This is a genomic window from Mycolicibacterium sp. lyk4-40-TYG-92 (assembly GCF_030209435.1).
Classification (GTDB): Bacteria; Actinomycetota; Actinomycetes; order Mycobacteriales; family Mycobacteriaceae; genus Mycobacterium.
The window spans coordinates 1-57,671 of sequence record NZ_JARVRX010000012.1 but is presented as its reverse complement, the minus strand read 5'-3'; the positions used below and the strand labels follow the sequence as shown (position 1 = coordinate 57,671).

Sequence of the window (57,671 nt, the reverse complement as noted above, 5' to 3'; positions counted from 1 at the left end):
GTGCGGCACCAGATATCTCGGCAGCCGGGACGCCAGCATGCGCCGCAACTCGGCGGCAGTTGCCGCTCCGGCGACGTACGCGACGAGCCGTGGCCCACTGGCGTGCCGCCGGACGGTGACGTGCGCGTGCCGCACCCCCGGATGCGCGTGCAGGACCGCGGCGACCTCGCCGGGTTCCACCCGGAACCCACGGATTTTCACCTGATCGTCGGAACGACCCTGGAACTGCAGGCCGCCGGTGACGGGATCGCGCCGCACCACGTCCCCGGTGCGGTACATCCGCGCGCCCGCTACGAACGGGTCGGCGACGAAGCGCGCGGCGGTCTCGCCGGCGCGGCCGAGGTAACCGCGCGTGAGCTGTCCACCGGCCAGGTAGAGCTCACCGGTGACACCGTCGGGTACCGGCCGCAGCCAGGCGTCCAGGACATAGGCGCGCGTCGCGGTGGTCGGGTGCCCGATCGACGGCGCGTCGTGCTCCGTGAATGCAGCCACCACAGCTTCGACCGTGGTCTCGGTTGGGCCGTAACAGTTGTAAGCCGACATGCCGGTGCGGTCGCACTCGCGGCGGATGGCCGCCCACGCGTTCGGGTCGACGGCTTCGCCGCCCAGCGCCAGCGCGGCCAGCGGCACCGTAGTCAGGAGGCCTTCGGCTTGCAGTTGCGTGAACATCGACGGCGTGGTGTCGATCAGGTCGACGGCGTACTGCCCGATGGTCGCCACCAGTGCCTCGGCATCACGCTGCACCTCGTCGCCGACGATGTGCAGACCGTGGCCGTCCAGCAGCGCGGCCAGTGGCTGCCAGGCCGCGTCGAAGGTGAACGACCAGGCGTGCGCAACCCGAAGTGGCCGGCCGGCTTTCGCCACCGCAGGGTGCAGCACCCGGGCCGCGTGATCGGCGGCATAGGCCAGCACCGCGGCATGGGTGCCGACCACGCCCTTGGGCTTGCCGGTGGTACCCGACGTGAACACGATGTAGGCGCCCTGGCCGGGATGTGTTGGCACCGGTGTGAATTCGCCGGCCGGGTGGTTGCCAGCGGCGGCCAGCAGGGAATCGTCCACGACAACCGATGCGTTGGTCTGGCCCAGGATCTCCGCGATCCGGTCGGCGGGCATCGACGGATCCAGCGGCACGATCAATCCACCGGCTTTGAGTACGCCGAGCATCGCGACCACGTAATCAGGTCCGCGGCGCAGCAGCACGGGCACCGGCGTCTCGGTCTCGACGCCACGGCGCCGCAGTTCGGCAGCGACGCGGTCGGACGCCTCGTCGAGACCGCGGAAGGTCAGTGCGCCGCCGTCATAGGTCAGTGCCATCGAACCCGGCTTGCTGCGCGCGGTGGCGGTGAACTTCTCGTGGATGCCGCCGGTTTCGGTGGTCGCGGGCGATGCCGCCATATCGGGTGCGGTCAGCTGAATGCCGACGTCGCGCAACGGCCGGTCCCAGCCGTCGACGAGGCGCTGCATCACCGCGAGCACCTGCCGGCCGATGCTCTGCGGTGAGACCAGGCCGGTGGCACCGTCTTTCGTCTCGACCAGGACGGTCAATTCGCCGTCGGTCAGGTGCGCTGCGACGGTGACCGGAAAATGCGCCAGGCTCTGGAGCGCCCGAGGCCGGAAAGTGGCTCCGCGGACGTCGAATTCGCCGCTGCCGACCAGGCCGCCCGGCGGGAAGTTCTCATAGACCAGGAGGCTGTCGAACAGTTCACCGACACCGCCGAGCGAGCGCAGTTCGGTGTGCGACAGGTAGCTGTGCTCGCGCAACTCGGCGGCGTCCCGCTGTAGGGACAGGCACTGCTCACCGACGCGGCGCTGCGGGTCCAGCCGGACCCGCAGCGGCACGGTGTTGATGAAGAGACCGACCATGGACTCGACGCCGGCCAACTCCCCCGGCCGGCCCGAGACGGTGACGCCGAAGACGACGTCGCGCCGGTCGGTGAGCACCGACAGGATTGCCGCCCAAGCCATCTGGGTGAGGGTGTTGACCGTGACACCACGCGCCCGCGCGGCCTCGACCAGACGGTGCGTCTCGTCGCGGGGTGCCGTGATCTCGGTGGTGTGGGGCAGGTCGTCGCCGAGTTCACCGGAGCCGAGCGCGGGAGCCAGCATCGTCGGGCCGTCGAGCCCGGCCAAGTGCTGCCGCCACAGGCGGCGGCTGGCCTCCGGGTCCCGGGCCGCGAGCCAGCCGATGTAGTCGCGGTACGGGCGCGGCGCGGCAGGCAGCACGGAGATGTCGCCGCCGGCGGCATACAGCGCGAGCAGTTCCCCGACGAACAACGGCAGCGACCACCCGTCGATGACGATGTGGTGCGCGACGACCGCGAAACGCCAACGCTGTTCCGGCATTTCGATGAGCAGAAACCGAATCGCCGGTCCGCGCTCCAGACTGAACGGCTGGCGCCGTTCCTGCGCTTCGAGGTCGTCGGCGGCGTCGGGCGACCCGGCGGTGAGCTGCCGCCACGGTAGGTCGACCGCGCTCGGAATCACCTGCACCGTGCGGGCTCCGGCCTGCACGAAGCCGGCCCGCAGGTTGGGGTGACGCACGAGTAGGGCCGCAGCGCAGTCCCGGAGCAGGGCGGCGTCGACGTCACCGTCGATGTCAGCCGACATCGCGATCAGATACGGGTCATCCGCCTGCTCGAGTTGAGCCATCGAGTACAGCCCCTGCTGCAGCGGGCTGAGCGCCAGCACGTCCTCGATGACCGGCACGGGTTGCAGTGTGGTCACTGCGGCTCCTGCGGTGCGGTCCACGATGTCGCGAACGACGCGGTCAGTTCGGCGAGTTCCTCGGCGGACAGCCCCGATACCGTCATCGGCGCGTGCTCGCGGTCCTCCCCTTGTCCCCCTTGGGCTTCCGCCGACGATCGAGCGTCAACCGCAGCGGCCAACTCGTGCACCGTCGGGTACTCGAAGACCATCCGCGCGGTCAGCTTCATGCCCGCGTCGCGACCTCGTGCCGCCAGCTGGACCGCCTTGATGCTGTCACCACCGAGGCTGAAGTAGTCGTCGTCCCGGCCGATCTCGGCATCGGCGTCGAGCACCTCGGCCAGTAGGGCGATGAGGGCGCGTTCGGTGTCGGTACGCGCGGGCTCCACCACGGTTGACCCGGTTCGGGCAGTGCGCAACTGGACGGCCTCGATGCGCTCGAGCTGTCCGTTGGCCAGCCATCTACCGCGTTCGCCGGTGGGTACCGACTCCTGGAAGATGTCGCCGACCACGCCGACGCCCACGGGCTGACGCCACTCGTCCAGCACGAGTATGTCGTCATTGCCCACTGCCACTTCAAAGGCTTCGTCGACCCGCAGGTCCCGCAGCCGCTGATCGGCGTTCTCGGCGATCCCCGTGATCACCCGGACGAGCCGATCGGCGAGGCGCTGTGCGGTCTCGGCCGTGTACAGATCGGTGCGGTAGATCAGGTGACCGCGGTAACCGTCCTGTGTGGCAAAGAAATTCACCGACAGGTCGGCGTGCGCCACATCGAACGTCGGCTCGAGCGCGGTGAACGTGGTGTCGCCGTCGGCCCGGGAATCGATGACGTGATCGGTGGGGAGGTCCTCGCGTACATGCACGACGACGCCGAACAGCGGGTTGCGTGACAGCGACCGGGCCGGGCTGACCGCGTCGACGACGTGATCGAACGGCAGGTCCTGATGTGCGTAGGCAGCCAGTGCGGTGTCCCGGGACCGGACCAGGATCTCGCGCAGCGTCGGGTCTCCGCTCAGGTCGTTGCGCAGGACCAGGATGTTGATGAAGAAGCCCACCAGCGCGTCGAGTTCGGCCTCGGTGCGGCCGGCCACCGGGGTGCCGAGCGGAATGTCCAGCCCCTCACCCGATTTCGCGAGCGCCACCGCCACCGCGGACTGCAGCAGCATGAAGTCGGTGATACCGAGTTCGCGGGTCAGCGCCGTCAGCTTGGTCCGCACCTCGGGATCGACGACGAACGGCACCGACGCGCCCTCACCCGAGAGCACCGGCGGCCGCGGGAAGTCGGGATGCAGACCCGGGTCGGCGGGCGGTTCGGTCAGCTGGCCACGCCAGTAGTCCCGTTGCGCGGCAAGCGTTCCCGACTCGTCGGCCAGCAGCGTGGCCTGCCAGGCCGCGTAGTCCGAGTACTGCACCGGCAGCGGCGCGAACTCGGGTGCCCGCCGCTCGAGGCGCGCCCGGTACGCGGTGACCAGGTCGGTGAACAGCACGCCGGCCGACCAGTGGTCGGCGGCGATGTGGTGCACCATGATCGACAGCACGTGCTGACCCGGGACGGACAGCACGGCGGCCCGGATCGGCCACTGCGCTTCCAGGTCGAACACATAGCGGCGTTCCCGGTCGAGTTCGGCCTGCAACCACGCCTCGTCGGCGCCGCGCGCACGGCGCACCGGCAGCGGAGCCGGGTCGTTCACGACCTGGTACGGCACGCCGTCGATTTCGGTGTATGTGGTGCGCAGCACCTCGTGCCGCTCGACCAGATCAGCGAGCGCGGCGACGAAGGCGTCGACGTCGCACGGGCCGGTGATGCGGGCCGCGAACGGAATGTTGTTCACCGGTCCGGGACCGTCGATGCGGTACTGGAACCACTGGCGCAGTTGCGATGCCGACATCTGCCGCGGGCCGGAGTGTTCGACCGCGATCAGCGGTGGCCGGTTGCGCGGCGCCCCGGTGTCGACCCGGGCGGCGATCTCGGCGACGGTGCCCAGCTCGAACACCTCACGCACACCGATCTCGGCGTTGCACCGCGCCCGGATCGCCGCGACCAGCTTCGTGGCCAGCAGCGAGTGTCCGCCGAGTTCGAAGAACGAGTCGTCGGCACCGACCTGCTCGATGCCGAGCAGGTTGGCGAACAGCTCGGCGACCTTCCGCTCGGTGTCGGTCGTCAGCTCACGGAATGCGGTGCGGGACTGGATGTCCGGATCGGGCAGCGCGCGGCGGTCGATCTTGCCGTGCGCCGTGATCGGGATTTCGTCGAGGACGACGTAGCCGGCCGGCACCATGTACTCGGGCAGGGCGGCCGCCACTCGCGCCTTGATCCGTTGCACGTCCACCGATTCCAGGTCTCCGCGCTCGGCCGGGGTGAGGTAGCCGACGAGGCTCTTGCCCAACCCGGGGAGGTCGCTCGCGACGACGACGGCCTGGCCCACACTCGGGTCCACCGCGATGGCGGCGGCGATCTCGCCGAGTTCGATACGGAAACCACGGATCTTGACCTGTTCGTCGGCGCGGCCGACGAACTCGATGTCGCCGTCCACATTGAGCCGGGCCAGGTCGCCGGACCGGTAGAGCCGGCCGCCCGGCGTGAACGGGTCGGCGACGAACCGCTCCGCGGTCAGGCCGGGGCGCTGATGGTAACCGTGCGCGACATGGGTTCCGCCGATGTAGATCTCGCCGATGACACCGACCGGAACGGGGCGCAACGCGTCGTCCAGCAGGTGCATCTGCGTGTTGATCTTCGGTTTGCCGATCGGCACGATACGCGTGCCCTGCTTGCCCTCGACGCGGTAGCGACTCGCGTTGATGACCGTCTCGGTCGGTCCGTAGAAGTTGTGCAGCAGCGCATCGAACGTGGCGTGGAACTTGTCGGCCACCTCGCCCGGCAGTGCTTCGCCGCCGATCGGCACCCGCTTGAGGCTGCGCCATTCGTTGACGCCGGGCAGGGACAGGAACAGCCCCAGCAGCGAAGGCACGAAGTGCATCGAGGTGATGCCCTCGGTGCGCAGCAGTCCGGTCAGGTACCCGATGTCGTTGAGGCCGCCCGGGCGCGGAATCACCAGGCGTGCACCGCATGCCAGCATGCCGAACACCTCGGCGATGGAGACGTCGAAGCTCGGCGAGGCCACCTGCAGCAGGCGCTCGTCGGCGTCGATCTGGTACTCGTCGACGAACCACACGAAGTACTCGGCGACCGGGCGGTGCGGCACCGGGACGCCCTTGGGCAGACCCGTCGAACCCGAGGTGTAGATCAGGTAGGCGGTGTTGGCTGCCGTGAGGGGCCGGACCCGGTCGGCATCGGTCGGGTTGTCGTCCCGCAGGCCGTCGAGGTCGGTGATCGGCTCGCGGATAACCAGTTTCGGATCACCGTCGCCCAGGATGAACGACAGCCGGTCTTCGGGATAGGTCGGGTCGACCGGGAGGTACACGCCGCCGGCCTTGACGATGGCCAGCGCGGTGATGACCAGTTCGGGCGACTTCTCCAGCAGGACCGCGACGCGGTCCTCGGTGCCGATGCCCTGGCCGATCAGCCAGTGTGCCAACCGGTTCGCCGTGGCGTTGAGCTCGCGGTAGGTGTAGTACCGGCCCTCGTATGCGACGGCGACCGAGTCCGGGGTGCGCGCGGCCTGGGCCTCGATCAGCGCTGCCAGCGTGGTGTCCGGGGTGCTGAACTGTTCACCGGTGGCCATGCGGCGCAGCCAGTCGGCGTCGTGCCGGTCCATCAGATCCAGCTCGGCCAGGGGCCGGCCCGGGTCGGCCAGCGCGGACTCCAGCAGCACCACGTAGTGCCGCAGCATCTGCTCGGCCAGTGCGGCGTCGAGGATTTCGGTCAGGTACTCCGCCTCGACCAGTGCCCCGTCGTCGTCGAACTCCACCATGAAGCCCAGCGGCAGCTGGGTCTGGTGCCCCCGGTACTCGGCGCGGCGGCACGTGATCCCGGACGGGCAGAAGCCCCGGCCGTCGGCCTCACGGGCGCCGAACGAGACCCGCGCCAGCCGCTCCACACCGTGGCGGCGGTCCGGGTTGAGCTCGCGCACCACCCGGTCCAGGTTGATCTGCTGATGGGCGAAGGCCCCGTGCGTGGTGTCCTTGGCGTGGCTGACGAATTCGGTGAAACTCTGGTGCGCTTTCGGGCGCAGGCGCAGCGCCACCGTGTTGCCGTAGTACCCCAGCGCGTCCTCGGTCCCCCCGCTGCGGTTGAGGACCGGGGTGGCGATCAGGATGTCGTCGGCGTGGGTGTAGCGGTGCAGCAAGGTGCCGAATGCCGCGAGCAGCACGGTGTACGGCGTGGCGCCGGTCTGGCGCGCCAGTTCGGCGATCCGTGCCACGGTGCCGGCATCGATGCGCCGGGTGACGCGCTGCGAGCGGTGGCCGGTGGGCACGAGGGAGCCGTGCGCACCCGGAAGTTCCAGCGGCTCGGGCGGATCGGCGAGGATCGAGCGCCAGTACTCGAGTGCCTCGGTGTGGTCGTCGGCGGGCAGGGCTGCCGGAATCACCTCGGGCAACGACTCGCCGGCCGATTCGTAGGCCCGCGTGAGATCGGCGAAGAACACCTGCCAGGAGGCGTCGTCCCAGGCGATGTGGTGTGCCGTGAGCAGCATGATGTGCTCGTCCGTCCCGGTACGAATCAGGCTGATCCGCAAGGGGGAATCGGTGTCGAGCTGGAACGGCGTGCCGAACTCCCGCTGTGCCAGCACCTCGAGCCGCAAGGCGCGCGACGCCTCCGACAGGTCGCTGAGGTCATGGGTGCTCCATCCCGGCTCCAGCTGGTCGTGGATCGTCAGGCCGGGCTCGCCCGTCGCGTCGGCCCGGTAGGTGGTGCGCAGGACCGGGTGGCGGCGGGCCACGGCATTGACCGCATCCTGCAGGCGCTGGTGGTCCAGCGTGCCGGTGATCGCAAACGACACACAGACATTGAGCAGTGCGCCCGCCGGTTCGGCGGTCTGCACGAACCACATCCGGCGCTGGCCGTCGGACAGCACCGGCACGACGGGCGTACCGTCGCCCGACTGCGCCTGGACCTGGGACTGCAGGCCGCGCTCGGCGAGCTTGCGCCGCAACAGCTCCAGGCGTGCGTCCTCTCCGTCTAGTCCTCGCGTGCGCAGGTCCCGGATGTCGGTCTCGGTCACGCTAGCTCTCCACCTTTTCTGATCTCTCGGTTAGCAAATCCACCAGTTCGGTACCGGTGATGCCGCTGAGCAGCCCGGCCAGCGGCACGGACCGGCCGGTACTCCGACGCAGTCGCTTGCGCAGGTCCAGTGCCAGCAGCGAATCCAGGCCCAGGTCGAACAGGGCCGCGGTCAGGTCGATGTCGGCGGGGTCGCCCAGTTTGAGCACCGCCGACAGCTCATGGCGGACGACGTCTTCGGTATCGGCACCGGCGCTGACTGTGGGTGGAACCTGTTGCGGTGCATCTGGTTCCACATCCACCAGGGGCGCACCGAGCAGCGTCGCCAGCCGCTCGGCGTCGGCGCTGAAGATCAGCGGTGCGGGCGCGTTGGTTCCGAGAGCCGCATCGATCGCGATGTCGGGATCCATCTCCCGCAGTCCGGCGCGCTCGATCCGTGCCACGTCGTCGGCACCGACGATGCCGGCACCCGGCCACAGCCCCCACCGCACGGCCACACAGTCGAGGCCCTCGGCGCGGAACTGCCCGGCCATCACATCCTGCATGCGGTTGACGGCCGCATACGCAACATGGCCGAGCCCGCCCCACAGACCGGACACCGACGAGCACACCAGGATTCGGGCTTCCGGACGCAGCGGCCAGCACTCGGCCAGCCGGGCCAGGCCACCGACCTTCGCGGCCGCGGTGGCGACGAATTCGTCCGCACCCACCGTGGTGCCGAACGTCGCCGCTCCGGCCGCATGGATCACGAGCGTCGCACCGTCACCGCAGTGGGCCGCTGCGGCGGCCGAAACCTGTTCGGGCGACGTGATGTCGCACTGCACCGAGAGCACCTCGGTGCCGGCGAATTCGGCCAATTGCTCTGCGCTGTTGCCGCTGCGGCTCACCAGCACGATGCGCCGGGCGCCCCCGGCGGCGAGGGTCCGGGCGAAGTGCAGGCCGACCGCGCCGTTGCCGCCGGTGATGACCACGTTGTCGAGGAGCCCGGGCGCTGGTGCAGCACCATCCGGCAGCGCGTGCAAACCGCGTCGGTACTGCAGCGAATCGCGCAGCGCCACTTCGGTTCCCGCGCCCAGCATGGTCTCGATGACAGCGGTCGCCGCCGGCGTGTCGAGTTCCCAGGATGCCAGGTCGAGGTGGCGGAACGACTGATCCGGATGGTCGAAACCGATGCTGCGGTGCATGGCGGCGAGGGCTGCCTGGGCGGGCAGCGCCACCGGCTCGTCGTCGCGCACGTGCTCGCCGCCGACGGTCACCAGCCACACGTCGGCGCATTGTGGCCCGATGGCATTCGGGTAGTCGCACAGCCCGCCGCCGATCAGCTCGGCCAGGTCGGTGACCGCCGCCTCGGTGTCGGGGTGGTCGAGCATCGGTGCGACCACGATGAGCAGATCGGCGTCGGCCGGCTCGACCAGTACCGTGCCGAGGTTGGCCCGCACGCCGTCGCGGAGATGGTCGGCGAGTGCACCGCGCGGTCCCGGCAGGTCGACCACGGCAGCGCGCCGGATGATCAGCGGCACGGTCTCGTCCGGCTGGGGAAGCCACTGTTCGGCGCCGACCGTCAGTCCGGCAACCGCGGGCAGCGGTTCCGGTGTCGCCCAGAGGTGCATCGCCGCCATCGGCGCATGCGGAAATCCGTGCAGCAGCGGTTGATCGGTCTCGATGTGCCCGGCCCAGTCGTAATCAGGGTCGGACACGGCAACCGTCGCGATGTTGTCGGAGAGTACGTCGACCAGCGTCTCGTCGCGGCGTCCCGAGCCGACGATGAGCGGCTCGCCGACCTGGTCGCTCGCACCGCTCGCGGCGTTATCGGCGAGCGCGTGCAGCAATGCGGGGTGTGCCGACATCTCGACGAAGGCCTCGACGCCGCTGTCCCGCGCCGCGGCGGCGGCCCGGTCGAACCGCACGGTGTTCCGTAGGTTCCGGTACCAGTACTCACCGAATTCGGTATCCGCACCGACGGCCTCGCCGGTGACGGATCCGATGAACGGCACGGTGCCCTGGACGAACCGCGCTTTCGGTACACCGGAAAGCATTTGTGTACGTAGCGGATCGAGCGCACTGGTGTGGGCGGGAAAGCTCATCGCGATGACGCGCGCGAAGCGGCCGTGGGATTGCAGGTTGGCCACCAGGTCTGCGACGGCGGTCCGCTCGCCGGACACCACGACCGACGCCGGCGAGTTGACCACGGACAGTTCCATCCACCCGGCGGCGTTCGAAACCGCCTGCTGCGCTTCGTCGATGCTCAGCCCCAGGCTCGCGGCGCCGAAATCGCCGACGAGGCCGTCCAGTGCCCCGGCCCGGGCGATGACCACGGCGACCGCCTCGGCCAGCGTCATGGCCCCGGCGACATAAGCCGCGGCGATCTCGCCGAGGCTGTGTCCCAGCGTGACGTCGGGCTCGATGCCCAGTGCCTGCCACACCGATGTGAGGCCGATGGCGTGCGTGAACTGCGCACTCTGACTGTGGATTTGGGTCCAGTCCCGGTCGGCCGGGTCGACCAGAAAGGCCAGCGGTGAGTCGATGCCCGCCGCGACGAACGCCTCAGCGCACCGGTCGGCGGCAGCGCGGTACACCGGCAGCTGCCGGTATGCGTCGGCGCCCATCGCCGGCCATTGGCCGCCATTGCCGGGGAACACGAAGGCCGTCCGGGGCGCTGCCGTCCGCGCGGATACCGCGACCAGCGGGTGCTCCTCCCCCGCGGCCAGCGCCCGCAGTGCGGCAGCCAGCTCGGCCGCGTCATGCGCCCGCACCACGGCCCGGAACCGGCGACGACGGCGCAGCCGCAACAGCATCGCAGCCACCGCACCGATGCTTACGGCACCACGACGGTCCAGGTAGTCGGCGACGCCGGTCGCCTCCGCGGCCAGCAGCGCTTCGCTGTGTGCGCTGAGCAGGACGGGTACGCGGCCGTCGGGAAAGTGCGAAAGGCTCATCACGCCACCAATCCCTCCGGCATCGCGACGACGACGTGCGCGTTGGTGCCGCTCATGCCGAAAGCCGAGACCGCGGCAAGGCGCTCGCCGCCCGCGGCGGGCCATGGGCTGTGGTTGGTGGCGAGCCGTAGTCCCTGTGCGCTCCAGTCGATTTCGGCGCTGGCCTGGGTGGTGTGCAGACTCGCCGGGATGACGGCGTGCTCGGCCGACACCAGGACCTTGGCCAGTCCCAGCGCACCCGCGGCGGCCTGACTGTGCCCGACGTTGGATTTCACCGAGCCCAGGACCGCGCCCCGGCCAGGTGCGGTGGCACCGTAGGTCTGGGCCAGCGAGTTCAATTCGGTCCGGTCACCGAGTGTGGTTCCGGTGCCGTGTCCTTCGATCATTCCGATCTGGTCGGGCCGCGCACCGGCGAGTTCGAGCGCGCGGCCGAACAGCCGCGCCTGCGCCGGCCCGCTCGGCGCGGTCAGGCCGGTGCTGTGTCCGTCCTGGTTGAGGCAGCTGGCGCGCACCTCCGCGAGCACGCGGTGGCCGTTGCGCTGCGCCAACGACTTTCGTTCCAGCACAAACATGCCGGCGCCTTCGGCCCACACGGTGCCGCTGGCCTGCGCGCTGTAGGGCCGGCAGTGCCCGTCGTCCGAGAGGGCGTGCTGTTTGGCGAATTCGACGAAGTATCCCGGCGATCCCATGACGCAAACCCCACCGGCCAGCGCCATGCTGCAGTCACCCGTGCGCAGTGCCTGTACGGCGGTGTGGAACGCGGTCAGCGCCGACGAGCACGACGTGTCGATCGTGAGCGCCGGACCATCGAGGCCCAACAGGTAGCCGATCCGTCCGGAGATCACGCCGAGCGATGTCCCGGTGATCAGATGCCCACTCAGGTCGGAGTAGTCGGCGAGATCGGGACCGTAGCCGGTGGCCGAGGCGCCGATGTAGCAGCCGACGTCATGCCCGGCCAGATCATCCGGGTTGATGCCGGCGTTTTCCAGTGCCCGCCACGTCACCCGCAGCGCGACGCGCTGCTGCGGGTCCATCGCCACCGCCTCGCGCGGCGAGATGCCGAAGAACGAGGGATCGAAAAGTGCCGCGCCGGTGAGGAATCCACCCCGATTGTGGATGCGTTTGAACCCGTCCCGGCGCGAGCCGGCGAGCAGGTCGCGCACGGCCCAGCCGCGGTCTTCCGGGAACGCGCCGAGCGCCTCTCGCCCGGAAGACAGCAGCTGCCAATAGCTTTCCGCGTCGTCCACGTCGCCGGGGGCTTCCACCGCCATCCCGACGATGACGACAGGATCGTCGGTTCTCGAGTCGGGGTCCGTCGGTTCAGCGCGCACTGATCACTTCCGCGATCGTGTCCAGCTGGTCGTTGAGGTAGAAGTGGCCGCCGTCGAACTCGGCCAGGGTGAAGCCGCCCGACGTGTGGTTCTCCCAGCGGCGCAGCATGTCCCGGTCGATGCGATGATCGTCGCGGCCGCCGAGGGCATGGATGTCGGCGGCGATGCGGCCACCGCCGGCGTACCGGTTGAGCGCTTCGTAGTCGGCCCCCACCGCCATCAGCAGCATCTCCACGAAATCCACGTCGGCGAGCAGCCGGGGGTCGGTGCCGCCGAGATCGACCATCTCGGCGAGCATTTCGCGCGGTCCGGTCGGCAGCGGCGGCGCGTCGACCACATCGCACGGCGCCTGGCCCGCGGACGCCCACAAGCTGTGCACGGTGGCCCCGCTCCGTTCGGCTACGCGCGCGAACTCGAAGGCCACCACAGCACCCATGCAGTGCCCGACGAGCCGCAGCGGGCCGACGCCCGCCCAGTCACCCGCCGCGAACAGATCGGCGGCCAGTTGCTCGACCGTCGGATGCGCCGGATGCGCCAGCCGGTCGGCGCGGCGCGGGTACTGCACGACGTACGTGTCGATCCCCTTGCCCGACACGGCAGTTGCGAGGTCCCGGTAGGCGACCGCGGCACCCCCGGCATGCGGGAAGATCACGACCGCGCCGGTGTCACCGGAACCCGGGTAGTGCTTGATCCAGGGTTCGAAAGTCGTTGTCATCTCGGTCATGAGACGGCCGCCGGGTCCAGCGCGGTGAGCACGTCGTCGTGGTTCATCTCGGCGATCTCCAGGTAGAGCTCGGCGACCATCTCGAGTCGCCCACTGCCGTCCTCGCGGCTGGTGAGCCGCTGTGCCAGCGTCCGCACCGTCCGGGCCGCGAAGATATCGGGCACGCCCACGGTCGGGGTGTCCAGCCACTTCCGGATCCGCGCCACAGTGGCGGTCGCGAGCACCGAGTCACCACCGAGCTCGAAGAAGTCGTCCTCGACACCTGCCTCGACGGCGAGCAGTTCCGAGACGATGGCGACCAACGCTCGCTCCAGCGTGGTCTCCGGCTGCGCCCGGTCGGCGCCGTCGGCCGCCTGCACCAGCGCCGCGAGTTGACCGGCAGCGGCCCGGCGGTCGGTCTTGCCGCCGACGGTGAAAGGAATGGCCGCAACCACCTGCAGCTGGCGCGGGATCATATGCGGCGGTACGAGTTCGGCGACAGCCGCGGAGATGCGCTCGGCGGTCAGCTCCGGGTCGTCGACCGAGACCAGGGCCGCCAGCACGTCGTGCCCTCGTTCCCCACCGGAGACCACACCGGCCACCGCGGCACGCACGCCGGGCACCCGCTGCAGCGCGGCCTCGACGTCACCGAGTTCGATGCGGTAGCCGCTGATCTTCACCCGGTGGTCAGCACGCCCGACGAACTCCAGGATGCCGTCCGGCCGGTAGCGCGCCAAATCTCCTGAGCGGTACCAGGTTCGGCCGGCGTAGCGCACGAAGCGGTCGGCGGTCAGATCTGCCCGGCCGCGGTAGCCCGAGGCGATGCCACGTCCGGTGAACCACAGCTCGCCGGCCACCCAGTCGGGGCAGTCCTGGCCCGCCTCGTTGACCACCCGGCACGCGTTGTTGGTGAACGGCACACCGTAGGGCACCGCCGACCAGGTGTCCGGCAGCTCGCCGGCCTCGAAAATGGTTGCGTGAATGGCGGTTTCGGTGGCGCCGCCCAAGCCGGCGACGCGGACGCCCGGGGCCTGCGCCTGTAGGTGCCGGACCATGGCGGTCCGGACCCAGTCGCCGCCGGTGAGCACCACACGGACCGACTGCAAACGGTCCGCACCGACTCCCTCATTTACCGAGACCAGCATCTCCAGCCAGCCCGGCAGGAAATTGAGCACCGTCACGCCGTGCTCGGCAATGAGGGCGGCCCAGCGGTCCGGGTCGCGCCGGTACGGCTCGTCGACCACCACGATGCTGCCACCGGTGGCGAGCGTGGCGAACATGTCGAGCACCGACAGGTCGCATTCCAGCGTCGCGAGCGCCAGGCAGCGGTCAGCCGGCCCGATGCCGAAGTGCCGGTACAGGAATTCCGCGGTGTTCATCGCCGCGTCATGGGTGACCTCGACGCCCTTGGGCTCACCGGTCGAGCCGGAGGTGAACAGCACGTAGGCCAGCTCATGGGGATCGGTGGCGGCCGGGACGAACGGTCCTTCGGCACGTCGGCCGATCCGCAGCGCCTCCGTCACGGTGAGCGACGGACGCCACGACGGCACCAGGTCACCGCAATAGAGCGCCATCCGGACGCCGCCGGTGGCGAGGATCTTCTCGGTGCGGTCGGCGGGCTGGTCCACGCCGATCGGCAGGTAGACCCCGCCGGCCGCCAGGATGGCCAGGAGCGCGATGATCTGCTCCGCGCCCTTGGGGCCGAGCACGGCGACGGTGTCGCCCGGCACGATGCCGGCGACCTGCAGCGCTGACGCGACAGCCGAAACTTCCTCGGCCAATTCGGCATACGTCCACTGCCGGGCCTCGCCGATCATGGCCGTGGCGCCCGGCCGGGCGGCAGCCGAGGCGAAGAAGCCGGTATGCAGTGCCGCACCGCTGGGCGCCGCGGTGCGGCTGTTTGCCGCGTCGCGGACCGCACGCTGGGCCGCCGACATGGGCTCGGGTGTGGGGGCCTCCCACGCCGTGTCGTCGCCGGCCAGCCGCTCCAACTCGGCGATGTGCCGGGCGAACATCGCGTCGATGACGCCGTCGGGGAACGCGTCCTCGCGCACATCCCAGTTCACCAGCACACCACCGTTGAACTCGGTCACCTGGGCGTCCAGCATCACCTGCGGTCCTTGCGAATTGATCCACCCGGGGGTGCCGAACGTCTCGATCACTGCCGAGCCGAACAGTTCGCCGAGGCCCAGGGCGCTGGTGAACACCACCGGTGCCAGCACCTGGGTGCCGCGATGCCGGCTCAGGTCCCGCAGCACCTCGAGCCCGGAATAGCCGGAATGTGCTGCGGCAGTGCGGAATGCGTCCTGCAGGGCGCCGCAGCGCGCGGTCGCGGTGGCCGCGTCGGTCAGGTCGACGTCGAGCAGCAGCGACGACGTGAAATCACCGACCAGTCGATCGACATCGGCGTGGCGTTGCTCGCGTCCGAACAGCGGCACATTCAGCAGGAAGCGCTGCCCGGCCGACCAGCAGGCCAGGGCATCGGAAAAGGACGCGGCCAGGGCCATCGCGGGCGTGATCCCACGCCGGCGGGCCGCGCCATAGAGCGCGTCCCGCACGTCGGGGGCCAGCCAGTGCCAGCGGCGGGTGGTGTGCCTCGGGTCGTTCTGCTCGGCGGTCGGAACCAGCGGCAGGCGCGGCGGATCGGGAAGTTCCGGAAGCCGCTCGCCCCACCACTGCCGATCGGCTTCGGCCTTGGGATCGGGCTGCGCCGCCGACTGCGCCGCAGCCACGCGGTATTCGCGGTACGTGTAGGTCAGGGGGGCGAGCTCGACACCGCGGTACAGGGCGGCGAGATCGGCCATCAGCGTGCGGTAGCTCATGGCGTCGGCGGCCTGCATGTCCAGGTCGACGTGCAGGCGGGTCTTGCCCTCCGGCAGCAGCGTCAGGCTCAGTTCGAAGACCTCGTCGGTCAACTGCTGGTGCGCCTTGCGGCACTGGGTGACGGCCAGCTGTTCGGCGATCTGATCCGCCGGCAGGTCCCGCAGGTCGGTGACCGTCACCGGGAAGTCTCCGTCCTGCGGGCGAATGCGCTGCGTGCCGTCGGCGCGGAACTGCACGCGCAGCATGGGATGCCGGACCGCCAAAGCCGTTGCGGCGGTGGTCAATCGCTCGACATCGACCCCGTGGCCGTCGAATTCGACATAGAGGTGTCCGGCGACGCCACCCAGTTGCTGGTCGTCTTCCCGGCCCACCCACATGGCGTGCTGCATCGGGGCCAGGCCGAAGGGCTGGTCGTGTTCCGAATCATCCTGCGGTACCGCGGTTTCGGCACGCTGCAGGCCGCCCGCCGCGGACAGCAGTTCCGACCACGCCACGATGGTCGGCTCGGCGGCCAGTGCGGCGAAGTCGATGTCGATGCCCTGCTTCCGCCAGCGTCCGGCGAGCGACATCATGCGGATCGAGTCGAGGCCCTGGCCGATGAGGTCGGCGCCAGGGTCGAGGGTGTCGGCACGGGTGCCCAGGAGTTCGGCAACCTCCTCGCGGATGGCCTGCGAATTCACTGCCACGACGCCCACAAAACCTCCCGAACACGTTAAAGACAGGCTGTCCTAATTTTGATTAGGCTACCCTATATTGCTGCTACCTCCATGCCTACCCCGAGGGATCCGCCGTGACGCGCACCACTGCCTCCGCTGAGGCTGAACAGCATTTGCTGGATGGTTTCGTTCCGTTCCCGCACGACCGCGCCGAGCGCTACCGTCAGGCGGGCTACTGGACCGGTAAACCACTGGACAGCCTTCTGTCCGACGCCGCGCGCCAATGGCCGGACCGCGTGGCCGTCGTCGATCCGTCCGCATCACATACGTTCGCTGCACTCGATCAGCTGGCCTCCGAAGCGGCCGCTGGGTTCGCGGCTCTCGGCATCGAGACCGGCGACCGGGTACTGCTGCAAATGCCCAATACCGCCGACTTCGCCATTGCCCTGTTCGGGCTGCTGCGCGCGGGTGCGGTGCCCGTCATGTGCCTTCCCGCCCATCGCCGCGCCGAACTCGGCCATTTCGCCACGGTCAGCGGCGCCGTCGCCCTCGTCATCGCCGACCGGTTCGGCGGCTTCGACTACCGCGACATGGCGCGCGAGTTGGTCGCCGCGCACCCGCGCCTCCGGCACGTGGTCGTCGACGGCGAGGCCGGCGAATTCACCAGCTGGACTTCCCTTTTCGGTCATACTCCGGTAACCGCGCCCACGGTCGACACAGCTGAACCCGCCCTACTCTTGGTGTCCGGCGGCACCACCGGGGCGCCGAAGCTCATCCCCCGCACGCACGACGACTACTACTACAACGCCACCGCCAGCGCCGCGCTGTGCGAAATGACCCATGACGACGTGTATCTGACGGTGTTGCCGGCAGCGCACAACTTCCCGCTGTCGTGCCCGGGGATGCTCGGCACGATGTCCGTCGGCGCCACCACCGTCTTCACCACCGATCCCAGCCCGGAGTCCGCATTCGCCACCATCGCCCGGCACCGCGTCACCGTCTGCGCTCTGGTGCCCGCGCTGGCCACCCTGTGGACGCAGGCCTGCGATTGGGAACCGCAGCGGCCCAGCACTTTACGACTGCTCCAGGTCGGCGGCGCCAAGCTGTCCGCACCGGATGCGGCGGCCGCCCGCGCCGCGCTGACCCCCGGCCTGCAACAGGTTTTCGGCATGGCCGAAGGGCTCATCAACTACACCCGCCCCGGCGACGATCCCGAACTGCTGGACCACACCCAAGGGGCACCGCTGTGCCCTGACGACGAACTGCGCATCGTCGATGACGAGGGCGCCGACGTGCCGGTCGGCGGCGAAGGCGAACTGCTGGTGCGTGGGCCGTACACGCTCAACGGCTACTACCGGGCCCCGTCCGACAACGAGCGGTCCTTCAGCCCCGACGGCTTCTACCGCAGCGGAGACCGGGTGCGCCGCCGGGCCGACGGCTATCTCGAGGTCACCGGACGCATCAAGGACGTCATCCATCGGGGCGGGGAGACCATCTCGGCGCTCGACCTCGAGGAGCATCTGCTCACGCACCCGTCGATCCGGGCCGCGGCCGCCGTCCCGGTGCCCGACCCTTACCTCGGCGAAAAGATTTGTGCGGTGGTTGTTTTCAGCGGACCCGCCGTCAGCCTCAGCGACCTCAACGGCTACCTCGACGACCGCGGCGTGGCGGTCCACAGCCGGCCCGACGCCCTGATCGCACAGCCGTCACTACCGGTGACCGCGGTCGGCAAGGTCGACAAGAAGGCCATCATCCGCGCGGTCACCACAGCCACCACCTGACAGCCCCTCGCGAGCAGCCGCAAAACTGTCGATTTCCGACCTATATCGACGGTTTTACGTCTGCCCGCGGGTTAAACCGACCCCCGCAAGGAGCCAGCCCCCATGTCCGATACTCCGAAGACCCTGCGCGAGTACATCGTCAACACCGCGATCAACACCGTGCCACCGCTGGTCGCGTATTACGTGCTGCGCGTGTTCGACGTCGAGCCGTACCTGGCGCTGGTCGGGGCCATCATCACCGCGGCCGCGCAGGGCGCACTGACCATGGTGCGCAAGCGGAAGGTCGAGCCCGCGAACGTCGTGGTGATCGTCGGCGCGGCGTGCTCGCTGGCCATCGCGCTCACCACCAGGAACCCGCGCATCGTGCAGGCCCTCGAGCTCGTCCCCATGTCACTGCTGGTGTGGTCCTTCGCCATCAGCGGGCTGCTGCGCAAGCCGAATTCGAAGAAGATGGCAGGCGTCATCTCGCCCGCGCTCGCCGAGGCGGCCCTGCCCGAACGCGGCTGGACCGAGCGGAGCATCCAGGGCTGGCACCGGTTGCACACGCAGCTGTGCGTCGGGCTCGGGCTCCTCTGCGGTTTCTATCCCGTCTTCGCGCTGTACATGATCTTCAACTACCCGGTCGACATCTCGCAGTTCGTCATCGTGGCGACCGGCCCCACGCTCGTGGTGCTGTGCATCGTGTTCGCGGTGGCCCGCATCCGCCGGTTCGTCGGGCAGCACGACGCTGCCGCCGACGTCGCGGTGATCGCCTCCGGGTCTGAGTAGTCACACTCATCCGCGCCGCCCGGCGCTGGGGCATCATCAGGTCATGCCGAGACTGCTGCCCGACTTCCACGCCGTGATCGACGGCACCGCACCCGACCGCGACCGGAGCATCGACGTGGCTCGGCTGAGTGCGCTGCTGGTGGTGATGTTCGGCCACTGCGCGCTGTTGCTGGCCACCATCACCTCCGACGGCGTCCAGATCGGCAACACGTTGGGTGCCGTCCCCAGTCTGCAACCGGCCACCTGGGTACTCCAGGTCATGCCGTTGTTCTTCTTCGCCGGCGCCGCAGCCGGCGTCTACAGCTGGCAGGACGGAACACCCTGGGGTACCTGGCTTTTCACCCGGGCCCAACGTCTGTGCCGACCGGCCCTGTGGTACCTGGGCGCCTGGACCGTCGCGCTGATCGCGGTGCGGTTCACCATGGGCGCCGAGTCCGCGGCGGCGCTGGGCAACGAGGCGGTCGCGCTGCTGTGGTTCCTCGGCACGTATCTGATCGTGCTGGCATTCGTCCCCGCGTTGGCCCGGTTGCGCTCTGGCCGCTCGGTCACGCTGGTGGTCATGGGCCTCATGGCGGCTGCCGCGCTCGGCGACTGGGCCCGCATCAGCACGCACACGATGGAGGCCGGCGCGGCGAATCTCCTTGTGGCCTGGCTGATTCCGATGGTCATCGGCGCGGCGTACGCGCACCGATTCATCGCACCCGGTACCGCGCTGGCCGTGGCCGCCGGCACGCTGGCCGTACAGGTGCTGCTGGCCGAGTTCGGACCGTACGACGTGTCACTGGTGGTCACCGGCACCGAACGCATGTCCAACGTCACGCCGCCCACGCTTCTGCTTGCGCTGCAGTGCATCTGGATGTCCAGTCTGTTCATCGCCTGCGCCGGTGCGGTGCGGCGGTGGGCCGAACGTCCCCGCATCTGGTATCTGATCGTGGTGGGCAACAGCGGGGCGATGACGCTGTACCTGTGGCACATCGCGGCCATCGCCATCGCGACGTTCGGCCTGCACGCGGTTGGCCTGGATGCCTACGACCCTGCGGCCCCGTACTTCTGGCGCAACATCGCGATCCGGGCACTCGTCTTCGCGGTGGTGATGACGGTCATGTTCCTGCTGCTGTCGCCGCTCGAGCACAACCCGCTGCGCTGGTGGGACGCGCGAGTCCGGGCGTCGGGGCGCGCGTCGACCGTGGCGGGCGTGCTGGTCTGCGTGGCCGGGGTGGCGCTGCTGCTGATGGCCAAGAACGGGCTGGGTACAGGCGCGGGCTGGATGCTGTTGGCGCTCTTCATCGGTGCGCTCGCCGGGGCCCGGCTCAGCGCGGGCCGACCGCCGGCGCGATGTGAGGAGGCGGAGCGGAACCCCGCCTCCGGGCTCAGTGCGCGCTGACGAACGTGACGGTCGGTGTCGGGGCGTCCTTGACCAGCGTCGGCCCCGACGCGGACATGACGTAGGCCTCGCTGCCCGTCGGGTAGCCGCCGCCGTTGGTCGAGATGTGCACGTGCGTGTAGTGGTTGGCGTCGGGCCCGCCGTAATCCGGCATCCGGTGCGCGGTGCCGTCCGGGAAATAGATCGCCTGCCGCCAGATCACATGATTCAGATCGAATCGGCGGGCGTTGGCCAGCACGTATGACAGGATGCGGTCCCCCAGCGCCTTGCCGGCGGACGACCCGTAGTCGGGCACCATCACGTCGAGCGCCAGGCCTTCGGGATGCCAGCGCAGCGAGTCGGGACGGACCCCGGTCATGGCGTGGATCTCCGGGAATGTCGCGCTGACGGCCCGCTCGGCGAGGATGGTGTCGACCTGCAGTCCGCGTTCGGCGGCGACGCCAACCGGCAAAGCGATGGTGCGCACCATCGCGCGTGAACTCTCGGCGGCCTCGGCGACGATCAGCGAACCCGGATGCGCAGCGGCCGGCTCGGCCAGGACCACCTGTGCGCAGCAGACGTCCACCTCAGTGGCGGTGGTGGCCGTGTGGGTCGCGGTGCCCGCGGTGACGAACGCCGCGGCCGGCATGACGAGCGCCGCCAGAGCCACCGACCAGCGGCGCCGTGCGCGCGCGTCGGCAGCTAATCCGGGCTTGTCCACCGGTGCACCATACCCCGCAGGTCACCGTTTGGTAACGACTTCCAAATTGACAAGACAGTAAATTTATACTTCCATCCAGGAGGTGACCCGGTGACAGCCTGTCCGAGATCCGCGGCCGTGCCATCGGCCGACGCCATCGCCGACGCACTCGTCACCGCATCACGCCTGCTCCTGGACATCACGGCCCGCTCGGTCGCGACCGTCGACGACGCGCTGACGGTTCCCCAGTTGCGGGTGTTGGCAATCCTGGCGGCGCGTGGCCCCACCAACCTGACCACGCTTGCCGCTCAACTGGACGTGCAACCGTCGACGATCGGGCGCATGGCCGAGCGTCTGGCCTCCGCCGGGCTGATCGACCGGCACCGACACCCGAGCTCAGGCCGCGAAATCGTCGTCGAACTGACTCGCCGGGGACGGGCCGTCGTAGATACCGTGACCGCTCGCCGCCGCGCCGAGATCGCCCGGGTCGTCGAGGTCATGCCGGCGCGTGAGCGCACGGGCATGGTCCGCGTGCTGCATGCGTTCACCGCAGCCGGTGGCGAACCGCCTGCCGAAGCCCCGGCCGGCCTGGGCTTCTAGCTCAGGCGCGGGGCACGAGGTACGGCGCGAGCGTCGTCAGCTTCTCGCAGGTCTCCTCGAACTCGCGGTCCGGAGTCGACTCGGCGATGATGCCGGCGCCGGCCCGCAGCCAGGTCTGGCCGTCAGCTTCGTAGGCCGAACGCAGTGTCAGCGCCGCGTCCATGCCGCCGTCGGCGCTGAACATCACGACCGCGCCCGAATACAGCCCGCGCGGCGCCTCGTCGAGCCGCATGATGGCGTCGACGCTCTCCGCCTTGGGGATCCCCGAGGCCGTCACCGCCGGGAAGAGCGCCTCGAGCGCATGCATCCGGTTCATCTGGTCCGACAGCTGCCCGGACACGGTAGAGCCCAGGTGCTGCACGCTGCCGCGCTCGCGCACCGTCATGAAATCGCTGACGACCGTGGTGCCCGGTTTGGCCACCTCGGCGACCTCCTCCTGCGAGCTGCGGACCGAAATGGCGTGCTCCACAATCTCTTTCGAGTTCGATTCGAGGTCCTCACGGGCCGCGCGGTCGTGATCGGCGCCGCGGCCGAACGCGCGGGTGCCGGCCAGCGGCTCGGTGACCACGGTGCCGTCGGCCCGCACCGCGGCGACGAGTTCGGGACTGAAGCCCAGGGCGCGAATCCCGCCGAGCCGCAACAGGAATGACCGCACCGGGGTGTTGTTCGCCCGGCCCACCCGGTACGTCGCCGGGAAGTCGACCGCGAACGGTACCTCGAACCGGCGCGACAAGATCACCTTCTGGTAGTCCCCCGCCACGATCTCGGCGACGGCGGCGGCAACCCGCGCCGGGTAGTCACTGCCGTCGACGCTCACGTCGACGGCGCGCGTGGCCCCGGCCGCCGGGATGCCCTTCTGCAGCAACCGATTCAATGTATCGGTCACCACGTCCGCATCGCCCGACACGCACACCTCACCGTCGGCGACGACGACCTGCGTCTGCGCACTGAAGACCCGCGCCAGCGGGGTCCCGGCGGGCAGGCGCTGCGCCAGCCCGAACCGGTAGGCGCCGAATTCGAAAGCGACCCAACCGAACAGCCGGTCTGTCTCCAGGAGCAGTCGGTCGACGGCGTCGCCGAGCACCTCTCCGGGCCGGCCGGTCCACGCGTGGCGGGCAACCGCGCCGCCGGCGTCGACGATCCGTAATTCGTCGCTGTCGAACTCGATGGCGGTGCGCACTCCGATGGCCAGCGCCCACTCACCCGAATGCTCGTAGCCGACATAGTCGGCGCCCGAACGCTCCGGTAGTTCGGCTGCCAGTTGCGCGATCAGATCGGCCGGGGCGACGTCGGCGGGCAAAGCAATGCGCGTCACCGACGCCGCGTCTATAGCTTCAGCAGTCACGAAAGTTAATTTAGCCTAACCTCACCCAAAAAACACTGCCCGCCCCTGTGATTCAGGCCCCAGCGTCAGCTTTTGCCTCCCGGGTCGCGACGGTCCACCCACCGGCCGACGTCCGTTGTGCCCAGAAATCGGCGTAGCGGCCACCGCGCGCCATCAGCTGGTCATGCGTACCGCTGTCATCCACCGTGCCGCTGTCGGACAGCACGACGATGTTGTCGGCGGCGGTGACCGTCGACAGTTTGTGCGCGATCACGATGACGGTGCTGCGGTCCGCCAGCTCGCGGATGGACGCGGCGACGTGGCGTTCGTTCTCGGGGTCCAGCGCGCTGGTGGCCTCGTCGAACAGCACCACCGGAGCGTTTTTCAGCAATGCCCGCGCGATCGAGACGCGTTGGCGTTCACCGCCGGACAGCGCCGAACCGCCCTCACCGACCCGGGTCTGCCAGCCGGCCGGCAGCCGGTCCACGACCGGCTGCAGACCAGCGGTGCGGGCCGCCTCCCTGATGTCGTTGTCAGATGCGGTCGGCGCACCGATGCGCACGTTCTCCCACAGGGTGTCGTCGAACAGGTAGACGTCCTGGAACACGAGGGACAGCTGGGCCATCAAGTCCGCCGTACTCTGGTCCCGGACATCGATGCCGCCGACCCGGACCACGCCGGCGTCCACGTCGTAGAAGCGCGCCAGCAGGCGGGTGATGGTGGTCTTGCCTGAACCCGACGGACCGACGAGTGCGGTCATGGTGCCCGGCGCCGCGATGAAGCTGACGTCCGCGAGCACGCGGCGGCCCGGATAACTGAAAGCGACGCCGTCCAGTTCGACCTGTCCCGGCGTCGACACCGATTGCGGCACAGCGGGTTCCGGCAGCGCTGGGGTGTCGAGCACCGACGTGATCCGGTCCAGTTCCGCACCGGCCATCCGCATCGCCGAGCCGTATTCGGCCAGTTCCGACAGCGGCGAGGTGAACCGCGCCGCCAGCCCGAGGATGGCCACCAGCGTCACCGGGTTGATCTCGCCACCGACGGCCAGCCAGACGCCCACCGTGATCAGTCCACCCAGCACCGCCTGCACGCCGACGCCGCTCAGCATCATGCCCGCCACCGAGGCCCACAGCGCGCGCCTGCCGACGTGCTCCTGCTCGGCCAATGCCCCGGTGAGCGGATCGAATTCGGCCCCCGTCCGCCCGAACGCCCGCAGCACCGGCTGGCAGCGCGCGAATTCGATGACCCGGGAGTTCACCTCGATCTCGGCGGCATGCGTGCGCGCCTCGGCCGACGCGATCAACGCGGCCGAGGCCCGGGTGGCGAGGATCAGGATCGCCCCACCGACCAGCGCGGCGACGCCGATCCGCCAGTCGAAGACGAACAAGCCGGCCACCACGGTCAGCGCACTGGTGGTGTTGACCACCAGCGGCGTCACCAGGTGCGCACTGCTCGTGCCGACGAAAGTCGTGCCCTTGACCGCGATCTGGGACACCTGGCCGACGCGCTCCCGGGTGAACCAGCCCAGCGGCAGGGTGACCATGTGGTCACCGATCCGGTGGTGCAGCAGCCGCATGGTGGTCAGCGCCATCCGCATCGACTGCGCGGCCTGTACGTAGTGTGCGACCGCGCTGAGCAACACCACCACCGCCAGCACGACCAGCCACCGGGTCGCCGTGCCGAAGTCACCGTCGAACAAGGCCAGCGAGATCGGCACCAGCAGCGTCATCGAAAGACCGTGCAGCAGGCCATAACCGACGGCCCACGCCAGGAAGCTGTACATCTTGCCGCGCTCGGGGCCGAGGATGCGCAGGAACCCGTTGATCATCGTCATCGCGCCGCCTCCAATTCACCGGTGGCCGTGTAGTTCTGCCACATGCGCGCGAAAACGCCTTCCCGGGAAAGCAGTTCGTCGTACCGTCCCTGTTCGGCGATGCACCCGTCACTCAGGACGACGATGTTGTCGGCACCGACGATCGACCCCAGCCGGTGCGCGATCACCAGCACCGTGCGCCCCTCGATCAGGGTCGACAGCGCGGCCTGGATCTGCGCCTCGGAGTCGGGATCGGCGAAAGCCGTCGCCTCGTCGAGCACCAGGATGGGGGTGTCGGCGAGCAGCGCGCGGGCGATACTGATGCGCTGCGCCTCACCGCCGGAGAAGTGCGCGTCCTCCCCGACCACCGAGTCATATCCGTTGGGCAGGGCCATGATCCGGTCGTGGATGTGCGCCGCGCGCGCGGCGGCGTGCACCGCGTCGTCGTCGGCGCCGGCGCGGCCCAGGCGGATGTTGTCGGCCACGCTCATGCCCAGCAGTTGCACGTCCTGCAGAACGAAGCCGACGTGCCGGTACAGCACCGCTGGATCTATCTGACGGACGTCGACGCCGCCGATGCGCACCTCGCCTGCGGTGACGTCGTGAAACCGCGGGACGAGCGTCGCCAGTGTGGATTTGCCACTGCCGGACGGGCCGACCAACGCCGTGATGCTGCCGGCGGGCAGGTCCAGCGAAATGTCGTGCAGCACCGTGTTGGTGCCATCGTACGAGAACTCGACGCCGGAGAAGCTGACCGAATTACCCTGTGGCACTTGGGGGTTCTCAGCGATCGGCAGTTCGGAGGCGGTCAGCAGTGCCGCCAGCCGGGCGGCCGCGGCGACCGCCTGGCGGCTCGCAGCAGCGGAGTACCCGACGGCCAGCACCGCGGTCGGGATCGTGACGGCGACGAGCGTCGACCCCAGCACCTCGATGGGCGTCACCCAGCCGGCGCGGATGAACCACAGACCGCCGGCGAGGTTCACCAGCAGCACCACCGGCGCCTCGACGAACACCGACGACACCGCCCGCAGCCGCACCATGGGTCCGACGAAACTTGCGAAGCCGTCGTTGAATTCGTCGGCGGCGTCGGCAAATCGCTTGTGCGCCTTGCCGGTTTCCCCGAACGTCTTGACCACCGAGATGCCGGCGATGAACTCGACGATGGTCGCGCTGATCTGGGCGATGCCCTCGTTCATCTGCGCCATGCGGGTCATCGCGCCACGCATCAAGGCGCCGTAGACCACGAGGTAGATCGGGATGGTGCCGATGGCCAGCAGCCCCAGCCGCCAGTCCAGGTACCAGCAGTAGGCCAGGCCGAACGCCGGGGTGGCGAGCGCTCCGGTCTTCTCCACCGCGGCGTGCGCGACCAGGTGGTGCAGTTCGCCGACGTCGTGCTGGACGGCCTTGCGTACCTCGCCTGAGGACGTCGCGCCGAACCAGCCCAGCGGCAACCGTCCGAGTGTGGTCACCAGCCGGCGGCGGAGCTCGCCCTGCAATTGGACGTCGGCGTGATGGGTCAGCGTCAATGCCAGACCGCCGGCGAGGGTGCGCACCGCCAGGCCGCCGCCGATGAAAACCGCGACGATGGTCCACACCCGCGCCGCATCGATCGGACCGGCACCGGGTTGAGAGCCCAGCAGGTACCGCCCCAACTCGACGATGCCGATGAACGGCACCACGGTCGCGGCCGCGGCGATCAGCTGCAACAGCTGCGCCAGCGCGGTGCGGCCGCGCACCGGGGCAAGCAACTCTTTGAGCGCCACGCGGTCCTGCGCCGCCGCGAGCTTGGCCTGCTTGCGCTGCTCACGCGGCGACGGTTCAGCGTTGGTCATGCGAATACCCACTCCACCCGACGACTAAGGTTTGCCTAACCATAGCGACAGGCTGTGAGGTAGGGACACCCGCCCGCTTCTCGCCGGATCGGGGTTCAGTCGAGGACGGTGCGCACCACGGCGTCGGCCAACAGCCGGCCGGACTCGGTCAGCACCAGTCGGTCGTCGGCGACCGCCACGAGACCGTCGGCCACCACCTCCTGCGCCCGGACCCGTTCGTCCGCGGTGAGCACGGCGACCGGTAAACCACTGCGCAGGCGCAACCGCAGCATGACGTCCTCCACGTGCCGGGTGGCGTCGTCCAACTCCTCGAAGTCCGCGACCGGCAGCCGGCCCCCGGCCAGCGCCTCGGCATAAGCGTTGGGGTGCTTGACATTCCACCACCGCCGCGCCCCGACGAAACCGTGCGCACCCGGCCCGGCGCCCCACCACTGGCCACCGTCCCAGTAGCCCAGGTTGTGCCGGCATTCGCCACCGGGCCGGCTCCAGTTCGACACCTCATACCAGTCCAGCCCGGCGCGGCTCAGGTGCGTATCAAGCAACTCGTAGCGGGCCGCGAGCACGTCGTCATCGGGTGCGGGAATCTCGCCGCGCCGGACCTTACGCGCCAGCGCGGTGCCGTCCTCGACGATCAGCGCGTACGCCGAGACGTGGTCGACACCGGTTTCGATCGCGGCGTCGGCGGACCGGCGCAGATCGTCGTCGGACTCCCCCGGCGTGCCGTAGATGAGGTCGAGGTTGACGTGCTCGAACCCGGCCGCCAGCGCCTCCCGCGCCGCCGCCGGGGCGCGGCCGGCCGAGTGGGTGCGGTCGAGTGCCGCCAGCACATGCGGCGCCGTCGACTGCATGCCCAGGGAAATCCGCGTGTAGCCGGCGTCGAGCAGCTCGGCGAAGAACTCGGGCGACGTCGACTCCGGATTGGATTCGGTGGTCACCTCGGCGCCGGGGCCGAGACGGAAGTTATCCCGCACCGCGTCGAGCACCGCCCGCAGCCCGGCACCGCCGAGCAGCGACGGCGTACCGCCGCCGACGAACACCGTGTCGACGGGACGGTCTACCTGCTCACCGGCCAGCGCCAGCTCTGTACGCAGCGCCGTCAGCCAACCCTCGGGACTGGCCCCGCCCAGCTCACTGGCGGTGTAGGTGTTGAAGTCGCAGTACCCGCAGCGGGTGGCACAGAAGGGCACGTGGACATAGATGCCGAACGGCCCGAGACGGCTGGCGTCGGCGTCACTCATGTGGACCAGTGTCCCACCACAGCTGGCGGACCGATCCGGGCGAGCAAAGCCGAGGCATGGTTTTTTGCTCGCGATGATTCGGAATCTGGCCCGGTTAGGCCGAATGTCCTGTTCATGGCAGAATGGCGGGGTGTCCGCCAGCCTCAACCGCACCCTCGGTTCCGCATTGGTGATGCGGCGGCATGTCGACTTCAAGCGTGTATGCAGCTGTTGCTGTCTGCCTTGATGCCTGCCTTGCTGCCTCAGCTCTGACAACCAGATCTTTCAGCCGGCACAGGATCGGCAGTGCCGGACAGCCCCCGGTGTACGCGTGATCCAACGCCTGCTCTTGCGCGAAGGAAACAACCCCGTGACGACAGCAAAACCCGCCAAGACCCGCGATGAAGGCCAGTGGGCGCTGGGCAATCGTGAACCGCTGAACCCCAACGAGGTGTTCAAGCAGGAGGACGACGCCCTCAATGTGCGGCAGCGCATCATCGATGTGCACTCCAAGCAGGGCTTCGAGTCGATCAGCAAGGACGATCTCCGGGGGCGCTACCGCTGGATGGGGCTGTACACCCAGCGCGAGCAGGGCTATGACGGCACCTTCACCGGCGACGACAACGCCGACATGCTGGAGGCCCCCTACTTCATGATGCGGGTGCGCTGCGACGGCGGCGCCCTGACCAGCGCGGCACTGCGCACCATCGGCGAGATTTCGGTCGAGTTCGCCCGCGACAGCGCCGACATCACCGACCGCGAGAACATCCAGTACCACTGGATCCGGGTCGAGGACGTCCCGGAGATCTGGCGTCGGCTCGAATCGGTCGGCCTGCAGACGACCGAGGCGTGCGGTGACTGCCCGCGCGTCGTGCTCGGTGGCCCGCTGTCCGGCGAGTCCCTCACCGAGGTGCTCGACCCGAGCTGGGCCGTCGACGAGATCGTGCGCCGCTACGTCGGCAACCCGGAGTTCTCCAACCTGCCGCGTAAGTACAAGACCGCCATCTCGGGTCTGCAGGACGTCGCGCACGAGATCAACGACATCGCGTTCATCGGCGTCAACCACCCCGAGCACGGGCCCGGCCTGGACGTCTGGGTCGGCGGTGGCCTGTCCACCAACCCGATGCTGGCCCAGCGCCTCGGCGCCTGGGTGCCGTTGGCCGAGGTGCCCGATGTCTGGGAGGGCATCACCAAGGTCTTCCGCGACTACGGCTACCGCCGCCTGCGCTCCAAGGCGCGCCTGAAGTTCCTGATCAAGGACTGGGGCGTCGAGAAGTTCCGCGAAGTTCTCGAGACCGAATACCTCGGCCGCAAGCTCATCGACGGTCCGGCGCCGGAGCAGGTTCCGCACACCATCGATCACGTCGGCGTGCAGAAGCTGAAGAACGGCCTGAACGCCGTCGGTGTCGCGGCCATCGCCGGCCGCTCGTCGGGCACCATCCTGACCAAGGTCGCCGACCTGGCCGAAGCCGCCGGCTCGGACCGGATCCGGCTCACGCCGTACCAGAAGCTCGTCATCCTCGACGTGCCCGACGACAAGGTCGAGGAGCTGATCGCCGGCCTGGACGCGCTGGGCCTGCAGACCCGCCCGTCGCACTGGCGCAAGAACCTGATGGCGTGCACCGGCATCGAGTACTGCAAGCTGTCGTTCGCCGAGACCCGGGTCCGGGCGCAGACGCTGGTCCCCGAGCTGGAGCAGCGACTTGCCGACCTGAACTCCCAGCTGGACGTGCCGGTCACGATCAACCTCAACGGCTGCCCCAACTCGTGCGCCCGCATCCAGATCGCCGACATCGGCTTCAAGGGCCAGATGATCGACGACGGCAACGGTCCCGAGGAGGGCTTCCAGGTGCACCTGGGCGGCAGCCTGGGCCTGGACAGCGGTTTCGGGCGCAAGCTCCGTCAGCACAAGGTGCTCGCCACCGAGCTGGGTGACTACATCGACCGTGTCGTGCGCAACTTCGTGAAACAACGCGAGGCCGGCGAGCGTTTTGCCCAGTGGGCCGTTCGGGCCGACGAAGCTGACTTGAGGTGATCGCAGACATGACGGGTGTATCCGAAGCCGACCTACGGGAACTTGCCGACCGCGGCGCTGCCGAACTGGCCGACGCCGGTGCAGAAGAACTGCTGCGCTGGGTCGACGAGAATTTCGGCGGCAACTACGTCGTGGCCTCCAACATGCAGGACGCGGTGCTGGTCGAGATGGCCGCGAAGGTGCGGCCGGGCGTCGACGTCCTGTTCCTGGACACCGGCTACCACTTCGCCGAGACCATCGGCACCCGTGATGCCGTCGAGGCCGTCTACGGCGTGAACGTGGTGAACGTGACGCCCGAACACACCGTCGCCGAGCAGGACGAACTGGTGGGCAAGGACCTGTTCGCCAGCGACCCGGCCCGGTGCTGCAACCTGCGCAAGGTGCAGCCGCTGTCCAAGGCGCTCAAGGGCTACTCGGCCTGGGTCACGGGCATCCGCCGGGTCGAAGCTCCGACGCGCGCCAACGCTCCGCTGATCAGTTTCGACGAGGCGTTCGGTCTGGTGAAGATCAACCCGATCGCCGCGTGGACCGATGAGCAGATGCAGGAGTACATCGAAGCCAACGGCATTCTGGTGAATCCGCTTGTCGACGAGGGTTATCCGTCCATCGGTTGCGCACCGTGCACCCAGAAGCCGGTCGAGGGCGCCGACCCGCGCAGTGGTCGCTGGGCCGGTCTGGCCAAGACCGAGTGCGGTCTGCACGCGTCCTGAGTTCGCCCTGGGCGAGCGCTGCGACGGGAGAGAACTAGTGCAGCTGATCCTCACCGCGCACGGCAGTGCCGATCCGCGGTCTGCGGCGAACACCCGCGAGGTGGCCCGAAACGTGGCCACCCTGCGGCGTGGCATCGACGTCAAAGTGGCGTTCTGCGAACAGAATTCGCCGAACCTGCGGGACGTGCTGGCCGACTCCCCCGCCGACGGTGTCGTCGTGCCGCTGCTGTTGGCCGACGCCTACCACGCGCGTGTCGACATCCCCGCGATGATCGCCGACGCCAATCCGGGGGTCCGGCAGGCCGCCGTGCTCGGCGAAGACGACCGGCTGATCCACGTGCTGAGTCAGCGGCTCACCCACTCCGGGGTGTCCCGGCTGGACGCCACCGTCGGTGTGCTGGTGACGGCCGTCGGGTCATCGTCAGCGGCCGCCAACGCGCGCACCGGCACCGTGGCCACCGGACTGGTCCTGGGCACCCACTGGCGGGCCACGACGGCGTTCGCCACCGGCCCGCACGCCAACCTCGCCGAAGCCGCCGCGCTGCTGCAGGATCAGGGTGCGACACGTCTGGTGATCGCGCCCTGGTTCCTGGCGCACGGCACCATCACCGACCGGGTCGCCGAATTCGCTGCCGCCCACCGGATTCCGATGGCACAGCCCCTGGGCTCGCACCGGCTGGTCGCCGAAACCGTGCTGGACCGCTTCGACGCGATCGCCGCAATCCCGCGTGCCGCGTAACCCGAATCCGTCCGAATCCCGGCAAGACCGCGGCCGGCGCCGTATGGATTGCGTATAGATCGTGGCACCCCGACGCCGGCGCCGGTTGACTCGCACTCATGCGAACACTCGGGACCGCCGATGTCTGACCTGCTGCAACTGCTGTCCATGATGGCGCTGCCCGCATCGGTCCTACTGCTGTGCCGACGCATCAACCGGCGCAACCCGCCGTCGCGCGCCGCTCGAACCTGACTGCGCACGGCGTCTCCGTCGCCTACGATCCGGACGGTCGGCCAACGATCCGGACGAAGGAGACACCGCGCGTGGGCACACACCCCGACACCGGTCGGAAAGGGCTGGGAGTGGGCCTGGCCGTCAGCGCGCTGGGCGTCGTCTTCGGCGACATCGGCACCAGCCCGATCTACACCATGCAGACGCTGTTCAATCCCGATGACCCACATCCGGTGCCGATCAGCCACGACAACATCTATGGCGTCGTGTCCCTGGTGTTCTGGTCGGTGATGCTGATCGTCACCATCACCTACGTCAGCTTGGTCATGCGGGCCGACAACGACGGCGAGGGCGGCGTCATGGCGCTGATCACCCTGGTGAAGCAGTCGTCGAACAAGCTCGGCAGGCGCACCGCGTCGATCCTCGCCGCACTCGGAATCCTCGGCGCCGCACTCTTTTTCGGCGATTCGATGATCACCCCGGCCATCTCGGTGCTGTCGGCCGTCGAAGGCTCGAAAACCATCGACCCAGGCCTTTCGGACTGGGTGGTGCCCATCACCGCCGTGATCATCATCGCGCTGTTCAGCGTGCAGTACCGGGGCACCGCGGTCGTCGGCAGGTACTTCGGTCCGGTGATGATCGTGTGGTTCACGGTGATCGGCGCCTGCGGTATCGGCGGAATCATCAGAGAGCCCGAGATCCTGCGCGCGCTGAATCCGTTCTACGCGCTCGGCTTCATGGCCGGGCACTTCCACATCGCGTTCTTCGCACTGGCCGCCGTCGTGCTGTCGGTCACCGGCGCAGAGGCCCTGTACGCCGACATGGGGCATTTCGGCCGCAAACCGATCACCTTCGCCTGGCTGCTGCTGGTGTTTCCGGCGTGCATGCTGAGCTACTTCGGGCAGGGCGCGCTGCTACTGCAGAACCCGACGGTCCACGACGCCCCGTTCTTCCTGTTGACGCCCGAATGGGGCCGGCTGCCCATGGTCCTGCTGGCCACCGCGGCGACCGTGATCGCGTCGCAGGCCGTCATCACCGGAGCGTTCTCCGTCGCGGCGCAGGCCGCGCACCTCGGCTACCTGCCGCGGTTGCGGATCCTGCACACGTCGGCGTCCACGATGGGCCAGATCTACGTGCCGTGGATCAACAGCATGCTGTTGATCGCCGTGTTGACGCTGGTCTTCGCCTTCCGCAGCTCCGCGGCACTGGGCTACGCCTACGGCATGGCGGTGACCGGGACCATCACCATCACGACCCTGCTGTTCCTCAACATCGCGCGCGCCAGATGGAACTGGCCCCTGTGGTCCGTGATCGCCATCGGCGCCCCGCTGCTCACCGTGGACCTGTTGTTCCTGGCCGCCAACCTCACCAAGCTGGTACACGGCGCCTGGCTGCCGCTGCTGATCGGCTTGATCGCGTTCACGGTGATGACGACGTGGCAGGACGGCCGCGCGGTGGTGACGCGGGCGCGCGACGCTGTCGAAGGCCCCCTGCGGCAGTTCGTCGACTCGATCGTCACCAGCGAGCCCCCGCTGACCCGGGTGCCGGGCACCGCGATCTTCCTCAACCGCGGCATCGAAACCGCGCCGCTGGCCATGCGCGCCAACGTCAAATACAACCGGATGCTGCACGAGCACGTGGTGGTGCTGTCACTCGCGACGGCGACGGTGCCGAGGGTCGCCGATGGCGCCCGGTTGGCGGTCGACGATCTGGGCTACCGCGACGACGGCATCATCCACGTCACCGCCACCTACGGATACATGGATCGGCCCGACGTGCCCGCCGCGCTGGCGCTGCTCGACTCGGACCGCACCGAGGGTCCCCTGGATCTGGCGGGCGCGACCTATTTCCTGTCAAAGGTCGACCTGGTCATGGGCAAGGAGCCGTCGATGGCCCCGTGGCGCACAAGGCTTTTCATCGGAACGTCGTACATCACATCCGACGCCGCGGCCTACTTCCGGCTGCCTCTCGACCGCACGGTGATCCTGGGTTCCCGCATCGAGGTATGAAATACCCACCCGTACGGCACGCGTTGTCTCAAGCAGATAGATTTTGTGATGAATGAAACCCTTGACGGGACACCCGCCATTCAGCAGATTCGGCAGGTGCCCGCGCGGGCATCACAGTTTCACCAAGCTAGCGCTGACGAGAGGTCACCAATGGGCAAGATCTACGCCGATGTCACCGAATTGGTCGGGCGCACCCCGCTGGTCCGGCTGAACCGGTTGACCGACGGCGCTGATGCCCAGGTTGTCGCGAAGCTCGAGTTCTACAACCCGGCCAACAGCGTGAAGGACCGTATCGGTGTGGCGATCGTCGACGCCGCGGAGCAGTCCGGTGAACTCAAGCCCGGTGGCACCATCGTGGAGGCCACCAGCGGCAACACCGGCATCGCGCTGGCCCTCGTCGGCGCGGCCCGCGGCTACAAGGTCATCCTGACCATGCCGGAGACCATGTCTCTCGAACGACGGGTGATGCTGCGCGCGTTCGGTGCCGAGATCGTGCTGACGCCGGGCTCCGAGGGCATGGCCGGCGCGGTCGCCAAGGCCAAGCAGATCCTCGCCGACACCCCGAACTCCGTCGCCGCCGATCAGTTCGCCAACCCGGCCAACCCCGCCATCCACGAGAAGACCACGGCCGAAGAGGTGTGGGCCGACACCGACGGTGAGGTCGACATCTTCGTCGCGGGCATCGGCACCGGCGGCACCCTGACGGGTGTCGGGCACGTCCTCAAGGAGCGCAAACCCGACGTGAAGATCGTCGGCGTCGAACCGATCGACTCCCCCATCCTCACCGGCGGCCAGGCCGGCCCGCACAAGATTCAGGGCATCGGCGCGAACTTCGTCCCGGAAATCCTCGACCGCGGGGTCTACGACGAGATCATCGACGTCGCGTTCGACGACGCCATCACCGTGGCGCGGGCACTGGGTACCGAAGAGGGCATCCTGGGCGGCATCTCGGCGGGCGCCAACGTCTGGGCGGCGCTGCAGCTGGCCAAGCGCCCGGAGAACGCCGGCAAGCTGATCGTCGTGATCGTCCCTGACTTCGGCGAGCGGTACGTCTCCACGGCGCTGTACGAGCACATCCGGGACTGACCGGGCGAGCGAAGCGACGGAAAAAGACAGGGATATGACGCTGTTCTCCACTCTCCGTGAGGACCTGGACAACGCGCGCAGCCACGACCCGGCAGGACGCGGAGACTTCGAGAACGCCCTGGTGTACTCGGGCCTGCATGCCATCTGGTCGCACCGCCTGGCGCACAAGCTGTGGGCCAGGCCGGCGGGACGCGGCCCGGCCCGCGTGCTGGCACAGCTGACCCGGTTCTTCACGGGAATCGAGATTCACCCGGGTGCGACCATCGGGCGGCGGTTCTTCATCGACCACGGCATGGGCGTGGTGATCGGCGAGACCACTGAGATCGGCGACGACGTCATGGTCTACCACGGCGTGACGCTGGGCGGCCGCAGCCTCAACAAGGGCAAGCGCCACCCCACCATCGGCAACCGGGTGACCGTCGGCGCCGGCGCCAAGGTGCTGGGCCCCATCCGCGTCGGCGACGACTCGGCCATCGGCGCGAATGCCGTTGTGACACATGATGTTCCGGCGGACTCCATCGCCACCGGCATACCGGCGATCGTGCGCCCGCGCACCGAGAAGCAGCGCGAGCCCGCCGTCGACCCGACGACCTACATCGACCCTGCGATGTACATCTGACATTCAACCCGGTGGCGTTGGCGCGGCACCAATCTCGTGTTGACGCTGTAACCACGGCGTCCACTACTCGCACTTTTACGCCCCCACTACAGGCTCAACGCAAAACACCGCGGCTCAGGCGCGCGCGAGAACCGCCTCGACTTCTTGCGTCTGTCCCGCGATCGGCGGGATGCGGGTGGCGCGGACGTACACGGTGTCGCCCTCGAGGAGCTGCAGCGCTTCGGCATCGCCGCGGGTGATCTGTGCGGTGAACGGCGTGTGGTCCGCAGCCGTCGTCAGCTCGACGCGAACTTCGAAGCCCAGCACCACAACGCGGTCGACCTTCGCCCGCAGCACTCCCGTGGCCGCGACGTCGTCGTCGGCCTGGGAAATGGCCATGTCGGGGTTGCGGCCCACGCGGATGTCGTGCGGTCGCACCAGCGTCCCGTTCAGCGTCGACACCGCACCCAGGAACGACATCACGAACGGGTTGGCCGGGCTGTCGTAGACCTCGGTCGGTGACCCGACCTGCTCGATGCGGCCCTTGTTCAGCACCGCGATCCGGTCGGCGACGTCGAGTGCCTCGGCCTGGTCGTGGGTGACGAGCACGGTGGTGACGTGCACCTCGTCGTGCAGGCGACGGAGCCAGCTGCGCAGGTCGTCACGCACCTTGGCGTCGAGGGCGCCGAACGGCTCGTCGAGCAGCAGCACCTGGGGATCGACCGCGAGGGCACGGGCGAGCGCCATGCGCTGACGCTGACCGCCGGAGAGCTGGCTGGGGTAGCGCGTCTGGAATCCGGCGAGGCCCACGACCTCCAGCAGGCTGTCGACCTTCTCCTGAATCTCGGCTTTGGGCTTCTTGCGAATCTTCAGACCGAACGCGACGTTCTCGCGCACCGTGAGGTGCTTGAACGCCGCGTAGTGCTGGAAGACGAACCCGATGCCGCGACGCTGGGGCGGCACGCCGGTGACGTCGTTGCCCTTGATGGTGATGGTGCCGGTATCCGGGGTGTCGAGGCCGGCGATGGCCCGCAACAGGGTGGACTTGCCCGACCCACTGGGGCCCAGCAGCGCGGTCAGCGAGCCCTCGGGCACGTCGAAGTCGACGTTGTCGAGGGCCGCGAAGTCGCCGTAGTGCTTGTTGGCGCCCCGCACCGTGATGGCGGGCGGGCTGCCCTGCTTCTGCTCGTCACTCATGATCGGTTCTTCCTATCGAAAAACTATTGTGCCGCCCGGACACGCCGGGCGTCGAGGATTACCTGCACGATCAGCACGATCACCGCGACGGCCATCAACAGGGTCGACACGGCATAGGCGCCGTACTCGGCGCCGCGGCTGTACCGGTCCGAGACCAGCAGGGTGAGGGTCTGGGATTGGCCGGGCAGATTCGAGGACACCATGATGACGGCGCCGTACTCCCCCAGAGTGCGGGCGACGGTCAGGACGATGCCGTAGGTCAGGCCCCAGCGGATCGACGGCAGCGTGATCCGCCAGAACGTCTGCCACCATTGCGCGCCGAGGGTGGAGGCCGCCTCTTCCTGGTCGGTGCCCAGTTCGTGCAGCACCGGTTCGACCTCGCGGATGACGAACGGCACTGTCACGAAGATGCTCGCCAGCACGATGCCGGGGAAGCCGAAGATGATCTTCAGACCCCAACTGTTCTCGACGAAGCCGAGCAGGCCGGCCGATCCCCACAGCAGGATCAGCGCGACACCCACGACGACGGGCGACACCGCGAACGGCAGGTCGATGACCGCCTGCAGCACGCTCTTTCCGCGGAACCGGTTGCGGGCCAACACCAATGCGGTCGGTACCCCGAACAGCACGTTGAGCGGCACCACGATGGCAACCACCAGCAGCGACAGCTGCAGCGCGGAAATGGCTGCAGGCGTGGTGATCTGAGCAAAGAACTCGCCCAGGCCGGGCTGGAATGTCCGCCACAGGATGAGGCCGACGGGCACGATGACGAGCACCGTGATGTAGGCCAGCGCAAGGTAGCGGGCAAGGTAACGAACCACCGGCGACAGTGTCATTTGTCCATCTCCGTCGGACGTGTCATTTGTCCATCCCCGTCAGACGTGTCATTTGTCCATCTCCGTCAGACGTGTCACGGGGCCAGCTCCTCACGCTTGGCCGCCCGCGATCCGAGGACCCGCAACACGAACAGCACCAGGAACGAAATCACCAGCAGCACAATCGAGATCGCGGCCGCACCCGTGCGATCGTCGTTCTCGATCAGTGTCCGGATCCACTGCGAGGACACCTCGGTCTCGCCGGGCACGGCACCACCGATCAGGACCACCGAACCGAATTCACCGATGGCCCGGGAGAAGGCCAGGCCCGCCCCCGACAGCAGTGACGGCAGCAGCGCCGGCAGGACCACCTTGGTGAAGATGACGAAGTTGTTGGCGCCCAGTGACGCCGCCGCCTCTTCGGTCTCCTGGTCCAGTTCGAGCAGCACCGGCTGCACCGACCGCACGACGAACGGCAGGGTCACGAACAGCAGCGCGACGCCGATGCCCCACTTGGTGTGTTGCAGATGCAGATCGACCGGGCTGGCCGGCCCGTACAGCGCCAGCATCACGAGGCTGGCCACGATGGTCGGCAGCGCGAACGGCAGGTCGATCACCGCGTCCACGAGTCGCTTACCGACGAAGTCGTCCCGGGTCAGCACCCACGCCACCAACAGTCCGAAGACCAGGTTGATGAGCGCGACGGCCGCCGAGACCTCCAGCGTCACACGAAACGAGGCGAGTGCTGAATTTGATGTGACCGCGGACCAGAAGTACCCCCAGCCGCCGCGGGCGGATTGGACCAGGATCGCGGCAAGCGGCAGCAGCACGATGACGGACAGCCAGATGCTCGCCGCTCCGACCCGCAACGACGTGGTGCCGAAGGCATGCCTCACGCCGGACCCCGGCCCGGCCGAGCCACCATTGGTGGACTCGGACCGGGCCGGGGTGCCGTCGAACGTGGCTGCGGATGTCATCCAGTGGCCTGCTTGTAGATCTTGGTGATGCTGCCGTTTTCCTTGTCGAACAACGCCGGATCGACCGTCTTCCATCCACCGAGGTCAGCGATGGTCCACAGCTTCTCCGGGGTCGGGAAGTCCTTGGCGAACTCAGCCGTCACGGCCGGATCGACCGGACGGAACCCGGCCTGCGCCCACAGCTTCTGCCCGTCCGCGGTGTAGAGGAAGTTCTTCAGCGCGTTGGCCTTGTCCTGATGCGGGCCCGACGTCACGACGGCCACCGGGTTTTCGATCTTGAAGGTCTGCGCCGGGTTGATGTGCTCGACATCCTTGCCCTGACGCTCGACGTTGATGGCTTCGTTCTCGTAGCTGATCAGCACATCACCGGTGCCGTGCAGGAACAGGTCGGTGGCTTCCCGGCCCGAACCCGGACGGGTCTTGATGTGCTCGACGACAAGCTGCCGCACGAAGTCGATGCCGGCCTGGCCGTCCTTGCCGCCATTGCTCTTCACGGCGTACGGCGCCAGCAGGTTCCACTTGGCCGAACCCGAGCTCAGCGGGCTGGGGGTGACGACCTCGACGCCCGGCTTGAGCAGGTCGTCCCAGTCCTTGATGCCCTTGGGGTTGCCCTTGCGCACGACCAGCGACACCACCGAACCGAACGGGATACCCTTCGTGGCGTCGGCGTTCCAGTCCTTGCTGACCTTGCCGGCCTTCACCAGGCGGGTGACGTCGGGTTCCACCGAGAAGTTGACGATATCGGCGGGGGCACCGGATTCGACCTTGCGCGACTGGTCACCCGAGGCGCCGTACGACGTGGTGACGGCGACGCCCTTGCCTTCGGGGGTGGCGGCGAACGCCGGGATGATCTTGCTCCAGCCGGGCTCCGGCACGGCGTAGGCCACCAGGGTGAGGGTGGTATTGGCACCCGACTGCGCACCGCCACCACCGGCGGTGTCACTCGCGCCGCCACCGCAAGCGGCGAGCACCGTGGTGCTGGCCACGACGGCAGCGACCGCGGTGGCGGGCCGCCAGTTCTTGATGATCTTGTGCATTGATGGACCTTCCTTGCTGGTTTACGGATGGATTACCCGTCACACGGCAAGGGTGATGAATCAGCACGTGGGCATATCAGAAGCCGACGCCGATCCCAGAAACCGCGGACGGAAACGGGTCAGCGACAACAGGCGACGTCAGCAACAGCGCGGGTACCCACGGCAATGAGTGCCAGGATGTGGCCCTCGGTTGTGCCGGACGCTGCGTGCATGGCGGGAAGAATATCAGAGGTTGCTTCGCAGTAACTGCTCAGCGAGTCAACAGCCACGTGACAATGACCAGCACCACCAGCAGCACCAGGATCAGCGTCACCCGCGACTGCGGCAATCCGTTCACAGTGCTTCCTCCTCGACGTGGCGGGCCCGGTGCAGCAGGGTGATGGAGTAGCCCAGGGCCACGTCGAGCAGCACTGCCAGGCCGTATGCGAGCGCCAGCACCACGGGCATCACGATGATCGTCTGCAGCACGAACGACAGGCCGGACAGCCACAGCTCAACGCCGTCCCACCAATTCAGAATGCCGCTCATCGATTCCAGCCTACGGTGCGCGGCGTTTCGGATCGCGATGGGTTGAATCAGGCGGGCCTTGTCGGGGCTTTCGGTGGACGGCAACCACAGATGCAGTCGATGATGTGCGACATGGTGCTGCCACACACTGACGAATCGGGCCCGTCGAGCGACCCAGGCCACATCCTGGCGAACGGGCACGGGATTCCTCACCTTGCCCCTGCGGGCGCCGATTCGCTGACGGGCGGAGCGATCTCCACTGCGGTGCGCACACCGTTTCCGCCGATCGCCGATTACGCCTTCCTGTCCGACTGCGAGAACACCTGCCTGATCTCGTCGGCGGGCTCCGTGGAGTGGATGTGCGTACCGCGGCCGGACTCCCCCAGCGTCTTCGGTTCGATCCTCGACCGCGGCGCCGGCCATTTTCGGCTGGCGCCGTACGGCGTGACGGTGCCGTCTGCGCGGCGGTACCTGCCGGGCTCACTGATCCTGGAGACCACGTGGCAGACGCACACGGGCTGGGCCATCGTGCGCGACGCCCTCGTGATGGGGCCGTGGCACGACATCGAAACCCGTTCCCGCACACACCGTCGCACCCCGATGGACTGGGACGCCGAGCACATCCTGCTGCGCACCGTCCGCTGCGTCAGCGGCACCGTCGAGTTCGTCATGAGCTGTGAGCCGTCGTTCGACTACCACCGCGAGAGCGCGACGTGGGAGTACTCGGCCGCCGCCTACGGCGAGGCGATCGCGCGGGCCGGCAAGAACCCGGAGGCGCACCCGACGCTGCGGCTGACCACCAATCTGCGCATCGGCCTGGAGGGCCACGAGGCCCGGGCGCGGACCCGGCTCACCGAGGGTGACAAGGTTTTCGTCGCGCTGTCATGGTCGAAGCACCCGGCGCCGCAGACCTTCGACGAGGCCTCCGACAAGATGTGGAAGACCAGCGAGGCGTGGCGGCAGTGGATCAACGTCGGCGACTTCCCGGACCACCCGTGGCGGTCGTACCTGCAGCGCAGCGCGCTGACCCTCAAGGGCCTGACGTACTCCCCGACCGGCGCGCTGCTGGCGGCGAGCACCACATCGCTGCCGGAAACCCCTCAGGGCGAACGGAACTGGGACTACCGGTACTCGTGGATCCGGGACTCCACGTTCGCACTGTGGGGCCTGTACACCCTGGGACTGGACCGCGAGGCCGACGACTTCTTCTCGTTCATCGCCGACGTCTCCGGCGCCAACAACGGTGAGCGCCATCCCCTTCAGGTGATGTACGGCGTCGGCGGCGAACGCAGCCTCGTCGAAGAGGAACTGCACCACCTGTCCGGGTACGACTACTCGCGGCCCGTCCGGATCGGCAACGGCGCCTACAACCAGATGCAGCACGACATCTGGGGCACCATGCTCGACTCGGTATACCTGCACGCCAAATCCCGCGAACAGATTCCCGAGATGCTGTGGCCGGTGCTGAAAAACCAAGTGGAAGAAGCGATCAAGCACTGGAAGGAACCCGACCGCGGCATCTGGGAGGTGCGCGGCGAGCCGCAGCACTTCACCTCCAGCAAGATCATGTGCTGGGTGGCGTTGGACCGCGGCTCGAAACTCGCCGAGCTGCAAGGGGAAAAGTCCTACGCGCAGCAGTGGCGCAAGATCGCCGACGAGATCAAGGAAGACGTCCTGACCCACGGCGTGGACAAGCGCGGCGTGCTGACCCAGCGGTACGGCGACGACGCCCTCGATGCCTCCCTGCTGCTGGCGATCCTCACCCGATTCCTGCCGGCCGATGACCCCCGGGTGCGCGCGACGGTGATGGCCATCGCCGAAGAGCTCACCGAGGAAGGTCTGGTGCTGCGCTACCGCACCGAGGAGACCGACGACGGATTGTCCGGCGAGGAAGGCACTTTCACCATCTGCTCGTTCTGGCTGGTGTCGGCGCTGGTCGAGATCGGCGAGGTGAGCCGGGCCCGGCACCTGTGCGAAAAACTGCTGTCGTTCGCCAGCCCGCTGCACCTGTACGCCGAGGAGATCGAGCCGCGCACGGGCCGGCACCTGGGCAACTTCCCGCAGGCGTTCACGCACCTGGCGCTGATCAACGCCGTCGTGCACGTCATCCGCGCCGAAGAGGAAGCCGACAGCAGCGGGGTGTTCCAGCCCGCCAACGCGCCGATGTAGCGCAAGCACGAGCAGTCGTGAAAACCCCCAATTCCGTTACGAATTGGGGGTTTTCACGTCTGTTCGGGTTTAGAAGGTGAGCTCGAAGTCGATGACGGTCGGGGTCGGCACCGCGAGCGCGACGGGCGTCAGGCTGCTGTCGTACGCCACCCCGGTGATGACCCGGCCGCCGAAACCGTTCTGTGCCGCAGGCACACTCGCGGTGATGGTCACCCGGCGGGCGTCCGGCGCGGGCCGCAGATAGACGTCGCTGCCCGGGACGACCGGGGCGGTGATCGGCTCCCCTGCCGCGTCGACGAGGGTGCCACCGACCGCGGTGAGCGTCGCGGCGTCGGTGGCCTCGAACCGGAACGGGCCCACGACGTCGCCGACCAGGGCGCGGTCCGCGATGAGCCGCGGCACGACCGTCAGGCTCCGGGCCGCCTCGGCACCGGCCACGAGGTAGTTGTACAGCGCGACAACGCGTTCGGCGTTGCGGTACTTGCCGGACCCGTCGAGGGTGAAGGTCACGTCTTCGATGTCGACGAATGCCCCGCTGTCGGCGAGAATCTGCAGCCGGTAGAAGCGGTAACCGCGGTGCTGGCGGCCCGGGCGGCTGTCCGACGCCGTGGCCCCGACGCCGATGCCCCGGCGGTGTCGACCGTAGCCGGCCGCGACGTTGAGACCCGAGGCGGCGACATCGCGCCACGACGTCCCGTCGACCGACTTCTGGAGTACCAGGGAGACGGCGGCGTCACTCGTCAACTCGACCGTGTACCCGCCCAATTGGGGTTCACCGTCGAACTCGAACGTGATGGCGCCCGGTTCCCGGGTGACCGTGACGGGCACGTTGAGGGGCCGGTTGTCGAGGCGCAGGCCGTTGGTGAAATGCCAGATCGCGGCCTGCGTAGCCGCGATCGCCTCGTGCTCGGCCAGGTGCGAGTCACCGCTCAGGTGGCCCGCCCCGCGCACCCGGCGGCTCAGCTCGACGGTGCCCAGGGTGGGGTACGAGTTGCGGATGATCCAGTCCACCTCGGCCTCGAAGGCGCGCGCTGCCACATTGGGGACCGCCGACCAGTTCGCAGGCCGGTACTGCGACGGCCGGGTGGGGGCCACGCCGAGGAAGTCCAGCGAGTACGCGTCGATGTTCGGATTGAGCCGGATCAGGTCGGTGCGGGCCGTCGTCCCGTCGGCGAACACCACGGTGTCGACCGTCGGCGAGTAGGTACCGCCGCGGTACCGGGTCATCCGGGTGATCTCGGCGTCCCGGCGCACGGTCCGGCGGACCGCGACGCCGCTGCGGGTGGCTGCGAGCAGAGAGGAGGACATTGCTGTGTTGCTTTCTGGAGGCTGTGAACAGCGCGTTTACGTGCTCCGCCAGAAGATGGGCGGGCAGAACGCAGAGGGCCGGCGTCAGAAAATCAACAACAACAACACGGCACGACGAAGCAGCGCCGCATGGGCATGCGCAGCGATCCGCCGTGGGTCATGCCGCCTACCATACGGCACTCGCGCGGAAAAGCCACGACCGAATTCGTCACACCGACTCATGGTCAAACCGGTTTCGGTCGCGATGCGCGCTAAGGCTGTGTGGGCCGCCATAAAGCCGTATCGTGGCCGCCGCATCCCCAAACACCAACCCGTCGGAGGTAGCCCCCCATGACGTCTGCGCAGAACGAATCGCAGGCCCTCGGCGATCTCGCCGCAAGGCAGCTAGCCAATGCCACCAAGACAGTTCCGCAACTGTCGACCATCACCCCGCGATTCCTGCTGCACCTGCTGAGCTGGGTACCGGTCGAGGCGGGTATCTACCGCGTCAACCGCGTCGTCAACCCCGAGCAGGTCGCCATCCACGCCGAGCAGGGCTCGGGCACCGAGGACCCGCTGCCGGAGACCTACGTCGACTACGAGACGAGCCCGCGCGAGTACACGCTGCGCTCCATCTCGACGCTGCTCGACGTGCACACCCGGGTGTCGGACCTCTACTCCAGCCCCCACGACCAGGTCGCCCAGCAGTTGCGGCTGACCATCGAGACCATCAAGGAGCGCCAGGAGTCCGAGCTGATCAACAACCCGGAGTACGGGTTGCTGTCGCAGGTCACGCCCGAGCAGACCATCCAGACGCTGCGCGGCACCCCGACCCCCGATGACCTCGACTCACTGATCACCAAGGTGTGGAAGACCCCCGCGTTCTTCCTGACCAACCCGCTCGGTGTGGCGGCGTTCGGCCGGGAAGCGACCCGCCGCGGCGTGCCGCCACCAGTCGTCAGCCTGTTCGGCGCCCAGTTCATCACCTGGCGCGGCATCCCGATCATCCCGTCGGACAAGGTGCCGGTCGTGGACGGCAAGACGAAGTTCATCCTGGTCCGCACGGGTGAAGAGCGCCAGGGCGTGGTCGGCCTGTTCCAACCGGGCCTGGTCGGCGAGCAGGCCCCGGGCCTGTCGGTCCGCTTCACCGGCATCAACCGGTCGGCGATCGCGTCCTACCTGGTCACGCTGTACTCGTCGCTGGCGGTGCTCACCGACGACGCACTGGCGGTCCTCGAGGACGTCGGAGTGGACCACTTCCATGAGTACAAGTGATGTGCCGCTGAGCGGGAGCGAACCGACGGCACTGAGCGAGGACGAACTGTCGGCGCTGGCCAGCCAGATCTACGCCACCAGCCTCCGCCCCGGTCCGGACAGCCCGCCGGTGACCACCCAGGTGGCGCCGCGCGGGGTGGCCCCGGATGCGACCACCGGGACGTCGGCGGCGGCCACTGCGGCCGGCCTGGCACACCCGGCCACGCCGGGCGAATTCGTGTCGGCCCCGGAGCTGTTCGCGCCGGCGCCGACTTCGCCTGGGCCGGAAGGGATTCCACCGGGCACGGCGCCGGTGGCACCGCGGGGTAACGCGGTGAGCCCGGTCGCACCGTTCGGTGGGCTGGAAGCGTTCGCGGTGCCGTCGGGTCTGGTCCCGACAGTGCCGGGCGTGCTGGCGTCGGCTCCGCCGTCGGCTCCCCCCGCTCCCCGCGGTAGCGCGCCGACCTGGCCTGGTGCCGTCCCCTCGGTGCCGCAGCTGAACTGGACCGGTGCGCCGGCGCCGTCGTCAGAAGATGCCGGGAATTACTATTTCCTGCAGTCCCCGGCGGCGACTGAACCGGTCGAGCCCGTCCCGTCCATCCCGGATGATCACGAGGTCTTCGACGTCCACGCGATCAGGGCCGATTTCCCGATCCTCAAGGAGACGGTCAACGGCAAGCCGCTGATCTGGTTCGACAACGCGGCCACGACGCAGAAGCCGCAGTCGGTCATCGACCGGCTGTCGTACTTCTACGCCCACGAGAACTCGAACATCCACCGGGCCGCGCATGAGTTGGCGGCGCGGGCCACGGATGCCTACGAGGATGCCCGTGAGGCCGTCCGCCGGTTCCTCGGCGCGTCGAAGACCGAAGAGATCATCTTCGTCCGCGGCACCACCGAGGCCATCAACCTGGTGGCGTACGCGTGGGGTGGCAAGCACCTGGGCCCGGGTGACGAGATCGTCATCACCCACCTGGAGCACCACGCCAACATCGTGCCGTGGCAGCTGATCGCCAAGCAGACAGGCGCGGTCATCAAGGTCGCACCGGTCGACGATGCCGGCAACCTGCTGCTCGGCGAGTTCGAGGATCTGCTGGGCCCGCGGACGAAACTGGTTGCGGCGACGCAGGTTTCGAATGCACTGGGCACGGTGACGCCGGTCAAGACGATCGTCGAACTGGGCCACCGCTACGGGGCCCGGGTGCTGATCGACGGTGCGCAGTCTGTCCCGCACATCCCGATCGATGTCGCCGAACTCGGTGCGGATTTCTTCGTGTTCTCCGGGCACAAGATCTTCGGGCCGACGGGCATCGGCGTGCTGTACGGACGCGAGGACGTGCTGGCCGAAACCCCGCCGTGGCAGGGTGGCGGCAACATGATCGCCGACGTGACGCTGGAGCGCTCGGTGTTCCAGGGACCGCCGAACAAGTTCGAGGCCGGCACCGGCAACATCGCCGATGCCGTCGGGCTCGGTGAGGCGATCCGGTACGTGGAACGCATTGGCATCGAACGGATTGCGGCCTACGAGCACGCCCTGCTGGAGTACGCCACCCCGCGGTTGGCGGCCATTCCGGGAGTGCGGCTCGTGGGTACGGCGGACGAGAAGGCCAGCGTGCTGTCCTTCGTGCTGGCCGGGCACGAACCGTTGGAGGTCGGCAAGGCGCTCAACGCCGAAGGCATCGCAGTGCGGGCCGGGCATCACTGTGCCCAGCCCATCCTGCGGCGCCTGGGACTCGAGGCGACGGTGCGTCCGTCGTTCGCGTTCTACAACACGTTCGAGGAGATCGACGTGTTCATCGACGCGGTCCGCCGCATCGCCGAGGGCTCGCCCTAGCCCCCTCACCACCAGTCGCAAATGCCCCTGACACGCCACGCGTGCAGGGGCGTTTGTGTCTGCCCGGCAGCCCGAGAAGACGTATCCACCTGCGGGTTTCCGTTCTATATTGGAAGAGTGACCAGGGGCTGCGGCACCGGGTATGACGTCACGGACCGGCGGTCTGCCGGCCCCTCATTCAGCGTTGCGGCCAGGCTGCCGCGCAGCACTCGTTTCCGCCATCCAGGCCGCGCCTAGGGCCTCCCCCGACGCTGCGTACGAGTCGACCGGTGCGGACGGCGTCACCGGAACATTTCCGAGAATCGGAGGACAGGATGAAGCGCTATCTGACACTTGGCTACGGCGCGCTGTGTTACGCGGTGTTCCTGGTCTCGTTCCTCTACGCCATCGGCTTCGTGGGCAACATCGTGGTGCCCCGCACCGTCGACCACGGCATCACCGCATCGATCGCTGAGGCGGTGGTGGTCAACCTGATCCTGCTCGGCCTGTTCGCGGTGCAACACAGTGTGATGGCGCGGCCGGCGTTCAAACGGATGTGGACGCGCATCGTGCCGCAGTCCATCGAACGCAGCACCTACGTCCTGATGTCGAGCCTGTTGCTGGGCCTGCTGTACTGGCAGTGGCGGACCATGCCACAGGTCATCTGGCACGTCTCCGCACCGGCCGGGCGCTACCTGTTGCTGACGTTGTTCTGGGCAGGGTGGGCGATCGTGCTGACGTCGACGTTCATGATCAACCACTTCGATCTGTTCGGCCTACGGCAGGTGTACCTCGCCTGGCGCGGAGAACCCTACCGCGACTTGGCTTTCCGGACCACGCTGTTCTACCGCGTGGTGCGGCACCCGATCATGGTCGGCTTCGTCGTGGCGTTCTGGGCCACCCCGACGATGACGGCGGGGCACCTGATGTTCTCGCTCGCCACCACGGGGTACATCCTGATCGCGATCCAACTCGAGGAGCACGACCTGGTGGCCGGCCTCGGCGACGCGTACCGCGATTACCGCGCCGAGGTACCGATGATGATTCCCGGGCTACACCCGCACCATCACTCGGCAGGACCGCGCCACGCGGTCTGACGCCACGGCGGCGGGCCGCCTAATTGCCTTGTCCCCCACGGCCCAGCGCGGCAAAGTTCGGGACCGGGTCGGTGCCGTTGATGAGGTGATCGCCGAGGATGCGCGCCTTGTATACCCGCGGGTTGTGTGAGGCCAGCGTGCGGGCGTTACGCCAATGCCGGTCGAGGCCACGCTCTTCGGACACCCCGGATGCACCGAGCGCGTCGAATATCGTCGTGGTGGCGCGCAAGGCAGCCGCGATGATGACCAGCTGCGCCTGGGACACAGCGACTTCGGCCGCGATCAGCCGCCGCCGGGCGCCGTCGTCGTCACCGGCGATCCGGTCGAGCGCCTCGCCGGCCTTGGCGAGCGCGGCCTCTGCCGCGAACGCATCGGCGGACACCTCACCGATGACGGCGAGCAACTGCGCGTCGTCGGAGGGCACCTCGGTCAGCCCCTGGGGATAGTTGCGCTTGCGGCCGATCAACGCCGCCGACCCGTCCCGCAGCGCCGCCCGGGTGATTCCGGTCAGCACCGACAACATCGCCGTCTGGTAGAAGTGCCCTTGATACGCGAAGCGTTCGGTGGCCGGGAACACGTCCCCGCGTTCGGCCCGCACCCGCTCGTAGCGGGCGGTCCCGCTGGCCGTGGTGCGCTGGCCGAATCCGTCCCAGTCGTCGATCAGGGTGACCCCCGGATCGTCGGCCCGGACGAGCGCGGTGAGCAGATCGCCGTCATCACCCCGGCCGAGCACATCGAGCCAATCGGCGTAAAGACTGCCGGTGGCATAGAACTTCGTGCCGGTCACCCGGTAGTGGTCGCCCTCCTCGGCAACGGTGGTGACCAGGTTGGCCAACGTGACATTGTTGGCTTCGGTCCAGCCGCCACCGACGAATTCACCGGCGCGGAACCGCCCGAGCCAGACGTCGTTGGTTGCCGATACCGGCGCATTCAGGCGGTCTTCGACGAACGCCAGATGGTTGCGCCAGATGTGGGAGACGTTGGCGTCGGCCTCGCCCAGATCGGCGAGCAGGAGGAACACCTGCTGCAGTGAGGCGCCGAAACCGCCGTGGTCCAACGGGATTCGCAAAGTGCCGAACGCGGCCTCGTTGAGCAGACTCACCTGCTCGTGCGGGAAGGTGCGGGTGTGTTCGCGGTCCAGATTCGCCTCGGCGATCTTGGCGAAGGTCGGTGCGAAGTGCGCTCGCAGTTCACTGAGGTCGGCGGTTGCGGGCCGGAGGTAGGTTGTGGCGGAACTCATTTGACGGCCCCTTCGGCGTCGATACGGTACGCGGACTGGTGCTCGACCGCGATGTATCCCAGTCGCGCATACAGCAGGTGCGCCTTGCTCGCGTTGTTGATGTCGGTGCCCAGTGACGCGATCGACAGACCGCGCCGCAACGCCGCGAGCCAGATTTTGCGGAGCAGGAACTCACCGATACCGCGTTTGCGTTGGTCCGCGCGCACGCCGATGTAGTCGGTGTGCGCGCTGCGCTCCTCACCGCCGGCGGTCAGGTGCGTGTAGGTCGAGCCGAGCACATACCCGACCACTTCGCCCGTGTCGTCGATCACCGCGCTGCTGAAATCCGGTGTGAAGGAACGGCTCTCGATGTGATGTGCGAAGGCTTCGGGGGTCTTGGACATGTTGCCGAAGTGTTCGAGGAACGTGTCGAACTGCAGGCTGCGCACCTGCTCGGTCAGGCCGCGCTCGATCACTTCCGGCCAGCTCAGCAAGGTCAAGCCGGGCAGCGCCAGGGCCTGCAGGTCGTCGACGTCTTCGGCGTCGAGTGCCTTGCGGGTCCGGATGAACCGGCCTTCCTCAGTGGCGCCCAGGCGGATGAGGGCGTCGAGTGCGGCCTGCTGCGTGGGCCCGATGAAGCTGCGCAGGAACGCATTCGGTACCGCGGCGGATTCGCGTTCGAACCTGGCCACGACCGCGGCGACGGTGTCGTCGACGATGGATGGGGCGGCGGCCGGATCGAAGACGAAGTCGGCCAGGAACTCCGGTTCCTGCCCGTGCGGCTCGTGCAGCGCCGCGTAGCCCCGTACGCGGCGCCCGTCATCGCGGACCACCACCAGCGCGTCGGGAAGTGTGTCGTCGAATTGCTCGGCGACATCGCGGGAGTCGGCCGCGAATTTCCGTCCGGCGATGCCCGCGGTGGTGGCGAGGAAATCGGCGATGAGTGGGTGATCGGTGGGCGTCGCCGGCGTCACCGCCCAGCTCGTGACGTCACGTTCTGCTGCCAGCGTCATGGTGCGACCGGCTCCTTGTCTCGTTGGGACTCAGTGCCCGCATCGGCACTCGCCTCATCGCCCTCATCGGCACTCGTCTCGGTGCCCGGCTGCTCGGGTTGGTGATCGAGCACCTCGAGGATGCCGGCGTCGATCAGCCGCTGCTGCTCGGCTTCGGACAGGGTTTGAATGCTGCCGATCCGGCGCGCGACCTCGGGCTTGGCACGCTTGAGGTACCAGTACCAGGCCAGCCCGGCCAGCAGGATGCCCCCGTAGATCAGCGGCAGGATGTTGAAGGGGAATTTGGGCGCGGGATAGAAATTGCTGAAGATCACGTACCCGATGGCCAGCGTCGCGGCCACCGAGACGGCCAATCGCAGCGGCGTCAGCGCCCGAATCTTGTACAGCCAGATCGGTGTTGCGACGACGACCAGCAGATAGCTGACGAGGAAACCCCAGTTGGCCACGAAGGCGCCGTAGACGTCGAACACCACGCGGCCGGCCGAGCTCACGGTGGCCACGACAGAGAAGACGAACGACAGCACGCCGATGAAGGCTATGCCGACCCACGGCGTCTTGTATTTGGGGTGCACCTTGGTCAACGCGGCCGGCAGCGCGCCCTCGTGGGCGAAGGTGAACAGCGACCGCGCCGCGGCGGTGGTCACCGCGGTGACGAAGACGATGAACGCAATCGCCACGGTTCCGCTGACGACGTGGTTCACCCAGTGCACACCGGTGGAGTCCGCGAGCTGCGGCAGGATCGCCTTGTCACCGTCGATGGAGTTGAACAGCAGGATCTGCGGGTAGGTCGACACGACGTACAGCACGCCCAGCAGCAGCACCACCCGCAGCAGCGAGCGGGCGATATTGCGGTGTGCGTCTTTGGCTTCCGCGCCCAGGGAGGCGACGCTCTCGAAGCCCGCGTACGACCCGACGGCGGACACCGCGGCGATGAAAGTCGCACTGCTGCCCAGGTGCGCCGGGTTCCATTGATCCCAATCGACGCGGAACCCATATCCGAGATACGCGGCGACGATGATCACCAGAATCGACGCGATGGCGATCAGTTCGAACACGAGCTCGTACTTCGCGGCGATCGACGCTCCGCGGAACGGCAGATAGGTCCCGACGCCGACGATGACCACCACCAGCAGGAGACGGAACCATGTTGCCTGCGAACCCAATCCGATGGAATCCAGGAACGCGTCGAGGTAGACGACACCGCCGAGGGTTCCGGTGGTGGCGAAACCGATGTAACCGACCAGCAGGCTGAAACCGGCGGCGTAGGCGAACCCCGGCCCGAGTCCGTTACCGGTGTAGGTGCCGAGTGAGCCGGACGACACGGTGCGTCTGGCCTGGAAGCTGATGGTCGCTGCGATCAGCACGGTGATACCCAGGCCGACCAGCACCGCCCAGGTCGCTCCCTTGCCCGCGGCCACGAACAGCGCGAAGGGCACGGAGGCGAGCGCGACGCTGGGCGCGGCGGCGGCCAAGCCTTGCGCGAAGACTCCCCAGAAGCCCAGGGCATCGCTCTGCAGCCCATGGCCTTGCGCGGAGGCCAGCCCGCGACCGGCCAGCTCTATGCGATTCGGTGTGGACACGGGTGCCCGCCTTTCCACCGTGCGGACCGCGTAATGCTTTGCCGCACAGTTCTTTACCGGATAATTAGCTGATTCTCAGCTTGCCCGATCAGCACCCGATGCGGCAGCGATCAAATCGACGGGATTCTTTGGCGGCGGAACGCGGCGCCCGGATGGTCGTCCGGCAGTAGCGCGGAACCGCCGAAAATCTGTTGCCGCAACGTGCCCGGATGGCCGGCCTCCCGTGCCCGGCCACGTTTGCGCAGTTCGGGGATCAGGTACTCGGCCACATCGGCGAAGCTGCCCGGTGTGACGTGATAGGCGATGTTGAAGCCGTCGACGCCGGCATGCTCCGCATACTGCTCCAGGTCGTCGGCGACGGTGCGGCCCGAGCCGACGAACAGTGCGCCACCGAAACCACCGAGCCCACCGGCATAGTCGCGCAATGTAAGACGTTGGCGGGCATCGGGATCGGCGACGGCGGCCAGGATCGACCGGCTCGCGTCGGTATCGAATTGTTCGATCGGCCGGTCCACTCCGTAGTCCGACCAGTCCACGCCCGACAGCGCCGACAACAGCACCAGTCCGGCTTCGAGATCGTGATAGCCCGCCAATTCGTCGGCCTTCGCCCGGGCGGCGGCATCGGTACTGTCGGTGACGACCTCGATCGAGGTCAGAAACTTGATGGCGTCAGGACGGCGCCCGTATTGCACTGCGCGGCGCCGGATATCGGCGATGTTGGCGCGCAACACATCCGGCCGGGGATCGCTGGCGAACACCAACTCGGCATTACGTGCCGCGAATTCCCTTCCCGCCGGCGATGTTCCCGCCTGGAACAGCACGGGAGTCCGTTGTGGGGACGGTTCGACGAGATGCGCGCCCGGCACACTGAAGTAGCGGCCCTGATGCCCGATGGGGTGGACCTTGCCGGCGTCGGTGTAGACGCCGCGGTCCCGGTCGCGCAGCACCGCTCCGGGCTCCCAGGACCCTTCCCACAGCTTGTAGGTGACCTCGAGGAATTCTTGAGCCATCGCGTACCGCTCGTCATGGGGAATCTGCCGGTCGCGGCCGATGATGTTGCGGGCGGCGCTGTCCAGCAGTGACGTGACGATGTTCCACCCGATGCGTCCACCGGTGAGGTGGTCGAGCGTACTGAACTTGCGCGCCAGCAGATATGGACTCTCGTAGGTGGTGGACACGGTGATGCCGAAGCCGAGATGCTCGGTGGCGGCCGCCATCGCCGACACGGCGAGCAAGGGGTCGGTGACCGGCGTCTGTACCGCGCCGGTCAGGGCCGCCTCCGCGCTGCCGCCGAAGACATCGAGCTGGCCGACCGCATCCGCGATGAAGAGCAGATCGAAGCCGCCGGCATCCAGCAGTTGTGCGAGTTCCACCCAGTACCGGAGGTCGGTATACCGCGACGTCTGATCCCGCGGGTGGCGCCACAAACCGAAATTGCCGTGCGACACCGTCGACATGGTGAAACCGGCCAGGACGAAGGGCTCGGTCATCGGCCCTCCGATGGCTGATGTGCCGGGGCACGAGTCGGGATCTCCAGGCCGAGGTGGGATCGCAACGTCGTGCCCGCGTACTCATGGCGAAACAGGCCGCGCTTGCGGAGCACCGGCACCACCTGATCGACGAACAACTCGGTTTGACCGGGCAATCCCGAATCACGAAGGACGAAACCGTCTGCGGCGCCTTGCGTGAACCACTGCTCGATCTCGTCGGCGATCTGTTCCGGCGTGCCGACGACCCCCGCGCCCCAGCCGTTGACGGTGCGGTACAGGAAATCCCGCACCGTCGGGCTCTCGGCGGCCAGGGCGCGATACCCGGCCAGCGCGGTCTGGTGGGTCTCGGTGGAATCGGGAAATGCCGAAGCGGGTACCGGCCCGTCGAGATCGGCGGCGGTGACGTCGACTTCGACCTCGAGCAACCAGGCGGCCTGATATTCGGGACTGAAGTACTCGTACTCATCGCGCTCGGCACGGCGCGCCTCGTCGTCGGTCGAGCCGATGACGTAGCGGAAGGACGGGGTGATCAACGGTGGTGTGCCACGCCCGAGACGCCGCGCCTCCTGGTGGATCTGTCGGTAGAACTCCTGCGCCCGGCCGCGGTTGCCGTGACTGGTGAAGATCACCTCGGCATGTTTGGCGGCGAAAGTCCGCCCGGTGGCTGACGCTCCGGCCTGGAAGAGCACGGGCCGGCCCTGCGCGGACCGTGAGGCACCCAGTGGACCTGCCACGTCGAAGTACTTGCCGTGATGGTCTGCGGTGCGAATCTTGTTGACGTCGTGGAACACTCCCGCGGCGCGATCCTCGATGATCGTGTCCTCGCCCCAGCCATCCCAGAGCTTGCGAACCACATCGAGTGCCTCCTCGGCGATCGCGTAGCGTTCGTCGTGATCGACCACGCCCTTGGCGCTGAAATTGTCGGCTGCCGCGCGGGCAAAGCTGGTCACCAGGTTCCAGCCGGCGCGCCCACCACTCAGGTGATCGAGCGAAAGCAGTTGCCGCGCAAGGTGGAAAGGATGCTGCAGCGTCGCCGAGCCGGTGACCACCAAACCGATGTGGCCGGTCACCGACGACAGCGCGGCCGTCGCAGTCAGTGGTTCGAAGTCCTCGGGAATCTTGTAGGCCCACGTGGCCGGCGGCCCGTAGTTCAGCCCGTCCGCGAAGAACAGCGCGTCGAAGGTTCCCGCTTCCGCCAGTTGCGCGTGCTTGATGAGCCGCCGGCGGACGCCGGCGGTGCTGTTGTCCGCATCGGGGTGCCGCCACGGTCCGGCGGATCGGGTGTTGCCGAAGGCGAGAAGGTGAAGTTCTTTCGACACACCCAGCAAGTTAGGACTCGACGCGCCCGGTACATAGCGTTGTGCTCAGAACGATGCAATGGGAACAACCCACCTTGTCGATCGCTCGGGTGTTGTTGCCGCTCAACGGGGTTGCTCTCGGGGCCCATCCCCCGGCGCCACCGCGTCCGAATGCCGGGAATACGGGAATACTTTCCGGGGTTGGCCCGTTTATGCGCGCACTCGTCTACGCCCCCGACGCTCCCGCCAATCTCCGGTTCGACGACGTCGCCGAGCCCGTCGCCACGAAATCTCAGGCACTGATCGCGGTGCACGCGATTGCCCTGAACTTCGGTGAGCTCCACTTCATCGATCAGATGCGCCGGCCGGGCGAAGTCCCGGGCTGGGACAGCGCCGGCGTGGTGGTGCAAGCCGCGGCCGACGGCTCCGGACCTCAGGTGGGAGCCCGGGTCGTCGGATTCGCCGGCGAGGCCGGCTGGGCCGAGCGACGCGTCGTATCGACCGACAATCTGGCCGAGCTGCCCGAGTTCGTCGAGTTCGAGGATGCCGCGGCGCTTCCGGTGGCCGGGGTGACGGCCCTGCAGGCCCTGCGCGCTCTCGGTCCCGTCGTCGGCCGACGGGTTTTGATCACCGGCGCGTCCGGCGGCGTCGGCCGGTTCGCGGTGCAACTGGCGGCGCGGGCCGGTGCCCATGTGGTGGCAGCCGTCGGCAGCGCGCCCCGCGGTGAAGGTCTGCAGGAATTGGGCGCAGCCGAAGTGGTGGTCGGACTCGACGCGGTGGCCGAGCCGGTTTTCGGCGTCCTCGACAACGTCGGCGGCAAGCTGTTGGCGCAGGCCTTCAGCCTCGTGTCCGACGGCGGCTCGGTGCAGTCCATCGGGATGGCCTCGAATGAACCCACCACCATCGACTTCGAGGCGCAGCGGCGCATCGGTAACCGGAAACGCTTGGAGCCGTTCACCGTCCGCGCGCCATTTCGCGCCGACCTGGACTACCTGCTGACTCTGCTGGCCGACTGTGAGATCGATCCGCAGATCGGGCTGCGGGATTCGTGGGAGAACATCGCCGCGGCCGCGCAGGCCCTGCTGGGACGCAAGGTCGCCGGCAAGGCCGTGCTGCGGGTCGCCTGACCAGTGTTTAGTGCACGATCTTCCGCGGCCACCGCGGGAAATCGTGCACCAATCGCTACTTCTTGGGCTTGTCGCCGGCCGCGTCGGTAGACAGCGCGGCGACGAAGGCCTCCTGCGGAACCTCAACCCGGCCAATGGTTTTCATGCGCTTCTTGCCCTCCTTCTGCTTCTCGAGCAGCTTGCGCTTACGGGTGATGTCACCGCCGTAGCACTTGGAGAGCACGTCCTTGCGGATGGCCCGGATGTTCTCGCGCGCAATGATTCTCGAGCCGATGGCAGCCTGCACCGGCACCTCGAACTGCTGACGCGGGATCAGCTCCTTGAGCTTGGTCGTCATCTTGTTGCCGTAGGCCGATGCGCCGTCCTTGTGCACGATCGCACTGAAAGCGTCGACGGCCTCGCCCTGCAACAGGATGTCGACCTTCACCAGATCGGCTTCCTGCTCGCCGGCCTCTTCGTAGTCCAGCGACGCGTAGCCGCGGGTGCGCGACTTCAGCGAGTCGAAGAAATCGAAGATGATCTCGCCGAGCGGCATGATGTAGCGCAATTCGACGCGCTCCGGGGACAGGTAGTCCATGCCCTGCAGCTCACCGCGGCGGGACTGGCACAGCTCCATGATGGTGCCGATGAACTCGCTGGGTGCGATCACCGTCGTCTTCACCACCGGCTCGTGGACGGCGCGGACCTTGCCCTCGGGCCAGATCGACGGGTTGGTGACGATCAGCTCGGTGTTGTCCTCCTTCTCGACCCGGTACACCACGTTGGGCGAGGTCGAGATGAGATCGAGGTTGAACTCGCGCTCCAGGCGTTCGCGCGTGATCTCCATGTGCAGCAGGCCCAGGAAGCCACAACGGAAGCCGAAGCCAAGTGCCACAGAGGTTTCCGGCTCGTAGGTCAGCGCGGCGTCGTTGAGCTGCAGCTTGTCGAGCGCCTCACGCAGGTTGGGGTAATCCGACCCGTCCACCGGGTACAGGCCGGAGTAGACCATCGGCTTGGGTTCGCGGTACCCGGTGAGCGCTTCGGTGGCGCCCTTGCGGGCCGTCGTCACCGTGTCACCGACCTTGGACTGCCGGACGTCCTTCACGCCGGTGATGAGGTAACCCACCTCGCCGACGCCCAGCCCCTCTGACGGCTTGGGCTCGGGCGAGACGATGCCGACCTCGAGCAGTTCGTGGGTGGCCCCCGTGGACATCATCGCGATCTTCTCGCGCGGGACGATCTTGCCGTCCACCACACGGACGTAGGTGACCACGCCGCGGTAGATGTCGTAGACCGAGTCGAAGATCATCGCGCGGGTCGGGGCGTCCGGGTCGCCGGTCGGCGCCGGGACCAGCCGGACCACCTCGTCGAGCAGCTCCGTCACGCCGGCGCCGGTCTTGCCGGACACCCGCAGCACGTCCGTCGGCTCGCAGCCGATGATGTGCGCGATCTCGGCCGCGTAGCGGTCCGGGTCGGCGGCCGGCAGGTCGATCTTGTTGAGCACCGGGATGATGGTCAATCCGCGATCCAGCGCCAGATAGAGGTTGGCCAGGGTCTGCGCCTCGATGCCCTGCGCGGCGTCGACCAGCAGCACGGCGCCCTCGCAGGCCTCCAGCGCGCGCGACACCTCGTAGGTGAAGTCGACGTGGCCCGGGGTGTCGATCAGGTGCAGGACGAACTCTTCATCGCCGACCTTCCACGGCAGACGGACATTCTGCGCCTTGATCGTGATGCCGCGCTCGCGCTCGATGTCCATGCGGTCCAGGTACTGCGCGCGCATCGACCGGTCGTCGACGACGCCGGTGAGCTGCAGCATGCGGTCGGCCAGGGTGGACTTGCCGTGGTCGATATGGGCGATGATGCAGAAGTTCCGAATCTGCGCCGGCGCAGTGAACGTCTTGTCGGCGAAACTGCTGATGGGAATCTCCTGGTGACGATGGGTCTACGCGTATCACGCGCAGCTACCAGGGTATCCAGGGAGGACCCCGGCGACTAAATCGTGGCCCGGAAACTCCCCTATGCTCGATGCCATGGCGTCGCAGTGGAAGACGTTCCAGCGTCTGGCGGAACAACTCGTGTTCAACGAGGCGCCCAAGCTCATCCGCACCTTGCAGCAGCCTGACGGGCTGCAGCGGACCATCCAGCAGGGCATCCGGTTCGGCATCGAGGTGGGTCTGACGGCGCTCGGCGCGGTTCCGTCGGAGCCGCAGGCAGCCATCACCGCCGGGCGCCCGGTCACCGAGACCATCGTCCCCACCGCGCACCGCGCCCGTCGGATCGTCTACGCCCCAGACCTGGACGGCCAGGCCGACCCGGGCGAGATCGTCTGGACCTGGGTCGTCTACGAAGACGACCCGACGCGCGGTAAGGACCGGCCCGTGCTGGTGGTGGGCCGCGACCGCAACACCCTGCTGGGCCTGATGGTGTCCAGCCAGGACCGCCATCAGGGCGATTCCAACTGGGTCGGCATCGGCTCGGGCAGCTGGGACTATGAGGGACGCGCCAGCTGGGTGCGCCTCGACCGGGTGCTCGACGTGCCGGAGGAAGGCATCCGCCGCGAAGGCGCGATCCTCGAACGCGAGAAGTTCGAGATGATCGCCGCCCGCCTCCGCGCCGCCTACTCCTGGCGCTGACCCCTCACCCCCTTCCGCGAGCCGCCCCTTTCCCGCGAGCGTGCGTGTTTGTACGGCAACACGCCGCTTCGATTCAAGGGTCTAGTGCAACAGCTCCTACCTGGGGAGTTGTTGCATGCG

The 57,671-nt window shown here is 68.2% G+C and carries 41 protein-coding genes (1 of these 41 running past the window's edge); 17 read left to right on the top strand and 24 right to left on the bottom strand.

Annotation, left to right across the window (positions count from 1 at the left end; all coding sequences use genetic code 11):
- The 6 genes in view from QRN63_RS18490 to QRN63_RS18465 are tightly spaced (at most 1 nt apart) and all read right to left on the bottom strand, a layout consistent with a single transcriptional unit that may run on beyond the window.
- On the bottom strand, positions 1 to 2,724 hold the 5' portion of the coding sequence (locus QRN63_RS18490) for a non-ribosomal peptide synthetase (RefSeq protein WP_285032177.1). Its footprint begins 1,653 nt before the window's first position; the window shows 2,724 of its 4,377 coding nt (coding positions 1-2,724); it begins with the start codon at positions 2,722 to 2,724; its stop codon lies beyond the left edge, outside the window.
- Positions 2,721 to 7,826: a non-ribosomal peptide synthetase gene (locus QRN63_RS18485; protein ID WP_285032176.1), complete on the bottom strand. Its 5,106-nt coding sequence runs from the start codon at positions 7,824 to 7,826 to the stop codon at positions 2,721 to 2,723. The genes QRN63_RS18490 and QRN63_RS18485 overlap by 4 nt, the downstream gene beginning before the upstream one ends.
- Position 7,827: 1 nt before the next feature.
- Positions 7,828 to 10,761: a mycobactin polyketide synthase MbtD gene (gene mbtD, locus QRN63_RS18480; RefSeq protein ID WP_285032175.1), complete on the bottom strand. Its 2,934-nt coding sequence runs from the start codon at positions 10,759 to 10,761 to the stop codon at positions 7,828 to 7,830.
- Positions 10,761 to 12,092, bottom strand: a complete 1,332-nt coding sequence (locus tag QRN63_RS18475; protein WP_285032174.1) for a beta-ketoacyl [acyl carrier protein] synthase domain-containing protein — start codon at positions 12,090 to 12,092, stop codon at positions 10,761 to 10,763. The genes mbtD and QRN63_RS18475 overlap by 1 nt, the downstream gene beginning before the upstream one ends.
- Positions 12,082 to 12,816: a thioesterase II family protein gene (locus tag QRN63_RS18470; protein WP_285032173.1), complete on the bottom strand. Its 735-nt coding sequence runs from the start codon at positions 12,814 to 12,816 to the stop codon at positions 12,082 to 12,084. The genes QRN63_RS18475 and QRN63_RS18470 overlap by 11 nt, the downstream gene beginning before the upstream one ends.
- Complete coding sequence (locus QRN63_RS18465) at positions 12,813 to 16,304, bottom strand: non-ribosomal peptide synthetase (protein ID WP_350224462.1); 3,492 nt, start codon at positions 16,302 to 16,304, stop codon at positions 12,813 to 12,815. The genes QRN63_RS18470 and QRN63_RS18465 overlap by 4 nt, the downstream gene beginning before the upstream one ends.
- Before the next feature lie 104 nt (positions 16,305 to 16,408).
- Between QRN63_RS18465 and QRN63_RS18460 the strand changes: the two genes are divergently transcribed.
- The 3 genes from QRN63_RS18460 (at position 16,409) to QRN63_RS18450 (ending at position 20,207) form a co-directional block, all read left to right on the top strand.
- On the top strand, positions 16,409 to 18,055 hold the full coding sequence (locus QRN63_RS18460; protein WP_285032171.1) for a (2,3-dihydroxybenzoyl)adenylate synthase: 1,647 nt from the start codon (positions 16,409 to 16,411) through the stop codon (positions 18,053 to 18,055).
- 102 nt (positions 18,056 to 18,157) lie between these two features.
- On the top strand, positions 18,158 to 18,823 hold the full coding sequence (locus tag QRN63_RS18455; RefSeq protein WP_285032170.1) for a VC0807 family protein: 666 nt from the start codon (positions 18,158 to 18,160) through the stop codon (positions 18,821 to 18,823).
- Between the two features lie 43 nt (positions 18,824 to 18,866).
- Positions 18,867 to 20,207 carry an acyltransferase family protein gene (locus QRN63_RS18450; RefSeq protein WP_285032169.1) on the top strand — a complete coding sequence of 447 codons (1,341 nt, stop codon included), beginning with the start codon at positions 18,867 to 18,869 and terminating at the stop codon, positions 20,205 to 20,207.
- Here the strand turns inward: QRN63_RS18450 and QRN63_RS18445 are convergent.
- Entirely contained in the window at positions 20,194 to 20,907 is a 714-nt protein-coding gene (locus tag QRN63_RS18445; RefSeq protein WP_285032168.1) for a VldE C-terminal domain-containing protein, read from the bottom strand. The two genes, QRN63_RS18450 and QRN63_RS18445, sit on opposite strands and share 14 nt — an antisense overlap.
- A 90-nt stretch (positions 20,908 to 20,997) precedes the next feature.
- On the opposite strand from QRN63_RS18445, the gene QRN63_RS18440 reads away from it, so the two are divergent.
- Positions 20,998 to 21,486: a MarR family winged helix-turn-helix transcriptional regulator gene (locus QRN63_RS18440; RefSeq protein ID WP_285032167.1), complete on the top strand. Its 489-nt coding sequence runs from the start codon at positions 20,998 to 21,000 to the stop codon at positions 21,484 to 21,486.
- 1 nt (position 21,487) lies between these two features.
- Here QRN63_RS18440 and QRN63_RS18435 read toward each other — a convergent pair whose 3' ends face one another.
- The 4 genes from QRN63_RS18435 to hemW all read right to left on the bottom strand — a co-directional run bounded on the left by QRN63_RS18435 (position 21,488) and on the right by hemW (position 27,693).
- Positions 21,488 to 22,831 carry a salicylate synthase gene (locus QRN63_RS18435; RefSeq protein ID WP_285032166.1) on the bottom strand — a complete coding sequence of 448 codons (1,344 nt, stop codon included), beginning with the start codon at positions 22,829 to 22,831 and terminating at the stop codon, positions 21,488 to 21,490.
- A 52-nt stretch (positions 22,832 to 22,883) separates the two neighbouring features.
- A complete protein-coding gene (locus QRN63_RS18430; RefSeq protein ID WP_285032210.1) occupies positions 22,884 to 24,638 on the bottom strand; it encodes an ABC transporter ATP-binding protein in 1,755 nt (584 codons plus the stop codon).
- A 2-nt stretch (positions 24,639 to 24,640) separates the two neighbouring features.
- Positions 24,641 to 26,455, bottom strand: coding sequence for an ABC transporter ATP-binding protein (locus QRN63_RS18425; protein ID WP_285032165.1), 1,815 nt, complete (start codon positions 26,453 to 26,455; stop codon positions 24,641 to 24,643).
- Positions 26,456 to 26,550: 95 nt separating this feature from the next.
- Complete coding sequence (hemW, locus tag QRN63_RS18420; RefSeq protein WP_285032164.1) at positions 26,551 to 27,693, bottom strand: radical SAM family heme chaperone HemW; 1,143 nt, start codon at positions 27,691 to 27,693, stop codon at positions 26,551 to 26,553.
- Here hemW and QRN63_RS29690 point away from each other — a divergent pair.
- The 7 genes from QRN63_RS29690 to epsC all read left to right on the top strand — a co-directional run bounded on the left by QRN63_RS29690 (position 27,653) and on the right by epsC (position 35,080).
- Positions 27,653 to 27,919, top strand: coding sequence for an Ms4527A family Cys-rich leader peptide (locus QRN63_RS29690; protein WP_350224461.1), 267 nt, complete (start codon positions 27,653 to 27,655; stop codon positions 27,917 to 27,919). The genes hemW and QRN63_RS29690 overlap by 41 nt on opposite strands.
- Positions 27,920 to 28,042: 123 nt before the next feature.
- On the top strand, positions 28,043 to 29,707 hold the full coding sequence (locus tag QRN63_RS18415; RefSeq protein WP_267319227.1) for a nitrite/sulfite reductase: 1,665 nt from the start codon (positions 28,043 to 28,045) through the stop codon (positions 29,705 to 29,707).
- Positions 29,708 to 29,715: 8 nt separating this feature from the next.
- On the top strand, positions 29,716 to 30,417 hold the full coding sequence (locus tag QRN63_RS18410; protein WP_267319228.1) for a phosphoadenylyl-sulfate reductase: 702 nt from the start codon (positions 29,716 to 29,718) through the stop codon (positions 30,415 to 30,417).
- A 37-nt stretch (positions 30,418 to 30,454) separates the two neighbouring features.
- Positions 30,455 to 31,156, top strand: a complete 702-nt coding sequence (locus QRN63_RS18405; protein WP_285032163.1) for a sirohydrochlorin chelatase — start codon at positions 30,455 to 30,457, stop codon at positions 31,154 to 31,156.
- A gap of 302 nt (positions 31,157 to 31,458) precedes the next feature.
- Positions 31,459 to 33,375 (top strand): potassium transporter Kup, encoded by a 1,917-nt coding sequence (locus QRN63_RS18400; protein ID WP_267319230.1) that lies wholly within the window; start codon positions 31,459 to 31,461, stop codon positions 33,373 to 33,375.
- A 150-nt stretch (positions 33,376 to 33,525) separates the two neighbouring features.
- The gene (gene cysK / locus QRN63_RS18395; RefSeq protein ID WP_285032161.1) at positions 33,526 to 34,461 is read left to right on the top strand and encodes a cysteine synthase A; all 936 of its coding nucleotides are present in this window, start codon (positions 33,526 to 33,528) and stop codon (positions 34,459 to 34,461) included.
- Between the two features lie 34 nt (positions 34,462 to 34,495).
- Positions 34,496 to 35,080, top strand: a complete 585-nt coding sequence (gene epsC / locus QRN63_RS18390; protein ID WP_285032160.1) for a serine O-acetyltransferase EpsC — start codon at positions 34,496 to 34,498, stop codon at positions 35,078 to 35,080.
- A 114-nt stretch (positions 35,081 to 35,194) separates the two neighbouring features.
- Here epsC and QRN63_RS18385 read toward each other — a convergent pair whose 3' ends face one another.
- From QRN63_RS18385 to QRN63_RS18365, 6 genes are all read right to left on the bottom strand, one after another.
- On the bottom strand, positions 35,195 to 36,256 hold the full coding sequence (locus tag QRN63_RS18385) for a sulfate/molybdate ABC transporter ATP-binding protein (protein WP_285032159.1): 1,062 nt from the start codon (positions 36,254 to 36,256) through the stop codon (positions 35,195 to 35,197).
- 23 nt (positions 36,257 to 36,279) lie between these two features.
- On the bottom strand, positions 36,280 to 37,092 hold the full coding sequence (gene cysW, locus QRN63_RS18380) for a sulfate ABC transporter permease subunit CysW (RefSeq protein ID WP_285032158.1): 813 nt from the start codon (positions 37,090 to 37,092) through the stop codon (positions 36,280 to 36,282).
- Between the two features lie 74 nt (positions 37,093 to 37,166).
- Positions 37,167 to 38,048, bottom strand: a complete 882-nt coding sequence (gene cysT / locus QRN63_RS18375; protein WP_285032157.1) for a sulfate ABC transporter permease subunit CysT — start codon at positions 38,046 to 38,048, stop codon at positions 37,167 to 37,169.
- The gene (locus QRN63_RS18370) at positions 38,045 to 39,085 is read right to left on the bottom strand and encodes a sulfate ABC transporter substrate-binding protein (RefSeq protein WP_267319236.1); all 1,041 of its coding nucleotides are present in this window, start codon (positions 39,083 to 39,085) and stop codon (positions 38,045 to 38,047) included. The genes cysT and QRN63_RS18370 overlap by 4 nt, the downstream gene beginning before the upstream one ends.
- A 119-nt stretch (positions 39,086 to 39,204) precedes the next feature.
- A complete protein-coding gene (locus QRN63_RS29685; protein ID WP_350224460.1) occupies positions 39,205 to 39,297 on the bottom strand; it encodes an Ms4533A family Cys-rich leader peptide in 93 nt (30 codons plus the stop codon).
- Positions 39,298 to 39,418: 121 nt separating this feature from the next.
- The gene (locus QRN63_RS18365) at positions 39,419 to 39,613 is read right to left on the bottom strand and encodes a hypothetical protein (protein ID WP_267319237.1); all 195 of its coding nucleotides are present in this window, start codon (positions 39,611 to 39,613) and stop codon (positions 39,419 to 39,421) included.
- Positions 39,614 to 39,724: 111 nt separating this feature from the next.
- On the opposite strand from QRN63_RS18365, the gene QRN63_RS18360 reads away from it, so the two are divergent.
- The gene (locus tag QRN63_RS18360; RefSeq protein ID WP_267319238.1) at positions 39,725 to 41,761 is read left to right on the top strand and encodes a glycoside hydrolase family 15 protein; all 2,037 of its coding nucleotides are present in this window, start codon (positions 39,725 to 39,727) and stop codon (positions 41,759 to 41,761) included.
- Positions 41,762 to 41,830: 69 nt separating this feature from the next.
- On the opposite strand, the gene QRN63_RS18355 is transcribed toward QRN63_RS18360, so the two are convergent.
- Entirely contained in the window at positions 41,831 to 43,069 is a 1,239-nt protein-coding gene (locus tag QRN63_RS18355; RefSeq protein WP_285032155.1) for a thioester domain-containing protein, read from the bottom strand.
- Positions 43,070 to 43,399: 330 nt separating this feature from the next.
- Here QRN63_RS18355 and QRN63_RS18350 point away from each other — a divergent pair, with 330 nt between their 5' ends.
- The 3 genes from QRN63_RS18350 to mddA all read left to right on the top strand — a co-directional run bounded on the left by QRN63_RS18350 (position 43,400) and on the right by mddA (position 47,212).
- Positions 43,400 to 44,323: a family 2A encapsulin nanocompartment shell protein gene (locus QRN63_RS18350; protein ID WP_138248428.1), complete on the top strand. Its 924-nt coding sequence runs from the start codon at positions 43,400 to 43,402 to the stop codon at positions 44,321 to 44,323.
- Positions 44,310 to 46,136, top strand: a complete 1,827-nt coding sequence (locus QRN63_RS18345; RefSeq protein ID WP_285032154.1) for a family 2A encapsulin nanocompartment cargo protein cysteine desulfurase — start codon at positions 44,310 to 44,312, stop codon at positions 46,134 to 46,136. The genes QRN63_RS18350 and QRN63_RS18345 overlap by 14 nt, the downstream gene beginning before the upstream one ends.
- A 314-nt stretch (positions 46,137 to 46,450) precedes the next feature.
- Positions 46,451 to 47,212, top strand: coding sequence for a methanethiol S-methyltransferase (mddA, locus tag QRN63_RS18340; RefSeq protein WP_285032153.1), 762 nt, complete (start codon positions 46,451 to 46,453; stop codon positions 47,210 to 47,212).
- Positions 47,213 to 47,231: 19 nt separating this feature from the next.
- Here mddA and QRN63_RS18335 read toward each other — a convergent pair whose 3' ends face one another.
- The 5 genes from QRN63_RS18335 to QRN63_RS18315 form a co-directional block, all read right to left on the bottom strand.
- On the bottom strand, positions 47,232 to 48,452 hold the full coding sequence (locus tag QRN63_RS18335) for an acyl-CoA dehydrogenase family protein (RefSeq protein WP_285032152.1): 1,221 nt from the start codon (positions 48,450 to 48,452) through the stop codon (positions 47,232 to 47,234).
- Positions 48,449 to 49,444 carry a GNAT family N-acetyltransferase gene (locus QRN63_RS18330; RefSeq protein ID WP_285032151.1) on the bottom strand — a complete coding sequence of 332 codons (996 nt, stop codon included), beginning with the start codon at positions 49,442 to 49,444 and terminating at the stop codon, positions 48,449 to 48,451. Before QRN63_RS18330 ends, QRN63_RS18335 begins: the two co-directional genes overlap by 4 nt.
- Positions 49,441 to 51,024, bottom strand: a complete 1,584-nt coding sequence (locus tag QRN63_RS18325) for an APC family permease (RefSeq protein ID WP_285032150.1) — start codon at positions 51,022 to 51,024, stop codon at positions 49,441 to 49,443. The genes QRN63_RS18330 and QRN63_RS18325 overlap by 4 nt, the downstream gene beginning before the upstream one ends.
- Positions 51,025 to 51,134: 110 nt before the next feature.
- Positions 51,135 to 52,514: an LLM class flavin-dependent oxidoreductase gene (locus QRN63_RS18320; RefSeq protein WP_285032149.1), complete on the bottom strand. Its 1,380-nt coding sequence runs from the start codon at positions 52,512 to 52,514 to the stop codon at positions 51,135 to 51,137.
- Complete coding sequence (locus QRN63_RS18315; RefSeq protein ID WP_285032148.1) at positions 52,511 to 53,833, bottom strand: NtaA/DmoA family FMN-dependent monooxygenase; 1,323 nt, start codon at positions 53,831 to 53,833, stop codon at positions 52,511 to 52,513. The genes QRN63_RS18320 and QRN63_RS18315 overlap by 4 nt, the downstream gene beginning before the upstream one ends.
- Before the next feature lie 191 nt (positions 53,834 to 54,024).
- Here QRN63_RS18315 and QRN63_RS18310 point away from each other — a divergent pair, with 191 nt between their 5' ends.
- The gene (locus QRN63_RS18310) at positions 54,025 to 54,939 is read left to right on the top strand and encodes a zinc-binding dehydrogenase (RefSeq protein ID WP_285032147.1); all 915 of its coding nucleotides are present in this window, start codon (positions 54,025 to 54,027) and stop codon (positions 54,937 to 54,939) included.
- Positions 54,940 to 54,994: 55 nt separating this feature from the next.
- On the opposite strand, the gene lepA is transcribed toward QRN63_RS18310, so the two are convergent.
- The gene (gene lepA, locus QRN63_RS18305; RefSeq protein WP_267319471.1) at positions 54,995 to 56,842 is read right to left on the bottom strand and encodes a translation elongation factor 4; all 1,848 of its coding nucleotides are present in this window, start codon (positions 56,840 to 56,842) and stop codon (positions 54,995 to 54,997) included.
- Between the two features lie 94 nt (positions 56,843 to 56,936).
- On the opposite strand from lepA, the gene QRN63_RS18300 reads away from it, so the two are divergent.
- Positions 56,937 to 57,551 carry a type II toxin-antitoxin system PemK/MazF family toxin gene (locus QRN63_RS18300; RefSeq protein ID WP_285032146.1) on the top strand — a complete coding sequence of 205 codons (615 nt, stop codon included), beginning with the start codon at positions 56,937 to 56,939 and terminating at the stop codon, positions 57,549 to 57,551.
- Positions 57,552 to 57,671 lie beyond the last annotated feature (120 nt).

Bases quoted from the DNA above. Each gene is read 5' to 3' on its own strand.
- QRN63_RS18330 (WP_285032151.1), bottom strand. From the start codon at position 49,444: ATGACGCTGGCAGCAGAACGTGACGTCACGAGCTGGGCGGTGACGCCG.
- QRN63_RS18430 (WP_285032210.1), bottom strand. From the start codon at position 24,638: ATGATCAACGGGTTCCTGCGCATCCTCGGCCCCGAGCGCGGCAAGATG.
- hemW (WP_285032164.1), bottom strand. From the start codon at position 27,693: ATGAGTGACGCCGACGCCAGCCGTCTCGGGCCGTTCGGCATCTATGTC.
- QRN63_RS18320 (WP_285032149.1), bottom strand. From the start codon at position 52,514: ATGACCGAGCCCTTCGTCCTGGCCGGTTTCACCATGTCGACGGTGTCG.
- QRN63_RS29685 (WP_350224460.1), bottom strand. From the start codon at position 39,297: ATGCACGCAGCGTCCGGCACAACCGAGGGCCACATCCTGGCACTCATT.
- epsC (WP_285032160.1), top strand. From the start codon at position 34,496: ATGACGCTGTTCTCCACTCTCCGTGAGGACCTGGACAACGCGCGCAGC.
- cysK (WP_285032161.1), top strand. From the start codon at position 33,526: ATGGGCAAGATCTACGCCGATGTCACCGAATTGGTCGGGCGCACCCCG.
- QRN63_RS18350 (WP_138248428.1), top strand. From the start codon at position 43,400: ATGACGTCTGCGCAGAACGAATCGCAGGCCCTCGGCGATCTCGCCGCA.
- QRN63_RS29690 (WP_350224461.1), top strand. From the start codon at position 27,653: ATGCCGAACGGCCCGAGACGGCTGGCGTCGGCGTCACTCATGTGGACC.
- QRN63_RS18410 (WP_267319228.1), top strand. From the start codon at position 29,716: ATGACGGGTGTATCCGAAGCCGACCTACGGGAACTTGCCGACCGCGGC.
- mddA (WP_285032153.1), top strand. From the start codon at position 46,451: ATGAAGCGCTATCTGACACTTGGCTACGGCGCGCTGTGTTACGCGGTG.
- QRN63_RS18425 (WP_285032165.1), bottom strand. From the start codon at position 26,455: ATGACCAACGCTGAACCGTCGCCGCGTGAGCAGCGCAAGCAGGCCAAG.
- QRN63_RS18300 (WP_285032146.1), top strand. From the start codon at position 56,937: ATGCTCGATGCCATGGCGTCGCAGTGGAAGACGTTCCAGCGTCTGGCG.
- QRN63_RS18385 (WP_285032159.1), bottom strand. From the start codon at position 36,256: ATGAGTGACGAGCAGAAGCAGGGCAGCCCGCCCGCCATCACGGTGCGG.
- QRN63_RS18365 (WP_267319237.1), bottom strand. From the start codon at position 39,613: ATGAGCGGCATTCTGAATTGGTGGGACGGCGTTGAGCTGTGGCTGTCC.
- QRN63_RS18335 (WP_285032152.1), bottom strand. From the start codon at position 48,452: ATGAGTTCCGCCACAACCTACCTCCGGCCCGCAACCGCCGACCTCAGT.
- cysT (WP_285032157.1), bottom strand. From the start codon at position 38,048: ATGACATCCGCAGCCACGTTCGACGGCACCCCGGCCCGGTCCGAGTCC.
- QRN63_RS18355 (WP_285032155.1), bottom strand. From the start codon at position 43,069: ATGTCCTCCTCTCTGCTCGCAGCCACCCGCAGCGGCGTCGCGGTCCGC.
- QRN63_RS18310 (WP_285032147.1), top strand. From the start codon at position 54,025: ATGCGCGCACTCGTCTACGCCCCCGACGCTCCCGCCAATCTCCGGTTC.
- QRN63_RS18360 (WP_267319238.1), top strand. From the start codon at position 39,725: ATGGTGCTGCCACACACTGACGAATCGGGCCCGTCGAGCGACCCAGGC.
- QRN63_RS18450 (WP_285032169.1), top strand. From the start codon at position 18,867: ATGCCGAGACTGCTGCCCGACTTCCACGCCGTGATCGACGGCACCGCA.
- QRN63_RS18370 (WP_267319236.1), bottom strand. From the start codon at position 39,085: ATGCACAAGATCATCAAGAACTGGCGGCCCGCCACCGCGGTCGCTGCC.
- QRN63_RS18345 (WP_285032154.1), top strand. From the start codon at position 44,310: ATGAGTACAAGTGATGTGCCGCTGAGCGGGAGCGAACCGACGGCACTG.
- QRN63_RS18470 (WP_285032173.1), bottom strand. From the start codon at position 12,816: ATGACCGAGATGACAACGACTTTCGAACCCTGGATCAAGCACTACCCG.
- cysW (WP_285032158.1), bottom strand. From the start codon at position 37,092: ATGACACTGTCGCCGGTGGTTCGTTACCTTGCCCGCTACCTTGCGCTG.
- mbtD (WP_285032175.1), bottom strand. From the start codon at position 10,761: ATGAGCCTTTCGCACTTTCCCGACGGCCGCGTACCCGTCCTGCTCAGC.
- QRN63_RS18455 (WP_285032170.1), top strand. From the start codon at position 18,158: ATGTCCGATACTCCGAAGACCCTGCGCGAGTACATCGTCAACACCGCG.